Origin of the sequence: Zeaxanthinibacter enoshimensis (assembly GCF_004362865.1) — a bacterium.
Classification (GTDB): Bacteria; Bacteroidota; Bacteroidia; order Flavobacteriales; family Flavobacteriaceae; genus Zeaxanthinibacter; species Zeaxanthinibacter enoshimensis.
Genome location: NZ_SNYI01000001.1, coordinates 1,266,569 through 1,324,239, shown reverse-complemented (window position 1 = coordinate 1,324,239; position 57,671 = coordinate 1,266,569). Strand labels below are relative to the sequence as shown.

The window sequence follows — 57,671 nt, the reverse complement described above, 5'->3', positions numbered from 1 at the left end:
TACGAAGATCTACGGTTGTAATGGAGAAAGAAATTAACGAATCGCTGCAGGGCAGCACATTAGTTCTGGACAAAAAGGATGGCAACTCCCGTAAACTTTATATAGAAAGTTATGGCTGCCAGATGAATTTCTCGGACAGTGAGATTGTCGCATCCATCCTGTCCAAGGAAGGATTTGACACTACCACTAACCTGGAAGATGCAGACCTTGTCCTTGTCAACACCTGTTCTATCCGCGAGAAGGCAGAAACCACGGTGAGAAAACGCCTGGAGAAATTCAATGCAGTTAAGAAAGGTCGGCCCCATATGAAGGTCGGGGTTCTCGGCTGTATGGCAGAGCGCCTTAAAAGCAAGTTCCTGGAAGAAGAGAAGATCGTTGATATGGTGGTAGGCCCGGATGCCTATAAAGACCTGCCTAACCTTATCGCAGAGATAGACGAAGGCCGGAACGCCGTAAACGTTATCCTTTCCAAAGAGGAGACCTACGGGGACGTTGCGCCGGTACGCCTGAACACCAATGGAGTTACTGCTTTTGTATCCATCACCAGGGGTTGTGATAATATGTGTACTTTCTGTGTTGTCCCATTCACCAGGGGCCGCGAGAGGAGCAGGGATCCCCAGTCTATACTGAAAGAAGTGAATGAATTATGGGATCAGGGCTTTAAAGAGATCACCCTGTTGGGCCAGAATGTTGACAGCTACCTCTGGTACGGCGGTGGGCTGAAAAAGGATTTTGACCGGGCTACCGAAATGCAAAAGGCGACTGCGGTCAACTTTGCCAGGCTATTACAACTCGTAGCCGAGGCCCAGCCGCGCATGCGTATCCGATTCTCGACCTCCAATCCCCAGGACATGACCATGGATGTGATAGAGACCATGGCGAATTATAAGAATATCTGTAACTATATACACCTGCCGGTTCAGAGTGGCAGTAACCGTATCCTGAAAGCCATGAACAGGCAGCACACCAGGGAAGAATATTTCACAATGATCGATAATATCCGGGAACTGATCCCTGACTGTGCCATCAGTATGGATATGATCACCGGCTTCCCTACCGAAACCGAAGAAGACCACCAGGACACCCTGAGCCTGATGGAGTATGTGAAGTACGATTTTGGTTTTATGTTCGCTTATTCGGAAAGACCGGGTACCATGGCCGCGCGGAAACTTGAGGATGATATCCCGGAGGCTGTGAAAAAGAGAAGGCTGCAGGAAGTTATTGAACTGCAGCAAAAGCACAGTCACTACAGGACACGGCAGCACCTGGGTAAAACCGAAGAGGTGCTGATAGAAGGTGATTCCAGGAAGTCCTCGGAACACTGGATGGGACGTAATTCACAGAATACGGTTGTCGTCTTTCCAAAGGAGTCTTATAAAGTAGGTGATTTCGTAAATGTGAAGATCGAAGATTGTACTTCGGCTACCCTCCTGGGTACTGCTGTAGGATATGCTTCATGAGACTAAATTTTTCAGATCCGTTTACCCCCGGGGGGTAAACAGGGATCATTTTTATATAAGTATTTGATATATGGAATCCATACAGGCCATTAAACAACGATTTGAGATCATCGGGAACGATGTCAAACTGAATCGTGCCCTGGAAAAAGCGATGCAGGTGGCCCCTACAGACATATCAGTGCTGGTGACCGGGGAAAGCGGGGTCGGAAAAGAGTCGATTCCAAAGATCATTCACTCCCTCTCCCATCGCAAACACGCTAAATATATCGCGGTCAACTGCGGGGCTATTCCTGAAGGTACCATAGACAGTGAACTTTTCGGACACGAGAAAGGAGCATTCACCGGGGCAACCCAGACCAGGAGTGGTTATTTCGAGGTAGCCGACGGGGGAACCATTTTCCTGGACGAGGTAGGAGAACTGCCGCTCACCACCCAGGTAAGATTGCTGCGTGTACTGGAGAACGGGGAATTCTTAAAAGTTGGTTCTTCCCAGGTGCAGAAGACCAACGTTCGCATTGTTGCTGCCACGAATATAAACATGGCAGAAGCCATCAGTAAAGGCAAATTCAGGGAGGATCTCTATTACAGGTTAAGTACGGTAGAGATCAATATTCCACCCCTGAGGCAAAGACAGGGTGATATCCACCTGCTGTTCCGGAAATTCGCTTCCGATTTTGCCCAGAAATACAAGATGCCGACGATACGGCTGGAAGATGATGCGGTACAATTACTCCTGAAATATCGCTGGCCCGGGAACATCCGGCAGCTGAGGAACGTGGCAGAACAGATATCCGTGCTGGAGGAGAGCAGGGAGATCAGTTTATCCTGCCTGAACAGTTACCTGCCCAATGCAGGGGATTCTCACCTGCCGGCAGTAATAGGCACCAAATCCAAGGAAAGTGATTTCAGCAACGAAAGGGAGATCCTTTACAAGGTGCTGTTTGACATGAAGGGTGACCTTAACGATCTAAAGAAACTGACCCTGGAATTGCTGAAGGAAAACGATACTGATAAGGTACAGGAAGAGAACCGCAACCTTATCCGCAAGATCTACGGGGATACCGAGGAAGCCATTGAAGAAGAGAGCACTGCCCTCGAAGTACTTCCGTCTGCCCCGTTGAGAAGGGAACGCCCGGCAGAACCCGGCCCGGAGGACAAGTATCATTTTGCGGAAGAAATCGAAGAAGAAGAAACCCTATCTTTACAGGAAAAAGAGATAGAGCTGATCAAAAAATCCCTGGAACGGAACCGTGGAAAACGAAAAGCGGCTGCCTCAGAACTGGGAATTTCAGAACGCACCCTGTACAGGAAGATCAAACAGTACGATCTCTGATCAGCCAGAGGGAAAAAGAATAACAGCATAACAGCGGCCAATGCCATCACTTTTGAAGAACAGATCTATAAGAATATTACTGCTTAGCTGCCTATTAAGTCTTTTTAGTTGCGGGGCTTATAATTTCACGGGGGGCGATGTAGGAACTGCAGAAACCTTCCAGGTGAATTATTTCCAGAATTACGCCTCTCAATCCCCGGGGTCTACTTTTGATCCTGGACTGGACCGGGAATTTACCCTGGCCCTGCAGGACCTTATCCTGAACCAGACCAGCCTGGACCTGGTGAGTGCCGAAGGCGATCTGCTTTTTGAAGGAGAGATCGTGGAATACCGGGTAACACCCATGAGTGCAACGGCAGAGCAAAGAGCAGCCCAGAACCGTTTGTCGATCAGTGTAAATGTCCGTTTCTTTAACCGGACCAAGGAAGATGCTGATTTTGAAAGAAGATTTTCACATTTTTATGACTACGATGCGGCTTCCCAGTTATCAACCGTAAGGGATGAAGCCCACCAGGTGATCTTTGAACGAATTAACCAGGACATTTTCCAGGCTGCCCTGGCCGATTGGTAAATAACAATATGAACGTATCCGACTTTACATACCTGCTACAGAACCCGGAAAGCCTGGTCTCCCCGGTACAGACCAAGCAGCTGGAAGATGTATTGGAAGAATACCCCTATTTCCAGGCTGCCAGGGCCGTACACCTGAAAGGGCTCCGGAACCTGAACAGTTTTAAGTACAATAATGCCCTGAAGATCACGGCTGCCTATACCGCAGACAGGGATGTGTTGTTTGATCTTATCACCTCCAAGGATTTCCTGCAGAACACTATAGCCGATACCATTTCAGGCAAGAAGCTGCCCCTGGTCGAAAAAGAGGTAGAAGCCGAAGAAGTCACAGCAGAGCCCGGCAGTACCCAGGAAATGATCGAAGCTTCTACCGATGAGCCGCTACCCAGGTCTATCAAGGATGCGGATAACATCCTGGATCCCGCCTTGTTCAAGTCCCTGGATCCCGAAGTGGACAAGTCGCTCGATGAAGCTAAAAAGAAAGCAGCCGAGGAACTGCAGCTGGGTCAACCCCTGCCTTTCACCAGGAAAGAGAAATACTCCTTTGCAGAATGGCTGCAGCTCACCTCCTTAAAGAAGGATCCTGCGGCAAAACTACAGGAAGAGAAAGAGGAAGAGACGCCCCCGGAAAACACAGCCGGCGAGAGCACCGAACAGGATGAATCGCTTTCCAGGGAAGAAAAATTTGAATTGATAGACAAGTTCATCAAGAACAATCCCAAGATAGACCGGCAACCGGAATCACTCCCTAAAGTGGACATCAAAGCATCGACGAAGCTCGATAAAGCCGAGCTTATGACCGAGACGCTGGCCAAGGTTTACCTGGAGCAGGGCAAGTATAAAAACGCCATCCAGGCCTACAAGATTTTAAGTTTGAAATATCCGGAAAAAAGTAGTTTCTTTGCGGACCGCATAAAAGCGGTGAAGAAATTACAAAAAGACAATTAAGAAATGAGTACATTTTCTATTTTCCTGGTGCTGATCATCGTAGTATGCTTTTTGCTTGTTCTCGTGGTCATGGTACAGAACCCGAAAGGCGGCGGATTATCATCTTCCTTTGGAGGAGGAGGCAGCCAGGTAGTTGGTGGTGTTAAGAAAACGGGCGACTTTTTAGATAAGAGCACCTGGACACTGGCCACTTTACTGATCGTCCTGATCCTGTTATCTAACGTCGCGCTGAAAGAAAATTTTAGCGAATCGGATTCAAGGTTACTGCAAGGGGACGACATTGAAACCACTATTCCAGAAGAGGTTCCGGAAACACTTCCTGAAACCCAGCAAACTCCTGCCGAACCGGATCAGCAGTAAGCTCTGAAATTGATAAAACACTAAAAAATGCCAGCACAATGACAAGCTGGCATTTTTTGTTTCACATATTGTCAGTTTTTAAGCAGTGGCACAATTTCTGCCTATTGAAAACGGAATTTTAAACTAAATATTAAAAACTAAAATAAGATGGCTAAAGTAAACATCAAACCATTGGCTGATAGGGTTCTTATTGAACCTATGGCAGCAGAGACAAAAACTGCTTCGGGTCTTTACATTCCCGACACCGCTAAGGAAAAACCACAACAAGGGAAAGTAGTGGCCGTTGGCCCAGGTACAAAGGATGAACAAGTCACTGTAAAAGTCGGAGACAAAGTCCTGTACGGTAAATATTCCGGTACCGAGTTAAAACTTGATGGTACTGATTACCTGATGATGCGTGAAAGTGACATTTTAGCAATTATATAAACTTAAAATCAACTATATACAAATGGCAAAAGATATAACATTTGACATCGAAGCACGCGATGGCCTCAGACGAGGAGTTGACGCCCTGGCAAATGCAGTAAAAGTTACTTTAGGACCAAAGGGTCGTAACGTGATTATCAGCAAATCCTTCGGCTCTCCTTCCGTAACTAAAGACGGGGTTACCGTAGCAAAAGAAATAGAATTAAAGGACGCCCTTGAAAATATGGGTGCCCAGATGGTGAAGGAAGTTGCTTCCAAAACCAACGATCTTGCGGGTGACGGAACAACTACCGCCACCGTTTTAGCGCAGGCTATCGTAAAAGAAGGTCTTAAGAACGTAGCCGCCGGAGCAAATCCTATGGATCTGAAACGCGGTATCGACAAAGCTGTGGAGGCCATCGTTGCCGACCTGGCTAAGCAGACCAAGAAAGTGGGTGATTCTTCAGAGAAAATCAAGCAGGTAGCTGCTATTTCTTCTAACAACGACGAAACAATCGGGGAACTGATCGCCGAAGCTTTCGGAAAAGTTGGGAAAGAAGGAGTGATCACTGTTGAGGAAGCCAAAGGAACAGATACTTACGTGGATGTAGTAGAAGGTATGCAGTTTGACCGCGGTTACCTTTCTCCCTATTTCGTTACCGATTCTGAAAAGATGGTAGCTGAACTGGACAACCCTTACATCCTTCTTTTTGACAAGAAGATCTCTACCATGAAAGACCTGCTTCCTGTTCTGGAGCCGGTTGCCCAATCAGGAAAACCTCTGCTGATCATCGCAGAGGATGTTGATGGTGAAGCTTTAGCTACACTGGTAGTAAACAAACTGCGCGGATCGCTTAAGATCGCAGCAGTTAAGGCACCAGGATTCGGGGACCGAAGGAAGGCTATGCTGGAAGATATCGCTATCCTCACCGGGGGTACCGTGATCGCCGAAGAGCGTGGCTTCTCCCTGGAGAACGCTACTATCGATATGCTGGGTACCTGTGAGAAGGTGACCATCGATAAAGACAACACTACTATCGTAAATGGTTCTGGTAACGCGAAGGACATCAAGACACGTGTTAACCAGATCAAAGCCCAGATAGAAACCACTACCTCGGATTACGATAAGGAAAAACTTCAGGAACGCCTGGCAAAGCTGGCCGGTGGTGTGGCTGTACTATATGTAGGTGCCGCTTCTGAGGTAGAAATGAAGGAAAAGAAAGACAGGGTAGATGATGCATTACACGCTACCAGGGCTGCAGTAGAAGAAGGAATCGTTTCCGGTGGAGGAGTTGCCCTGATCAGGGCCAAAGCTTCCCTTTCTAAAGTGAAGCCTGAGAACGCCGATGAAGAGACCGGTATCCAGATCGTTGCACGCGCTATTGAAGCTCCCCTGAGGACCATAGTTGAGAACGCAGGTGGAGAAGGATCTGTAGTGGTTGCCAAGGTTTACGAAGGTAAGAATGATTACGGCTACGACGCCAAGTCTGAGAAATATGTAGACATGATGAAAGCCGGTATCATCGATCCTAAAAAAGTGACTCGTATCGCGCTGGAGAATGCCGCTTCTGTTTCAGGAATGATCCTTACTACAGAATGTGCCCTTACAGACATCAAGGAAGACAACCCACCTGCCCCACAAATGGGCGGAGGGATGCCTGGAATGATGTAATAAGCACAGCCCATACGGCAATTATAACAAACCGTCCTTGGGAATCCCCGGGGACGGTTTTTGTTTTTCAAAAGCTGCTGGCGAAAGCCGCATAATTACTTAATTTTACAAAAAAAATAAGCTATGTTCGACGCATTGCGCCCCGCCATCAAAGGCATAATATCCCAGGAAGAAAAATCAGCTGAAGAACGGATGCAGGCCATCTGTGACCTGCTCAAGGAGACCGTACCTCATTACGACTGGGTAGGCTTTTACTTCAGGGACGGAGAAAAGGAACAATTAAAACTGGGAGCTTATGCAGGAGCCCCTACAGACCATACGATCATCCCTTTCGGGAAAGGTATCTGCGGGCAGGTAGCCGTGAGCAACCAGAATTTCGTAGTACCTGATGTGAGTGCCCAGGATAATTATATCGCCTGCAGCCTTACCGTAAAATCGGAAATCGTGGTACCTCTGTTTGTAGACGGGAAGAATATCGGGCAGATCGACATCGACTCCAATGTTCCGGATCCGTTTACCAAGGAAGATGAGCGGTTCCTGGAATTCATCAACCAGGAAGTGGCCAATATTCTTTAAAACTTTCTCTTTTTGTTGATAAAGGAAGTGCCCCTTTTTATTTAAATAAAGTACTTTTGTCTGCCTGAACATCTAACGCTAAGCAGATAAAAATGAGCACTCTAAAAAAGGTCGGATCCGCACTGATTTCCGTTTTCCACAAAGACGGGCTAGAACCTATTGTCAAAAAACTTAACGCCCTGGGCGTACAACTTTACTCCACCGGGGGAACAGAGAAATTCATCAGGGATCTCGGGATCCCGGTTACTGCGGTTGAGGATGTGACGAGTTACCCTTCTATCCTGGGTGGTCGTGTCAAAACGCTTCACCCAAAGGTATTCGGGGGAATCCTGAACCGCCAGGATCACGAAGGGGATGTAGCACAGTTACAGGAATTCGAAATTCCACAGCTCGATATTGTGATCGTGGACCTGTACCCGTTCGAGAAGACCGTGGCAAGCGGGGCTTCAGAACAAGACATCATTGAAAAGATAGATATCGGCGGAATATCCCTGATCCGTGCTGCTGCAAAGAACTTTAAGGATGTGGTTTGCATCTCATCCATGGAGGATTACCAGGACTTCCTTGACCTCCTTAATGAAAAGAACGGGGAAACCTCCGTGGAGGACCGCCAGAAATTTGCCACCCGGGCTTTTAAAGTATCCTCGCACTACGATACTGCCATCTTTAATTACTTCAACCGGGAAGGAGCAGAAACTGCCCTGAAGATCAGTGAAGACAAAGGACAGGTACTGCGCTACGGGGAAAACCCTCATCAGAAGGGGTATTTCTACGGCGATTTTGACGCCATGTTCACCAAACTTCACGGCAAAGAATTATCTTATAATAACTTACTGGATGTTGATGCCGCCGTTCAGTTAATGAACGAATTCCAGGGGGATGATCCTACCTTTGCCATCCTGAAACACAATAATGCCTGTGGAGTTGCCACGCGACCCACCCTGGCTGAGGCTTACAAGGACGCCCTGGCAGGAGATCCTGTATCTGCTTTCGGAGGTATCCTGATCGCCAACACCGAACTGGATGAACATACCGCAGAACTCATACATTCTTTATTCTGCGAGGTGGTGATCGCACCTTCCTTTTCTGAAAAAGCAATTGAGATCCTCAAAGGAAAGAAGAACCGGATCCTGTTGGTGCAAAAGCAGGTAGAGATGCCGGAGCGTATTGTAAGGAGTTGTCTCAACGGGATCCTGGTACAGGACAAGGACTCCAAGACTGATCAGCTGTCAGACCTTACTTACGCAACCGATAAGAAACCCACGGAGCAGGAACTGGAAGACCTGCTGTTTGCGTCACGTATCTGCAAGCATACAAAGTCTAACACCATCGTACTGGCAAAGAACAAACAACTCTGTGCCAGCGGTACCGGGCAGACCTCCAGGGTAGATGCCCTGAACCAGGCAATTCACAAGGCCGGGTCCTTTAAATTTGACCTCGAGGGTGCTGTTATGGCCAGTGACGCATTTTTCCCATTCCCTGATTGCGTGGAGATTGCGCATAAAAGTGGCATTAGCAGCGTTATACAACCGGGAGGCTCGATCAAAGATCAGCTGAGCATCGATTATTGTAATGAAAACGGGATGTCTATGGTAATGACTGGCACTCGTCATTTTAAACATTAATTTCATTACATTTGACGATATTGCACCCCGTGAACTGAAACCAAACTTAATTTATAATGGGATTTTTCGATTTCTTAACTGAGGAAATAGCCATAGACCTCGGAACGGCTAACACCCTGATCATACATGCCGACAAGGTTGTTGTAGATAGCCCTTCTATTGTTGCCCGCGATCGCATCAGTGGGAAGATTATTGCCGTTGGTAAAGAAGCCAACATGATGCAGGGTAAAACCCATGAGAACATCAAGACCATCAGGCCATTGAAGGATGGTGTAATTGCTGATTTTGATGCCTCGGAAAAGATGATCAATATGTTCATCAAGAATATCCCGGCATTAAAGAAGAAATGGTTCCCACCCGCATTAAGGATGGTTATTTGTATCCCTTCAGGGATTACGGAAGTTGAGATGCGCGCGGTAAAGGAATCGGCAGAACGCGTGAACGGGAAAGAAGTCTACCTGATCCACGAACCTATGGCTGCGGCTATCGGGATAGGGCTGGACATTATGCAGCCTAAAGGGAATATGATCGTAGATATTGGTGGGGGAACCACGGAGATCGCAGTCATCGCCCTGGGAGGAATCGTTTGTGATAAATCGGTCAAGATCGCGGGTGATGTCTTCACGAATGATATCATCTATTACATGCGTACCCAGCACAACCTGTATGTAGGGGAAAGTACCGCAGAAAATATTAAGATACAGATCGGTTCTGCCACGGAAGACCTGCAGTCCCCGCCGGACGATATGTCTGTACAGGGACGAGACCTGCTGACGGGTAAACCGAAACAGGTATCTATTTCATTCCGTGAGATAGCCAAGGCACTGGATAAATCCATACTGAGAGTTGAAGATGCCGTGATGGAGACCTTATCCCAGACACCGCCGGAACTGGCAGCTGACATTTACAATACAGGGATTTATCTTGCAGGTGGAGGTTCTATGTTAAGAGGGCTGGACAGGCGTCTGTCCCAGAAGACAGACCTCCCGGTCTATATTGCTGAAGACCCGTTACGAGCGGTAGTACGCGGTACAGGGATCGCCTTGAAGAACCTGGAGCGCTACAAGAGTATCCTTATCAAGTAATCTGAAGAAATACATAGACCGAAGCAGGGTTACAAGTTAAATCCGGGCTGACGGTCACCTCAACAGGACCAGTACATGCAGCAGATCATTAATTTTATTGTACGCTACAAGACTACCTTGTTGTATTTATTCTTCATGATCCTGGCCATATCGTTCACCGTGCAGTCGCGTTCCTACCACAGGTCCATGGTATTCAATTCTGCAAATTACATCACGGGATCAATCTATGAGAAGTCGAGCAACATCTCTAACTATTTTAACCTGAGCTCGGAAAACCAGAAACTGCTGGAGGAAAATAAAAGGCTGAGAAAAGCATTGGCGAACCATCCGGGAATCGATACTATACTGCAGGATACTTCGCAGCTTAAATACACCATTACCACGGCACAGATCATCAAGAACAGTTATGCCTACCCCAATAACTATATCACGCTGAACAAAGGTTCCAAACAGGGCCTTAAGCAGGATATGGGAGTGATCTCCCCGGAAGGAGTACTGGGAATCGTGGAACACACTACCGCTAATTTCGCTTCCGTACAGAGCATCCTCAACTCTAAATCGACCATCAACGCCAAGATAAAGAACACCTCCTATTTTGGTTCCCTGACCTGGGATGGTAAGAATTACAACGTGGTGCAGCTCGAGGATATCCCGAGGCTGGTGAACCTGAATATCGGGGATACTATCGTTACCGGGGCTATGTCCAGTATTTTCCCCGAGGATATTCCTATCGGCACCATTCAGAAATTCGATTTGAACGAATCCAAGAGTTTCTACAGCATAGATGTGGCCCTCTTTAATGATATGACCAACCTGAGGAATGTTTACGTGATCCTGAATACAGATGGTCCGGAGATACGTGAACTTGAATCCAAGATCAAAAATGAGCAGTAATTCCTATTTCATGAATGCCGTGCGTTTTTTGCTGCTGATCGCGGTACAGGTACTGGTGTTCAACAAGCTTAATTTCTTTGGTTTTATCAATCCAATGGTCTACATCCTGTTCCTGTACTGGTATCCCATTAAAGAGAATCGCACAGCCTTTATCAGTATAAGTTTCCTTTTGGGTTTCATCATTGATATTTTTTCGGATACCATGGCGCTTCACGCAGCTTCTTCCGTGACCATTGCTTACCTCAGGCCAGCGATCATGCGCTTTGTCTTCGGCGTAAACTTTGAATTCCAATCATTTAAATTAAGTAACACCACCCTCGTACAACAAATCACATTTTTGGCGTTATTGATAATAACCCACCACTTGTTATTCTTTACATTGGAAATTTTTAGTTTCTCCAATTTGCTTATAATTTTGAAAAAAGTGGTATTTACCGGGGCGGCTACACTGGTCGTCTGCCTGTTATTAAGAACTTTGTTCAGTGTAAAAAAGGAATAGCATTAAATTCCCGGAAGTTTAAAACGAGTGATGAAAAAAATCCTGTTATCCTCCATAATCATTATTGTAGGCATTGTCTTTATAGGGCGTTTGTCTTACTTGCAGATCTTCAGTTTCTCACCTAACCAGGTGCTCGAAGATCCTGCGATCAAGGCGATCTATGACTACCCGGAAAGAGGTTATATCTACGACAGGAACGGGGATCTCTTAGTAGCCAACCAGCCTGCCTACGATGTGATGGTCATCCCAAGGGAAGTTAAACCGTTGGATACCCTGGAATTCTGTGGGTTACTGGGAATAGAAAAAGAAGATTTTAAAAAGAAATTAAAAAAAGCCAGGGTGTACTCCCCCAGGCTTCCTTCCGTATTGGTGCACCAACTCTCCAAGGAGGATTACGCAAGGCTGCAGGAGAAAATGCGGAAATACCAGGGTTTCTATATACAGAAACGTTCCCTGCGATACTATACCACCAACAGTGGGGCCAATGTTCTGGGCTATATCAGCGAAGTAAATGAGAGAGACCTCGCAAGAAACCCCTATTACGTTCAGGGGGAACTGACCGGGCGCACAGGTATTGAAAAGCAATACGAGGAAGTGCTGCGAGGCAGGAAAGGTGTAAAGTATATACAGAAAGACAGGTTTAACAGGGATATCGGTCCTTACAAGGACGGGGCGCTCGATACCCTCCCCCAGCAGGGTCAGGAGATCAGGGTTACCCTGGATAAGGACTTGCAGGAATACGGCGAACTGCTAATGCGCGGGAAACGCGGCGGGATAGTTGCCATTGAACCTAAAAGCGGCGAGATACTGACAATGATCTCCGGCCCTACTTATGACCCATCCTTGCTGGTGGGCAGGCAGCGTTCCAGGAATTACAGCAGGCTTCATTACGATTCTATCTCCAAGCCCACCTGGGACCGTTCCATTCTTGCAGAACCTTCTCCAGGCTCGCCTTTTAAGATTCTTAACGCGCTGGTCGCCCTTGAAGAAGGAGTGATAAACCCCTCTACCACGATCCGTTGTTACAATGGGTTCTATGTAGGGAGAACGCTGAGAGGCTGCCATTGCGGTGGCGGGTTGCGCACCATGAACAGCGGGATCTATAAGTCCTGCAACGCCTATTTTGCAGGAACTTTCCGCAAGATCTATGATAAGTTCGAGACCACGGACCAGGGGATGGACGTCTGGGAAAAGCACATGAAGAGTTTTGGGCTCGGGGACTACCTGGGCTACGACCTGCCCACCGGGAGAAAAGGAAGGATTCCCGGGAAAGAATATTATGATCGGGTGTATGGGGATAACCGCTGGTCATCCAGCTATATCATCTCTAACGCGATCGGGCAGGGTGAGGTAGCCGCAACACCTATCCAGCTGGCAAACATGACCGCGGCAATTGCCAACAGGGGCTATTACTACACCCCGCACATCATCAAACAGATCGGCGGGAAGGATATCAGCATCCCGGAATTCACCAAGAAAAAGTTTACCACCATTTCCCCGGAACATTTTGAACCCGTGATCCAGGGAATGGCCGAGGTATATACCAAAGGCACCGCGAAATGGCTGCAGATCCCCGGTATAGACATAGCAGGGAAAACAGGGACCGTTGAAAATTTCACCAAGATAGACGGGGTGCGCACCCAGCTTACAGACCACTCCGTATTCGTAGCCTTCGCTCCAGTGAATGACCCGAAGATCGCTATTGCCGTATATATAGAAAACGGGTATTACGGGTCGCGTTATGCCGGGCACATAGCCTCCCTTTTGATCGAAAAATATACCAAAGGAGAGATAAGCAGGAAAGACCTGGAAAAGCGAATGCTCGAAAAGACCCTCGAACACGAATATGCCAAACCTTACAGCGGGGAGGAATTCAAGATCAATGAATATGTCTGGTAATAGCATTGTAAAAAGGATCGACTGGCTTACTGTTCTTTTCTTTGTGCTGCTGGTAGGCATCGGGTGGCTGAACATATATTCCAGTACCTTTACCGAAGACAATCCCAATATCTTTGACCTCAGCCAGTTGTATGGAAAGCAAATGCTGTACATCGGGGTGTCATTCATTGCCATCATTGTTATACTCGCCCTGGAGGCCAACAGTTACGAACGCTTCGCAAGCATTTTCTACATTATCTCCATGGTTCTGTTACTTGGGCTTTTCATATTTGGAAAGACCATTGCAGGGGCTACCTCCTGGTATGACCTGGGAGTCTTTAACCTGCAACCCTCAGAGTTTGCGAAGATGGCCACAGCCCTGGCTCTGGCTAAATACCTCAGTGATATACAGACGGATATTAAGCGATGGAAAGACCAGCTGTATGCATTCCTCATTATCCTGATCCCTGTTGTCCTGGTGATCCCCCAGCCCGACCCCGGCAGTGCACTGGTTTTCTTTTCCCTGGTATTCGTGATGTTTCGCGAGGGCCTCCCCCTCTACCACCTGGGAATTGCCCTGCTTGCAGTCCTGCTTTTTATCTTCACCCTGATGTTCGGCACTATTTGGGTGGCAATCGGGATATCTCTTCTGATCGGGATTGTCTTCCTGTTTAAACGCAAGACCCTGAAGATCCCCTTAATACCGCTGATCGTATTTTTCATCATCGCCATAGGATTCTCCCTTTCTGTAGACCTGGTCTTCAACAAGGTCTTTGAACAAAGGCACAGGGACCGGTTCAGCCTATGGCTCCGCCTGGAAAAAGACCCTGTTAAGCTCGCGGAGATCAAAAAGACCATTGGTTATAACACCTACCAGTCAGAGAAGGCCATTGAATCCGGCGGGTTCTTTGGGAAAGGATTCCTGGAAGGCACCAGGACCAAAGGGGACTTTGTTCCCGAACAGCACACGGACTATATCTTCAGCACGGTCGGTGAAGAATGGGGATTTTTAGGGACGGCAACCGTGGTGATCCTGTTTACCCTGATGCTGCTGCGACTGGTCTACCTTTCCGAACGGCAAAAGAACCAGTTCAGCCGGATGTACGGCTACGGGGTGATCTCCATACTGCTGATCCACTATTTTATCAATATCGGGATGGTCATCGGGATCCTGCCTACCATTGGTATCCCCCTGCCATTTTTCAGTTACGGGGGCTCAGGACTCCTGGGTTTCACCGTACTCCTGTTCATTTTCCTGCGACTGGATGCCAACCGGCTTAACGAGTGGTCCTAGATCAGTTACTGAATTTCCAACCAGAGCTATTTACCCCGGCTTCCAGTTTATCCTGCAGCGACAAGGGTAGCCCGGCTAAGAAATCTATCCCGGTGAGTGCTTCTATACTGTCCAGGGGAACCAGGAATTGACGCAGGGGCTGATCACTGTCCCGGTTAGGTAATAAGAATGCCAGTAGTTTCGGCTTAGCCGGCTGACCTGCGATCACCACCTTGTAAAAATATCCCGGTACCGACACATCTTCATCCCCAATAGACGGCAATCCTTCCTGCAGCACGCCACCTGTTATAATATGCAGGCTTCCCTTTTCCTTGGACCATCGACGCACCTGTTTCTCCAGTTCGTTCCAGATCCCGGCATTGAATTCCCGGTCCTGTGGACTTATATTACTGGTGTAAAACGTCTCGTTATACGCTTGTTCCGAGAATCGCCGATCCCCGGCCGGACAGAGATGACCCCGATCATAACCAGAGCCCTTGTAATTTCGCCAATCAGCAGATTTTGACCTTACAAACGGGTCTTCTACAAAATAAGGTCGCTCCCTGTCCTGGTAGGTCAGCTGCCCTTTGTCCAGGCGGTATGCCACCCATTCGGCCTGTTCATGGGCTTCATTATATGAGAGCATATAATAGGAATGAACAACCCGCTCGCCCCCGGTTGGCGCGGGCAGATAGGACTGCGAGAATACCTCCCCTGTATCTGTCGTTTCACCTGCAGAATAGACCGGAGGAGTGTAGAAGTTATCAAAAAGCCAGAACCCTGTGATACACAGGATCAACAGCACACTATAAATAAGTCGGTCTCGCTTCAATACTCGAATATTATTACCCGTAAATTTAAGGGAATTTCAACAGTTTATGACCGAGTTTATTTGTAAGTTACTATTGACAGAATCGACAAAAACCGGGTGTTGTCCCCTGTTTAGGGAAGATACCCGGATAAATTTAAATACTATACTATGATAACCTGGGAAGATGTTATTCATTATTCAATGAAGGGTAATCCCGAGCCTGACAGCCGTGTTGAAAAAACGGAAGAAGAATGGAAGGCAAAGCTTAGTCCTTCGCAGTACCGGATCATGCGACAGAAAGGTACGGAGGTTCCGCATAGCGGTGCGTATTGCGCCAGTCATGAAGCAGGCAAATATGCTTGTGCCGGTTGCCATACTCCTCTCTTTGATTCCACCATTAAATTTGAATCCAGCAGTGGCTGGCCGAGTTTCACCCAGCCGATCAGCAAGAATGCCATTAAATACCTCAGGGATACTTCTTACGGGATGGTAAGGGTAGAAGTACAGTGCAATACCTGCGATGCCCACCTAGGCCATGTGTTCCCGGATGGTCCGGAACCCAGTGGCTTGCGTTACTGTATCAAATCTGAATCCCTGGAACTCTTTAAAGAAAGTAAAGCCCATGAATCATAAACTTGCCACCCTCGGAGCAGGATGCTTCTGGTGTACCGAAGCCGTATTCCAGGAGGTGGATGGAATTATCGATGTGGTATCGGGTTACTCCGGCGGTAACGTACCGGGCTACCCAACATACCGGGAGATCTGTTCAGGAAGAACCGGTCATGCAGAAGTAGTTCAACTCACCTATGACCCGGACATCATTTCTTTCCGGGATATTGTCCTGATCTTTATGACCACCCACGATCCCACCACCCTGAACCGACAAGGAGCCGATGTAGGTACACAATACCGTTCGGTGATCTTCTACCACGATGAAGAACAGAAGGAGGTTGCAGAAGCTGTTATAGAAGAATTAGGAGATGCGTACAATGACCCTATTGTTACGGAAATATCTCCTTTGGACAAATTCTTTAAGGCAGAAGCGGAACACCAGAATTTCTACAGGTCGCACCCGAGGCAACCCTACTGCACCTATGTGATCAACCCCAAGTTAAGCAAGCTCAGGAGCCAGCATTCACATCTCTTGAAGAACAAGGTGAGTTGAGTAAACAGCAATAAAAAACCCCGGTAAATGAAAATTACCGGGGTCTTTTGATTATCACTGAGGGCAGATCAGTCTTTACTGGCCAGTTTACCGTGCTTGATGTTGTTGATCTGCAGGTCACGCAGTACGTTAACCGCTTCTTCTACATAGACATCCTTCGCCAGGTTATGGTGCCAGCGGTCTCTTTTTTCCCTGAGAACAGGATCTTTAGTGAACAGTTCCTGTTCGTACTGGAGTGAACTAAAGGTCAACTTAGAGTCGTAATCACTGATCGTCTTGAAATATTTGGAACGTTGTTTATCAGCCTCCATCTCTTTCTTATAAGCATCATAATTAAGAGCCACAACGGTCTGGTCCTGTTGTTCTTTTAACCATTTCGCATTTTCTTCAATAAGCTTTATCTGCGGGTTCTGTGCCATCCGCCTGGTGCTGTTCTCAATAGTGGCTTCGTAATCGATATAACCATCCCAAGGCTTATAATTAGCCGGGGATATCTTATCCCAGGCAAGGGGATTGTTCTGATCGCGTTCACCCAGGTCTATATAGCTGTACCTGTCCGGAACCACTACATCACTCTCTACTCCTTTAAGCTGGGTTGAACCGCCGTTGATACGGTAGAATTTCTGCGTGGTAAGCTTAATTGCTCCAAGGTCACCGTGCTCGTTAGACCTTACAATATTCTCAAGAGGAATAACATTCTGTACGGTTCCCTTACCAAAGGTCTGTTTGCTACCGATCACCACGGCACGTTTGTAATCCTGCATGGCTGCAGCGAGGATCTCTGATGCAGAAGCCGACAGCTCGTTCACCAGGATCACCAGGGGACCGTCCCACTGGATCCGCTCATCCTTATCTTCGTAGATATCCTTGTCTTTTCCTGAAGAACGCACCTGTACGATCGGCCCGTCTTTTATAAAGAGTCCGGCCATATCCACTACGGTTTTCAATGAACCTCCTCCGTTGTCCCGTAGGTCAAGGATCAATCCTTCTACCCCGGCAGCTTTCAGTCTTTCCACTTCCTTAGCCACATCCGTAGCCGCGTTCCGCTCTGCATAATCCTCGAAATCCACGTAGAATTTTGGCAGGTTTATCAGTCCGAACTTCTGGTCGTCCTTGATTACGGTAGCTGATTTAGCGTACGATTCTTCCAGTTCAACAACATCACGGGTGATCGACACCTCTTCTATAGAGCCATCCACTTTCCTGACGGTAAGGTCTACTACGGTCCCTTTGGGTCCTTTGATAAGTTTAATGGCATCATCCAGCCTCATCCCTACGATGTTTACTGGCGGCTCCCCGTTCTGACCTACCTTAAGGATCTCATCTCCAACTTCTAACTGCTGGTTTCTCCAAACGGGACCACCGGAGATGATCTCCACTATCCTGGCGCCTTCAGCTTTTTTCTGAAGCCTGGCTCCAATCCCTTCAAATTTACCCGACATACTGATATCGAATTTATCTTTATCTTCAGGGGCGAAGTAATAAGTGTGGGGGTCAAATTCATCAACTATGGTGTTGATATATTGAACGAACCAATCCTTACGTTCCAGGTCGTCTACAAAATCAAAGAATTCGTCCAGGGTGGTAAGCGTGGCTTCCCTTGCTTCTTTCTCAATTTGTTCTTTTGAGGGCTTCTCAGTGTCGTCCTCTTCCGTACTGCTGTTCAGTTTGGAATCGTAAGTCCCGATGGTATTCAGTTTCAGCTGCTTCCTCCATCGTTCTCTCAGTTCTGCCTTAGATGCGGCAAAATCCTGCTTTTCGTAATCGATGTCAATAGATTCGTTGGCGGAATAGTCAAATGGCTCCGCAAGTACTTCCTTGTAGATGGTTTTTGCTTCATCCATTCTCTTCATCAGGCGGTCATAGACCACTTCAAAGAAGGTAATATCGGTATTCTTGATCTGGTCATCGATCTGGAATTTGTATTGTTCAAATTCTGCGATGTCTTCTTTCAGGAAATATCTCTTGGTAGGATCGATAACATTGATAAAATCTTCAAAGACGTTGACTGAGAAATCATCATTGATATTCTTAGGCTCATAGTGACCGCGCTCCAATACGTAGGTTATCAGGTCTAAAAGGAGTTTATCCTTATCATTGGTCTCAAAAGATTTGTTGGTAAAACTACAGGAAGCTACGGCAATCAATATTACCAGAAATCCAAGCGTCAAATTCCTTCTCATCGAATATTCTTTTTTTTATCGGTGAAACCCCTTCAGGCTCTTCTTAAAATCACCGGGGAAACATAAACCTATGAAATAAATTTCAATTCCCTAAGATACTGAAAATTCCATGCCAGTTTAGGGAGTTTAAGAATTAATTATATGTTAAACGCCGTATTTTGGTGCGTTACGACGATTTTACACATTTAATCATATCATAATTACTGGCAGAACAGGCAAATTATTAACTGACATTTATTCAGCGGTTGGGAAGACTGTAATTGCCATCCGGAACTGTTCGGCATTTCCCACTTTAAAACGTATTTTTACCCCATAAAGTATGCCAAATGCAAAAACCTCTTATCCTTGTCACTAACGATGACGGGATTACAGCCCCGGGCCTGCGCGCCCTGATCTCTTATATGAAAGAAATAGGAGTAGTAGTAGTAGTAGCCCCGGACAGCCCGCAATCAGGCATGGGCCATGCCATAACCCTGGACAGCACACTTTACTCCAAGAAAGTAAGCGTAGACCTGGAGGACGATGCTCCCCTGGAATACAGTTGCAGTGGCACCCCGGCAGACTGTGTGAAACTGGCCTTGCAGGAACTGTTGGGCAGAAAGCCAGATATCTGTGTGAGTGGGATCAACCACGGTTCCAATTCCAGTATCAACGTGATCTACTCGGGCACTATGAGCGCGGCTATAGAAGCAGGAATAGAAGGTATACCCGCCATTGGTTTTTCTCTGTGCGACTATTCGTGGGAAGCAGATTTTAAACCTGCCCGGGATTATATTATCCGTATCGTCAAAGAAGCCATTGAGAACGGCATACCTAAAGGAGTAGTCCTCAACGTGAACATCCCCCCATTGAATAAGGAGGAATTGAAAGGCATAAAAATATGCAGGCAGGCCCGTGCCAACTGGAAAGAAAAATTTGATAAGCGTACCAACCCGAATGGTAAGGATTACTATTGGCTGACCGGCGAATTCGAATTGCTGGATAAAGGAGAAGACACAGACGAATGGGCACTTGCCCAGGGATACATTTCCGTAGTACCTACCCAATTTGACCTAACCGCGCACCACGCCATACAGGATATAAACAACTGGAATTTATAATGAACAGCAAACGAGACATTTTAACCGGCTTCCTGGTAGGCCTGATCGCCAACACCATTGGAACCTTACTGTATATCTTACTTTTTTCCGATCTCAGCATCGCCGATACCTGGAACGCTGCGGTAGAACAGGAACACGTAGGCAGCCTCCTGGCTCTTGGTGCCATCCTGAACCTCCTGGCATTTTTCGGGTTTTTACGGATCAGGCGGGATAACCGGGCCAAAGGGGTACTGATGGCTACGGTATTAACTGCTTTGGTCATCCTGTATTACAAGCTCAACTGAAATGAAATATTACATTATAGCCGGGGAAGCCTCCGGTGATCTTCATGGTTCTAACCTTATCCGGGAACTCCGGGTACAGGATCCAGATGCCCACATCAGGTGCTGGGGAGGTGATCTAATGCAGGAAGCAGGCGGCACGCTTGCCAGGCATTATAAATCCATGGCCTTTATGGGTTTCTTTGAAGTGATCGCAAACCTGGGAAGTATTTTCCGGAACATTTCCTACTGCAAGGAGGATATTGAAGAATTTAACCCGGACGTGGTCATTTTCATAGATTTCTCCGGTTTCAACCTTCGCATTGCCAAATGGGCCAAGGCCAAAGGGTACAGGACCAACTACTATATTTCTCCGCAGATCTGGGCTTCACGGGAAAACAGGATAAAAAAGATCAAGAGGGATATAGACGCCATGTACGTGATCCTGCCTTTTGAAAAGGATTTTTACGAGAAGAAACACGATTTCCCCGTCCATTTTGTAGGGCATCCCCTTATTGATGCCATTGCCAATACAAAGGCAGAAGTACCTGAGGTGACCAGGAAACAATTAGGCCTGGCCCCGGACAAAAAGGTAATAGCCCTGTTGCCCGGTAGCAGGGTGCAGGAGGTGCAGAAAACCCTGGACGTCATGCTTTCAGTTGCCAGGGGGATGGATGAATACCAGTTCGTGATAGCGGGAGCCCCCAGTCTTGAAGATTCTTTTTATGAACCTTTCACGAGGAAAGGCAATGTCAGTTTTGTTAAGAACAGGACCTACGAGCTTCTGGGAGTAGCTCACGCTGCCTTGGTGACCAGTGGCACTGCCACCCTGGAAACTGCACTTTTCAATGTACCGCAGGTGGTCTGTTATAATGGCAACTGGATCTCTTACCAGATCGCCAAAAGAATTATTACGCTGGATTATATCTCCCTTGTTAACCTTGTTATGGGAAAGGAAGTGGTTAAGGAGTTGATACAGGGAGACCTGACCACGGCCAATTTACGGGAAGAACTTAACAAGATCCTGGAAGGTCCTGTACGTCAGGAACAACTTAAGGCCTACGAGGAATTAAGGAAAAAGCTGGGAGGACGAGGCGCAAGTAAGGAAGCTGCCAGCCTTATTATTGCCGGGTTGAAAGACCATCAGCAATAGGCCTGCTCTGACCTTTTCTGAAGAACACTTTCGTTAAATCAGGAGTAGGAAAGTACCGACATAGAAATTTTTCCTTAATTTTGAGAACCAAGAGCAAACAAGTTTCCTTGGATGAACCTCAGATTCACTTCTCTTATCCTGTTGCTATTACTCGCCAGCTGTGGTGCAGTAAAGAAAAAAACTACCTATTCTGAAGAGCGTAAAGTTAGCGTGAGTGGCACGCCGAAAACCGGAGAACGGATAAATTCCACCAACCCTGATCATCCCACTTTCGAGGAACCAAAATCTACCCTGCCAAAAGCCACAGAAAAGGCGGAAAGGATCATCAACACCGCGTTGACTTTTTCAGGGGTTCGTTACAAGTACGGGGGGACCACTGAAAAAGGGATGGATTGCTCCGGGCTACTCTACGTGGCCTTCGGGGAGCACGATGTGCCGCTTCCCAGGGTATCTCACCAGATGGCCGAGGAAGGAAAACGGATCAGGGTAGAACAGGTTGATAAAGGAGACCTGCTATTTTTTACCACCGGCCGACGGAACCATAAGATCAACCACGTAGGACTGGTGGTTGAAGTAGATGGGGATGATATCAAGTTCATCCATTCGACCACCTCCAGGGGGGTCATAGTTTCCTCTCTCAAAGAAGGATATTGGAACTACGCCTTTGTCAAGGCGGCCCGTATCCTCTGATGACCGCGCTCCGGTTCATACCGATCCAACTCACGTTTTGCCTTGCACTCGGCATTTGTCTGGCCCGGCACCTGGAGCTCGATGCCTTTACCTGCCTTTTCTTACTGCTGTGTTCTTTCAGCTGGCTTGCCATTAGGTTCCATAAAAGAGATCGCCGTTGGTATTCTTATGAACTTATGGTGGGGCTGACCGTTGTTCTCCTGGGTATTTTCAGTACTGAACTAACCCGGGAGAAAACTGCAGTTCTGCCAGGAGGCTACCAGCAATGGCATTTGCGGATCACTAAGGTGATGAAATCAAGATCATATGCGGATCAGTACCAGGCCGAGATCCTCCATATGAATACACACAGGAGCCGGGGAAAATTACTCCTGAACCTGCCTCCTGCTCCTCCCGGGAAATCCCTGAAGATCGACCAGGAAATCCTGGCCATGGGAAGAATCCAGCCCATCGCCCCTCCCTTAAATCCCCACCAGTTCAACTACCAAAAGTATATGCAGGGTTTGGGGATCAGTTACAGTTTAAGACCAGGCCGGGAAAGTTTCAAATTACTGCCGGGATCCGGGACCTCGCTGGCGGGGGTTGCAGCGCAATTCAGAAATACGCTGATTGACTCGCTCAGGGCCTCGGGAATCAAAGGACAGGAACTGGCAATAATACAGGCACTCCTCCTCGGGGACCGGAATGCTATTGATGAAGATGTATACGAAGCCTACAAGGATGCCGGGGCCATCCATATCCTGGCCGTTTCCGGTCTCCATATCGGGATCATTCTCTGGATATTTAATTACTTGCTGGGATTCCTGGATCGATCTTCCGGGGGAGCGACGCTCAAATTGGTATTGCTGGTCTTCATTCTCTGGAGCTACGCAATTATCGCCGGACTTAGTCCATCAGTGACCAGGGCTGTAAGCATGTTCTCCTTTGTCGCTTATGCACTGTATCTGAACAGGCCCAGCAACAGCTTTAATATCATGGCCCTGTCCATGTTCTTTATCCTGTTGCTCTTTGATCCGAACCTGCTGTTCCAGGTCGGGTTCCAGTTAAGTTATGCTGCCGTACTGGCTATACTGTGGGGGTATCCGAAAATCGCCAGGATCTGGCAGCCAAAGAATTTATTCCTAAGAAGGGCCTGGCAGCTGACGGTGGTTAGTTTCACCGCACAGCTGGGCGTGTTCCCGCTGAGCCTGTACTACTTTCACCAGTTTCCGGGGCTTTTCTTCCTGAGTAACCTGGTGATTATTCCATTCCTGGGGATCATCCTGGGCTCCGGGCTGGTCATCACAGGGTGGGCAGCCGCCGGCGAGCTCCCCCAGTTCCTGTCCGAGTTCTATGAGCTGATGATCCGGACGCAGAACCAGGTGGTTCAGTGGATATCCTCCCGGGAGCAATTTGTATTCCGGGAGATCAGTTTTGACCTGCCTATGCTCTTATTCAGCGCTGTCCTGGTTATCCTCTTATTTAGTTACCTTGAAAGACCTGCCTTGAAAAAGGCGGTAGTTTTCTGCACAGTTTTCCTGTTTCTACAGGCCTATACTGCCGTCGACGTATACAGGACCAGGAAGAGCGAAGCCCTATGGGTCATGCACCGTCCGGGCCAGACACAAGTACTTCACCGGGTCGGGCAACAGTTGACTTCCTACTCTTCAGGAAATATAAAAGTGCGCACAACGGAAGCTTTCCGGACAGGGGAAAAGATCCGGCAATGGCGCAATGATTCCCTCGGGAATTTCTACCGGTATGGAGATGCCGATCTCGTTATCCTGGAGCAAAACTCACCGGTTTACGATCTCCCCGTTTTTCCTAAATGGGTGTTACTTACCAATTCTCCCGGTTTTCACATGGACCGATGGCTGGAGCAAATCTGCCCGCAACAGGTCATCGCCGATGGCAGTAATTACTACAGTTCCGTGGAACGTTGGCGTATAAGCTGCATGCAGCGCGGCATTCCTTTCCATTATACCGGAAAAGACGGAGCATTTTTACTGGAACCGGAACCCTGATTACCTTATCCCGTGCATCATACGTTTCAGCGGCTTGTTCAGCACTATGGAAATTAAACCGATCCCGATACACAGTACAGTAAAGATCAGGAAGAAACTACTGAGGGAATATTCGGCCGTGATCTGGTCTATCATTCCCCCAAGGGTACCCGCCATTTTCTGGCCGATGGCGATAGCCAGGTACCAGATCCCGAACATAAACCCTATCATTCGCGGGGGGACTAATTTACTCAGGTAGGACAAGCCTACAGGGGAGACACACAGCTCACCCGAAGTTATCAGCAGGTAAGAAAGAATAAGGTAGATCATGCTCACTGATGCCGTAGCCGCCCCCTGTGGAATACTGAGCGTTCCAAAGACCAGCACCCCAAAGCCCAGGCCTTGTAATATCAGGCCTATTCCGTACTTATGGGCTGCACTGGGGTTGTATTTACTTTCCCACCACCTGGAGAACAAGGGCGCCAGGGTGATGATAAAGAAGGAGTTAAGAATAGCAAACCAACTAGCCTCCACTTCGTTCCCCTCCTGGGCAAACTTGTCGTACAAACGGAAAATAAGTAACCCCCAGATCCCGGCAAAAGCAAGTCCGAGCGCCCAGTTAGACCAGGGTATCCTGGAATAGGTTTTCTTGAACAACAGGTATAATACCCAGGTGATGATCATCATGGGCACAGTGGTAAGCAGGGCATCCACTATTTTAAAGACCAGGGAGGCGGAACCGGTAAGGGTGCGGTTGGTATAATCACGCGCAAAGATGGTCATGGTACCGAGGTTCTGTTCAAAGGTGGCAAAGAATATGACCGTGAACAGTCCAAAGATGGCAACGGCAAAAATCCGGTTCCGGATCACCGGGGTATAGCGCAGCGTTCGGCTCACGATAAGTACCAGGAATAGGATCAGCGATATAAGTACGGTTGCATTGGAACCTTCCATTCCCATCAATTGAAAGTCCAGGAAATTGATCCCCTCTATTTTAGAGATCGGGTCGTTAAAAAGGTATAACAGGCCACCGAGGGAAGAAAGGAATATCAGGATATAATCTACTGTTGTAAAAGGATTCAGCTTCTCTTCATCCGGATCTGTTTGGTCTACCTCACCTTCTCCAAAAACTTCGGAGGATTTCATGGGCTTATCCCCTATCCTGCCAAACAAAGGGCTGGCCAGCCAGAACTGCAGCATACCGAGGAACATGAAGATCCCGGCAAGACCGAAACCCCAGGACCACCCGTAATTCTCTGCCAGGTATCCGCAGAGCATCATCCCGAAGAAAGCGCCTGCATTGACCCCCATATAAAATATGGTATAGGCACCATCCTTTTTAGACTCTTTTCCCCTGTACATCTCAGAGATCACAGAGGTAATATTAGGTTTAAAAAAGCCGGTACCGATGATCAGGAAGGCAAGCCCGAGATAAAGTGCCCAGACAGTTTCGATCGCCATACAGGCATGGCCCAGGGTCATGATAAAACAGCCGATGATGATCGCTTTCTTATAACCTATGAACTTATCGGCAATGTAACCTCCCAGGATCGGGGTCAGGTATAAAAGGGAAGCATATGTGCCGATGAGGGCCAGGGCGTGCTCCCTTGGCCATTCCCAGCCCGGGTTATCGCCAAGGATCGGGGCGGTCAGGAAAAGCACTAACAGGACGCGCATCCCGTAAAAGGAAAATCGCTCCCACATTTCTGTAAAGAACAATACAAAAAGCCCGGCCGGGTGGCCGAGCACTTTATCCTTAAATAGATTCTCGATATCTGTGTTCATAAGGCAGTTTGGTTTTGGCTGTTAATGGTGACCACCAAAATAATAAAGTTCCGATGATATCGGTACAATACTGCCTTAAAATTAGCCCTGTATCGAATGATCAGTGAACATTCCCCATCAGTCTTTTCATCAAGGGAGCCGTTACGAGAACGATTACAGCAGCCCCCAGGGCATACTGGGCAATAAGCTCAAAACCATTGATATAGATATCCAGGGATTCAAAGCCCCCTACATTGGCATCGTCACTTTCAACGGCCAGTTGTTTCCCTATGAATCCTACTACCTGGAAAGCAAAGGCAGAGGAAAGGAACCAAACTCCCATCATAAATGCCACGATCCGTTTTGGGGATAGATCCGTGATCTTGGACAAACCTACAGGGGACATGAACAGTTCCCCGACCGAGATCAGGAAATACATGATCAGCAGGTAGCTGAAGGGTACCATCCCATTCTCATCCGCACTTCCGCCACTCAGGGCCAGGATATAGAAACTGATACCTGCAAAGGCCAGTCCCATACCGAACTTATAGGGTGTTCGGGGGTTCAGGTTCTTCTTAGAGAGGTAGGTGAATAAGAGGGAGATCGGAATAGAAAGAATGATAATATACATGGAATTCAGCGCATTGGTCTGGGCCGCATCCACTATACTCAGGTTTACGTTTCGTTCTGCAAAGAGGGTGATCACACTTCCTGAAAGTTCGTGGAAGCCCCAGAAAATGGTCATAAAAAAGGTGATCAGGACAGCCATGAAAAGCTTCTTACGCTCATCAAGGGTAGCCTTGTACATAATGTACCCCAGGTAAACCAGTATAGTTACCCCCACCAGCTTAAAGATCACGTTCACGATATTCTGGTCTTCAAAGAACGTCCCTTCTGCACCCAGGGGACGGTATGATGAAAGCAGGAGCGCGATCACCGGTGCCGCAGCAAAGGCCAGAACAGGCACGAGAACTCTCTGTTTTATCCCGACAACTTTCTTTTCCAGGACCTCCTCGCTGGGCGGCATCCCTTTATCCCCGAAAACATTTTTCCTGATCCCGTTCCAGAAGAAAATAAGTCCCGTTAACATCCCGATCCCGGCCAGACCAAAACCATAATGCCAACCGTATTCACTTCCGAGCCATCCACATAGAAGCGGAGCAGCGAAACCACCAATATTGATCCCCATGTAGAAGATCACGAAGCCGGAATCTTTCCGGGGATCACCATCCCTGTACAATGATCCCACAAAGGTTGAGATATTTGGCTTAAAGAAGCCATTCCCAACGACGATCAGGGCCAGGGCCAGGTAGAATGCCATGTTGTTCTCAATAGCCAGCACAAAGTGTCCCAGGGCCATTAGCACCCCTCCTAAGAAGATCGATTTCCGCATTCCGAGGATGGTGTCAGAGATCCTTCCCCCGACCACCGTAGAAGCATAGACCAGTGATCCGTAAGAGGAATAAACTGCAGCGGCTGCATAATCCCGTGCCGCCAGGGCCTCAAAGATCACGTTCACCATATAGAGCGTTAGGAGGGCTCGCATCCCGTAAAAACTGAATCGCTCCCAGAGCTCAGCAAAGAAAAGGTAAAAGAGTCCTTTTGGATGGCCGAACATCTGCTGTTCTTCCATGAATTCGGTTTTAGTATCCATGATCAGTTAACTATTTATTGGTTATCAGTTTTCAGTAAATTTTCAATCATAAAATCGGTCATCTTGGTGTACAGGTGCAACCTGGTGTTACCCCCGTGAATACCGTGATTACGGTCCGGGTAAATAGCCCAGTCAAACTGTTTGTTGGCCTGAACAAGGGCTTCGATCATCCTCATGGTATTCTGGACATGAACGTTATCATCACCCGATCCATGTACCAGCAGGTAATCCCCTTCTAACAGCTCCGGGTAATTCAGCGGAGAATTTTCATCATATCCGGAGGCATTCTCCTGCGGAGTACGCATATATCGTTCCGTATAGATGGTGTCATAAAAACGCCAGCTGGTAACCGGGGCTACAGCAACAGCCATTTCAAAGGTGTCATTCCCTTTAAGAAGGCAATTGGTAGACATGAAACCACCGTAACTCCATCCCCATATCCCGGTGCGGGCCGGATCTATATAAGGGAGTTCACTTAATTCCTTGGCCGCTGCGATCTGGTCTTCCACTTCGTACTTGCCCAGCTCCTGGTATGTCACTTTCTTAAAATCGCGTCCTTTTAAGCCGGTACCACGTCCGTCCACGCAGGCTACGATAATACCCTTAGCTGCCAGTATTTGGTGCCAGTAGTCATTGGTTCCCATCCACCGGTTGGCTACTTGTTGTGACCCCGGGCCACTGTACTGGAAGAGTAAAAGCGGGTATTCTTTAGATGGGTCAAAGTCCGCTGGTTTAACCATCCACATATTTAGGTCATTCCCGTTAATACTGAGGGTGGAGAAATCTTTTGGACTAAATTCGTAGTCCTTCAACATATCTTTCAGCTCACTGTTATCCTCCAACTCCTTGACCAGTTCTCCATCTTCAGCCAGGTGAAGGGTATAGACCGGGGGAGTTACCGCGTTAGAAAAGGTATTGATGAAATAGGTGAAATCCGCACTGAAATCGGCAAGGTTAGTACCGTCCTGTTTCGTCAACCGCAGTTTATCCCCGCCTCCACTGCTGATGGCGTAAACATCACGGTTAATAGAACCGTTCTCGGTAGACTGGTAATACACCCTGTCTTCTTCCTGGTCATACCCGTAATATGCAGTAACCTCCCAGGGGCCTTTTGTGATCTGGTTCATAAGTTCTCCATCTTCGTTATAGAGGTAAAGATGGTTATAACCGTCGCGCTCACTTGTCCAGATAAAGCTGTCATCGGCAAGGAAAGTCAGGTTATCATGGATGTCCACGTAAGCATCATCCTTTTCGGTGAGCAGGACAGACACTTTCATATTCTTGGCGTTCACGTCATACAGTACCAGCTTGTTCTGGTGACGGTTCAGGGTCTGTACACTAAGATGTTGCGGATGGTTCCTCCATTTTATTCTGGGGATATAATAGGGATCTCCCAGGTCTACCTTTGTAGTTTCTCCTTTTTTCAGTTGATAAATATTAAGGGATACCCCGGCATTTTCTTCCCCTGCTTTAGGATATTTGAATCGGTACTGGTATGGGTACAACTCCTGCCCGAACACGTCCATGGAAAATTCAGGTACCCGGGATTCATCAAAACGGAGGAAAGCGATCCTGCTGCCATCAGAATTCCATTCAAAGGCTTTTACAAAAGCAAATTCCTCTTCGTACACCCAGTCGGTTACCCCGTTGATAATACTGTTGATCTTACCATCATTGGTAACCTGGGTCGTTTCTGAGGCCTGGAGATCCAGGACGTACAGGTTGTTTTCGAAGACGTAGGCGACCTTAGATCCGTCTGGGGAAAGAGAAGGTTCCTGGATCTTTTGCTCGGAGATCCGGGTCAGTTCTTTGCTTTCCACATCATATACATAGTAAATCCCAAGCCTGGAATGACGGAAAATAGGCTCCACTTCGGTTGCGAGGATAACCTTGGATTCATCATCACTGAATTCGTAAGAGGTAAAATAAGGGATCTCGTCAAAATCAGCAGAGGTGACCAGGGTTTCTACCTTTTCCTGGGTTTCGTAATTATAAAGGTCCACCGTACTTACGCGGCTGGAACGGTTAAAATTGAGGACGCTGTATTGCTTTCCATTATCCATGGAATTGAGAACTTCAAGACCCTCTGTACCGAAGGTGCCATCGTAGATCTCTTCGAGGCTTATCTGCTTTTGCTGGCCTATAGCCAGTTGCATAACACTAAGACATAAAAAAGATAAAAGGGGAACTATTTTCATGAATTGACAAAAATTGATTAAAAACCTCCAAGTTTACTAATATTTTCACGAATAAAATAACTTTAAACTCTAAATATGATAAGGAATTCACCTGATCACGGCAGGTGATCCCCGGCTGCAGATTTTACACTTTATCCTTATCTTTGAATGCATTAAAGAAAAAGGCATGACCCCCCCTATTGAAGGATTCTCCAAGTTATCCAAGGAAGAAAAGATCGACTGGATAGCGGCCCGGTTCACAGACAATTCGGAAGAGACCAAGAAGACCCTGAAACGATACTGGAACCAGGATAAACAGCTGCAACAGCTGCATGATGAATTCATTGAGAACACCATCAGCAATTACTATCTACCATTGGGTATCGCCCCTAATTTCCTGATCAACGGGAAGGTCTACGCCATACCTATGGCCATTGAAGAGAGTTCCGTAGTTGCCGCAGCGAGCAAAGCAGCAAAATTCTGGTTAGAACGTGGCGGATTTAAGGCTGAAGTCCTGGGGACAGAAAAAATTGGGCAGGTTCATTTTACGTACGCCGGTGAAGCCGATCAACTGGAAGCATTTGCCGGGAGAGTCATTCCGATCATGAAGAAAGACGTGGCTGATCTTACTGCCAAAATGGAAAAGAGAGGCGGGGGTGTGCGCTCGATAGAACTCAGGGACAAGCGCATGGAACTGGAAGATTATTTTCAATTGCACTGCACTTTTGAAACAGCTGATGCAATGGGAGCTAATTTTATCAACTCCTGCCTTGAACAATTTGCTCAGACCCTGGAACGAGAGGCCAAGAACGACCCGCAGATCGAGGAGGATAAACTGGAGGTGATCATGAGCATCCTCTCCAATTATGTTCCCAATTGCCGTGTCAGGGCAGAGGTAAGCTGCAAAATCGAGGAACTGGACGAGCACGATAATATCTCCCCTGAACAGTTCGCGGAAAAAATGGTGCAGGCGGTGGCCATTGCGAAAGCAGAGCCTTACCGGGCGGTGACCCATAACAAGGGTATCATGAATGGGATCGACAGCGTAGTCCTGGCCACAGGTAATGATTTCCGCGCTGTGGAGGCCGGGATACATGCTTATGCTTCAAAGGATGGCAGCTATACCAGCCTTACCCATGCCAGCATTGAGAACGGGATATTCAGGTTCTGGATAGAAATACCCCTGGCCCTTGGAACCGTAGGCGGACTCACCGGGTTGCACCCCATGGTTCGCTTATCACTCGATATACTTCAGAAACCCTCAGCAAAAGAATTAATGCAGATTGCGGCAGTTGCCGGGCTCGCCCAGAATTTCGCCGCCCTGCGTTCCCTGGTTACCACAGGCATACAACAGGGGCACATGAAAATGCACCTGCTTAATATTCTGAACCAGTTAAAAGCAAGTACCCCGGAGAAAACTGCCATTGTACAGTTGTTCCGCGATCGGCAGGTGACCCACCGGGCTGTAGCGGAAGCCCTGGAGAAACTACGTTCGGCTTCATGAAAAATAAATTCTACAGCCATGGAAAATTACTGGTCACCGGTGAATACGCAGTTCTCGATGGCGCATTAAGCCTCGCCCTGCCCACCCGCTACGGCCAGGTCATGGAAGTGGAAGAAACCGAAAACCCTGTTCTTCTCTGGGAAAGCCGGGACGAACTGGACCAGGTATGGTTTAAGACAGAAATTCCCCTGCCACTTCAGGACCCGGAGACACCAGGTAAGGGAGCGACCACGGAGACCGAGTTAACCCTGAGAAAACTGTTACAAGCTGTGGAACATCAACGCCCTGGTTTTTTCTCAGCCGCTAAAGGCTATCGGGTGGTTTGCCAGCTGGGATTTCCACGGGACTGGGGGCTGGGCTCTTCTTCTACCCTGGTTAATAACATAGCACAATGGACAGGTACGGACCCCTACAAATTACTAAGCATGAGTTTTGGCGGGAGTGGGTATGATATAGCCTGCGCGAAACATGCTTCACCCATTCTCTATCACCGTGCCGGGACTGATCCAACTGTGAAGACAGTAGATTTTAATCCGCCTTTCCGGGATTCACTCTATTTTGTACACCTCAATAAGAAACAAAACAGCCGCGAAGGGATAAGGAGGTACAGGGAAAGCCAGGCCGATAAATCAGGTCTGGTACGCGAACTGAGCGAGCTTACCCACCGGGTAGTGGAGGCGAAAACCCTGCAGGAGTTCTCGGCATATATGGTAAAGCACGAGGAGCTGATCTCCAATACTATTGGCTTACCAACGGTAAAGGAAAGCCTGTTCCCGGATTACAGCGGGAGTATAAAAAGCCTCGGGGCCTGGGGTGGTGATTTCGTGTTGGCCGCAGGCGGACCGGAAACACCCGCATACTTTTCAAATAAGGGTTATAAAACCATAGTCCCTTTCCGGGAAATGATCCTATAAAAAAAGCCCCGTTAAACGGGGCTTTATCATTCCTTAGAATTACTTATATCATTAATAGAAAGAAGCGCGGTTATCTTCGATCTCCGCTTTTTCCTTTAACGCGTTGTACACGTCTACGTTAATACGGTTTGCATTATTAGCCTGTAAACTCCTGGCGTATGTGATATAATTGTCCAGCTTAGGAGCTTCTGTCCTATTGGTCACCTCTATCATAAATACCCCGGTCTCCCCAGCAATCAGTCCGGAAGTTTCACCTTGCTTCATAGAGAACGCAGTTCCCACAACCATCGGCTCGCGTCCCGCACCCGGGATGGTAGGAGATTTAACCGTCAGGGCAGATGCAGTAGAGATCGTACTGTTATTAGCAGAGGCAATGGCTTCCATGGTTTTACCCTGGTTGGCATTTTTGATCATCTCTGCTTTTTTCTTTTTCCTGAGTATAGGCAGAACGGTTGCAGAAGCATCTTCCACACTCATGGTCCCTTCCTTGTACTTTTCAGTCAACTGAACAACAGCATAACCATTGTTAATATTAAAACGCTTGATATCTCCAACTTCGGTATCAGGGTTAAATGCCCATTGCACGATAGTTCTCTGAGCCCCGAGTCCGGGTAGATTCTCATCCATGGCCTTGATCTTATTCACAGGGCGGAGTAAATATCCATTTTCATTACTAAGCTCAGTCAATGGTTTGTCACCCGAGGTAGCTGCCATCTCAAATTTGGTAGCATCAGTGAACAGGGAATTAATTGTTTCTTCAGAAGGCTCGATAGCCCTTGACAGGGTAGCCAGCTGAACAACATCTTGCTTATCATCAACCTTGACGATGTGGTAACCAAACTCGGTTTCCACCAATCCGATGGTACCCACGGCATTGTCAAAAGCAAAATCATTGAACTTTGGTGTCATAACCCCTTCCTGGAAATACCCGAGGTCTCCACCCTGGGGGGCAGAAGGTCCGTCCGAATTGTCTCGTGCCAATTCTGCGAATACAGTTCCTTGTTTCTTGGCTTCAGCTAAAAGCTCCTGGGCTTTGGCCTCTGCCTCTTCTTTTGTTCTTTTTACATTTGGATTCGCTCTCCTGGCTCCTTCGTAAGCGATCAGGATATGACTGGCCTTTACACTTCCGTTAGCCTTCTTATCGACCATCTTAGTCACCTTAAGCGCGCCATTGTCTTTATATGGTCCGAAGATCTCACCTACAGAAAGATTAAAGATACTATCGGCAAACTGGGTAGGAAGTTCTTTCTTCGACTTATAAATGGTATCAAATTTAGTATCTGAATTCCTGTCAAGGAATGCGTCGTAATCAGAAGTATTCACAAACCCTGCGATAGTATCGGTGGTATCTTCGCTTTCTATATACTCTACACGGTCTTTCAATAAAGCGGTGATATCATCCTCGATGGCTTTTTCGTCAGCAGCGGATGGCATCTCCTGGAAGTACACGAACTGGATATCCCTTGCCTTCTCTTGTTTAAAAGTCTCTTTGTTCTCTTTAATATAAGTCTGGATCTCCTTTTTGGATACAGTTACACTGCTATCCGGTATAGAAGAATAAGGTACCCTTACATATTTGATGTCTACCTTGTTGTTAGAAAGCTGGTAATCCAGCTCTCCTTCTTTCAGGGTTGCACCTACCCCGGCCCTTACCAGGTTCAGGTACATTTGTTCCTTGGCTGCCTGCACTATAGCATCCTCATCTTGTAACCACTGCTCGTACTGAGCAGGGGCAGTAGCTTTCAGCTCCGCGATGAACTCCCGGAACCTGCGCTCGTCAAAGTTCCCGTTTTCGTCCTGGAACTGTGGATTTTGTACAAAGGCAGGGTTACTCCTGATAAGATTGATGATCTGGTCTTTTTCAATGGCAATACCCAGGTCGTCAATCTGCTGGTCAAGGATAGTAGTCCGCAGCATTTGGTTCCATACACTGTTAACAAGCTGCATACTTGTTGTATTAGGCCCCACCCTTCTGGAAAGACGTTCTACCTGGTTACGGAAATCTTCGATCGGGATCTCTTCTCCGTTGACCTCTGCTACGGTCGAACCAACTTTACCATCCGAAAATCCGTTACTGGTAAAAATTCCTGAGATCACGAATGCAAATAGCGCAAGCCCGATGATCAGGATCAGGACAGTAGTCCGTTTTCTAATGTTTTCTAATATTGCCATTTTTTTGGTGGGTTTAAAATCAGTTGGCGAAAATACCACTTTCCATCAAATAATAAAAGCACTAAAACAGTGGATTCTACAGATATCGGCCTTAATCCTTATCCAGTACTTCTACGGAGACCAGGTCTATTTTGTGGTTAGAGGATTCGAGAACGGTAAACAGGAAATTTGACACTTTGATCTGGCTGTCCTGCTCCGGTATTTCCCCGGTTTCGTTTACGATCAGACCGCCCAGGGTTTCGTATTCTTCACTTTCCGGAAGTTCCAGTTTATAGTTCTCATTGATATAATCTACTTCCAGACGTGCGGAGAATTTGTAAGTGGTAGTTGTTAATTGTTCTTCATGGAGATCGGTGGAATCGTGCTCATCTTCAATTTCACCGAACAGTTCCTCCACGATATCTTCTACCGTCATTACCCCGGAGGTCCCACCGTACTCATCCAGAACCACGGCCATACTCTTGCGCTTTTTAGTCAGCACATTGAGGATATCCTGGATTAACATGGTCTCCGGAACGTATTCCACGGGCAGTAATATGGTTTTTATGGTCTTGGGTTTTTTGAACAACTCGTACGAGTGAACATAGCCAATGATATTATCAATGGTATCTTTAAAGACCAGGATTTTAGAGTAACCGGTTTCGCTGAATAGCTTTGCCAGGTTTTTAGGCGTTTCATGCAGCTCTACGGCCGTGATCTCTGTCCGCGGAACCATCACCTCCCGTGCTTTCACAGCTGAGAATTCAAGTGCATTCTGAAAGATCTGTATTTCGGAATCTACTTCATCTGCCGCTTCCACGGTTTCCATCTGTTCTGTAATATAATCCCCCAATTCTATCTTACTGAATGCCAGCTGCACCTCATCGCCATCGGTTTTAAAGATCGCTTTAAGAATGAAATCGGACACCCGAATTACAAAATCGGAGATCAGCGAAAAGAAGAAATAGAAGACATAAGCGGGTGCTGCCAGGGCTTTTAAAAGTGAATTCGCATAGATCTGGAACAAAACTTTCGGTAAGAACTCGGCCGTTACCAGTATGATCACGGTAGAGATGACAGTCTGGGTTAGCAGGCTGAAATCTGTCAGCATCAACCGAAGGAATCCCCCGGCATGGGGTAAGATACTGCTGAACCAGGCCATCAGTAGTTCGCCCATGTATAACCCGTAGATCACCAGCGCGATATTATTACCTATAAGCATGGTCGCAATAAACTTGGAAGGCTTATTAGTGAGGCGTGCGAGAACCTTGGCCAGGAAGCCTTCCTGCTTTTTCTCTATCTCTATATGGATCTTGTTAGAGGAGATAAAAGCGATCTCCATCCCCGAAAAAAAAGCGGAGAGGAGTAAAGAAATGAGGATTACAATAATTTGTGTTTCCAATGTGATCAGGGCTTATCCTGCTGTCTGTTTTCAAACTTCTTGCGGTAATTGCGGCGGAAAAGAAACATGGCCACGGATACCACCGCAAAGAAAATGAAAATATACGTACCGTCCCGGTCCACATTCCAGAGGCTGAAGATTTTGTATATCGATACAACGGCCACAGCCAGGTAGAGATACTCTGTATACCTAAGAATCTTTATCATGATTGGTTTTCTTTTATGGTCATAAGACCATAGGTTTTATGTGCATTAAAATATTGGAAATCCCTGTCAAAGTCCATCCCTTCCCCGTCCATCACGGTTCCATCTTCAGGATTGGTATAACGGAATTTTCGCTGAGTGAATATCCACTCGTTCTCGCGGTCCCAGAACAATTGGGGAGCTTCCAGTTTTTTCCCGTCATGGGTTTCAATGACCACGTTTCCCCGGAGATCGATCAGATCCGTGGCGGAATAAATGATGGCATAATCCGCATTGATCACGCTTTTATTATTATCCTCATCAAAGAACTCGACCTGCAACCCTTCAGGAAATGTTCGGTACGGAAATGCCAGGTTATCAAAATCCTTGCTCACCGGGCTTTCCAGTATCGCTATCACCCTTGAGCTGCCAATATCTTCACCTTCCAAAGGTTTGGGAGTTTCGGTATATGTTAAAGTAAAATTCCGGGCGACCCCCTGGGGATAAACTTCCTCCCCGGCTTCCTCACCCACTCTCCTGTAAGTGTCCTGACAGGATATAAAAAGTATTGCCACAGTAAAAACTGTGGCAATGAACTTAAGTTTATTTGGAAGCGTCAACCGCATTCTTACAGGTTAGGCACTTTTACGCTACCTCCGACCCAACAGCTAAAGCTAACGGTCTTACCGGCCATCCCGGAATTAAAGATATCCGTTTTAGATGGTGCTTTCGCGTTGTAGCTGGCGGCAGACTGGTTTGCAGTGCTGCTTAAAGCAGGGTCAACCCTTGCGGCACGGTTAGCCATATCAGCAGCTTTCCAGTAGATCGCACGCTTTTCAAATGGAGTGCTTCCACAATCGTTAGCACTGCTAGCATATAAATTAGCGATCAGCAAATATGCCCTTCCGTTAGACGGGTTGGCATCGATAGCCTGTTGTGCGAAGTTACGGGCTTCAGACTTGCTCGTCCTTCTTACGATGGTAGCAATCTTGTAAAGGATGTTTGATTTCTTGTTCGGGTTTGTTTCCAGTTCAACCGCCTTACGAAAATCAGCCAAGGCACCTTTGTTATCGCCTGCTTTCTGCTTCAGTGTACCACCATAAAGGTAAGCACTTGCTGAGGGCTCGAGTGCAAGCTGGGCTTCGAATAATTTACGGAACAGAGGATCGTCAGTACATTCTTTGCTGAACATTCTTCCTACTGCACGCTTAACCCAATTGACATCGCCTTTCTTATTTTCAAAGTTCTTCTCGTATAAAGGGATCAGGTTATCACAATCGGCCAGTCCTCCCAGTTTAGAATCGATACTGCTAGCGATCTTACCGTAGGTTTCCGAGTTGTTGGTGGCCACCCTTAGTTGAGACTTCTCGCGTCTTGTCAGTGTTCCGGCATCTTCTTTAGGAAGGAGCTTAGTGATCTGATCAGTCAGTTTTTGGTTCTCCTCTTCTAATTTTTCGGTCACATCATCATAGGCGTCAAAAACGTCCTGAAGGTCTTTTTTACCTGCAGCGTGAAGATCTACCAGGCTGGAAAAGTAGAGGTAAAGAGCTTTAGGGTTTTTAAAATTCTCCCTGTCCTCTTTAAAGGCCTTGTCAAGCATAGAGTGCAGCTCCTCGTCAGAGGCCATCTTATTATCATACTTTAGGATCGCCTTATCTATAGCAACTCCTGCTTTGCTGTACTTGGCAGGGAAGTGCTCAAGGCTGGCGTCATACAGGGCCATCAGGTCATTGATATACCCATCTTTCTCGGCGCCACTGCTGTTATCAATCTTGTGCATTAATATTTTCTCCCCCAGGGAAAAGTTAGCCTTATTAATGGCAGGACAGTTATCGTAAACCATTTTCCAAGGAGTGTAAGCAGCATCGTAATTCTTCACTTTTGCATGCTCAGCATAAATGGAGAGATTTGTCATACACTCCGGGTTTTGCGCCTGCGAAAAACCAAAGGTAACAAGCCCAAAAACCGCAATCATCATTGCGTAAAAATCCTTTTTCATCTTAGTCTTCATTTAATGTGGTTAAAATAGTAAATTTTTGTCAATCTATTTGCCTTTTTCGGAACCATCTGTCGCTGAGAGACAATCCTACATTGACTTTAAAATATGTTTCTTCTATCAGGTCAGCTACCGTTGTTCCTCTCCTCCCCACTTCAAAGCCGAGGTTAAGATTAGAAAACTGGAAGCCCAGCGGTATACCAAGACCAAAAGTTATGCCAAAGTCTTTGATCTCCTTATCACGTATCACCAGGCCGCTGTTATTCATCCTGAGTCCTGCGCGGTAGGTGATCCGGTTCAGCACATTGTTAAAAGACGTGTAATCAGGGATATAGAATCCCCCCAGAGAGAAACTCGTGGCATCCTGGTAGACAGCTTCTTCGAGTTGCACGAATTCGTTCCTGAAATCACTCATGGGTTGCAGGGTGTATTCGGCACCGACAAACCAGTGCAGGTCTTCCCCGACACCAAGTCCTAAGGTTGTGGCCGTGGGAACTTTTATCTCGGTCCTGTCCAGCCCCCTTGCGGCAAGATCTATATCAAAAATCTCTATCTCTCTCCCGGTAGTGGAAGAAAATGACCCGATTCGCTGGTCATTATCAGATACCAAGTTAGCCTGGGTGTTGACCCGAAGGGAGGTATACAGGGTTAGCTTATCCGTGATCTTTGGACTATAGGTTGCCCCGTAATTAAAGTCATATCCGTTCACTCTGGATTCGCGGACGTCCAGGGTTCCGTACTGTACATCTTCCACCGTCTGTTCGCGGCGATTTTCCAGTTTCCCGAAATTAAAATTAACCGTAGCCCCCAGGTGGAGATCCTTAAGTAATTCGTAGCCCAGTGATAAGTAAACTTTATTAAGTCCACCTTCACCGGAAAAACGGTTGGTAACCTCGGCCCCGTTGCCATTCACGCTGCTGCCGATCAGGTTATACCCTACTGAAGAATAAGGCTGCAATCCAAATCCAGCACCCCATTTCGGAGCAAGGGGAATTCCGATGGCAATGTAATCGAGATTGGTTACGGAAGTACTTTCCTGATCTGTAAAACTTTCAATGCGCATCTCTGAATGCGACAGACCCGCGGTATAGGTAGTCCGCCTTAGTTTTCCATAGGCTGCGGGATTTTGGAAGTTGACGTGTATACTATCTGTATACATTCCAAGCCTTCCCATCATCTGATTATCTACTGTAGCAGGAGACCTGAGATCTCCAATTCCGAAGTAAGAGTAAGGTGATACTGTACCGTCCTGAGCACATACGCCGTACAATGCAAAGCACAGTATTGCAGTTACTATTTTTTTTACCATTTAACGTTTGTTGTATTCCAGTAGATAATTCAAGCCCTCGAGCAGGAATTTAGAATGCGCAAATATGGTATTTTTTAATCGTTTAGACAAAAATTGCCCATCACCCCCTGTTAAAATAACTGTTAAATATGAAAATCTCTCCCGGTATTGAGTGATGATCCCATCCATCTCCTGGCACATCCCGTTGATCACTCCACTATGAATACAACTATCCGTGGTATTCCCGATAAAGCCGATCATATCTACGGGTTCCAGGAGGGGGAGATTGGCGGTCTGCTGGTTCAGGGCTTTGTACCGCATCCGCAATCCAGGTGAGATTGCGCCCCCGAGGTATTCGCCATAATCATTAACCATATCATAAGTCACACAGGTGCCGGCATCAATGACCAGTGTATTCCCGTTCGGGTTATGGTAGAATGCCGCCGTTGCCAGTGCCATCCTGTCTACACCCAGGGTTGCAGGGGAAGCATAGGAGTTCTTGAAGGGCATTTTAAAGGAATGGTCCAGTACAAATACTTTGCAAAAAATAGAAAGCACATTCATCGCCGTTTTATCCAGGCAGGTCACGGAAGAGACCATGGCATACCGAATATTCGGGAATTGTTTAAATACAGATTTCACCTCTGAAGCAAAATTTCCCATGGCCGCAGTACGGTAGTCTGCGATCGCATTCCGGTTAAAGACAGCAAGTTTCACCTGGGTGTTCCCGGCATCGATGATCAGATTCATATTACAAAGATTGTAAAATGATAAAAACGAATTCCATTTTTTTCTTTTTTTGTTTGTAGTTCCTAAATTTGAAAGTATATTTGCCCCCTCTTAAAGCGATATACTTTTAGTTTCGCTGGCAGAAAATGACGTAATGGTACCTTAGCTCAGTTGGTAGAGCAACGGACTGAAAATCCGTGTGTCCCTGGTTCGATTCCTGGAGGTACCACATTACTCACAAAACCCACTCCACCGGAGTGGGTTTTTTCGTTCAAGGGCGCGTGGAAAGCGTGCTTTTCTAAGCGTCCGAAGAACGAAAAAACTACTGCCGCAGGCAGTAGGGTTTTGTATTTACAGCAGGGGTTCCAAAGGAACACCGAGCAAAGCGAAGGTAGCTCCCGGAACGCACTCCTGTAAAAATGAGCTTATTGACTGCTTGTTTCCTGCAGTAGAGACCGTTATCTTTTGTCACGGGGAGGGGGCTTTCCCCAATAGGTTAATTCCATTGGTTAAGTCCACAGACGTCAGCACCATCTTACCTGTTTAACACCCCTTGGTCTGTGCGAAACAAGGAAGCCCTTTACACCGGTATATCAACGTAATCGTTTATACCCTCCTCGGAAACTCAAATTCGATAACCTCATTTCTTATCCCAGGGTGATCAGCAAACACATGCCAGAAAGTTAACTCACCAAACCCGCTGCACCGGGTTCAGGCTGAACTGCTCCAGCTTAAGAGGCCCCGAGGCGTTGTTATTTACGTACAACAGGTTGTAATCCTCGTTGGGAAACAACTGGGCTGTCATTACGTACTGCCCTTTGTTGATGAACACTTCTACAGAGGAACGATCTACCAGCACCCTGACTTCTACTTCTCCTTCGGGCAGTCCGTGCACCGGCATCTGCTGAACAGCCCCGAACCCTTCTTTAAAATCAGTCTGCCCTGATGCAGAACGGTCCAGGCTGAACATTCCGGACTCCCCGTCCATCACAAGTTCTACCTTCTCACCCTCACCATTCTCAAGGACCATTGAAAAATTGCGCCCCGCGGTATTGAAGATCACTTCAGCCTGGCTTAAAAAAGTGGATTCCCTCACGATCTTATCCCCGGCTGGAATTTCAATGCTTTCTGCCTCTCTCTTCCCGATAATCTTATCCAACTCCTCTATGGGATAATTCAGTAAGCGCACGGTATCTTTTATCTTTTCAAGACTTAGTTTCCGGGGCAAGGTCATCGCACTTCTCCAGACCTCCGTAGGGGTATCGCGTGCGTAATCCCAGTTGCTCATCCAACCGATAAAGATCCGCTCTCCACCGGGGGCATGGTTATACGTTACCCCGGCGTAATTATCAGTTCCCCAGTCCAGCCAGCGGATGTCCTCGTGGTCTGCGGTAAATGTGGTCCCGTCAAAATCTCCGATAAAATACTGGGTACCACTACCCTTGTTGGGTGCTCCCGGATTTATACTGATGATCAGGACCCATCGCTCTTCCCCATCCACTTCTAAAGAGAACAGGTCCGGGCATTCCCACACCCCACCATGGGCACCACTCTCCTTCCCGAATTCGCTCATAAACTCCCACTGGGTCAGGTTCTCCGATCTGTAGAACTGGGCATGGTCCCCGGCAACAAGGGCCATAATCCAGTACTCTCCTTCCTCGTACCAGAAAACTTTAGGATCACGGAAATCCCGGATGCCCTCTTCATTATCTAAAACCGGGTTCCCCTCGTATTTGGACCAGTTCTCTCCCCCATCCATACTGTAGGCGATCCCCTGGGTCTGAAAGTCCGATGCTCCGGATTTTTCTCCTTCCGGGTCGTGGTAGGTATAGAATGCCACCAGGGGAGACTCTCCGGGAGGTGCTAAGCCAGAAGTGTTTTTTTCATCATATACCGCACTACCGGAAAATATATATCCAAGAGTATCGGGATATAATGCAATAGCCTTGTGTTCCCAATGCAGAAGATCATTACTGACGGCATGCCCCCAGTGCATGGGCCCCCATACTATGTCTTCCGGGTAATACTGGTAGAAAAGGTGGTAGGTCCCGTTTGCATAGACCAGGCCATTGGGATCATTCATCCATTTTGCAGGGGGTGTATAGTGATACTGAGGTCTGTACTGCTCCTGGTACACAAGGGTATCCACAATAATAGCATCCTCCCCCAGGCCCGATTTTGTTTTATCCTTACACGACAATACTGCAATTGCCATTACAACTAGCGCCAGAACGGTCACTGAAACTGTTTTCCTCATATCTTTCCCGCTTTAATTTTTAAAATTACTCAATTATTTTATCATATTCTTAAGGGAGACTCTATCCTGCAAAAGTCTTCAAAACACTATCTTTGTTATTAGAATCTTACTACGCACCGAATGCTTTTTACCAGGTTTATTTTTCTTTTTATCCTGATGGCTTCCTGCCAGGGACAGAAGACTATTGAAAAAACCCTGGAGCGCTATAATTCCGGAAGTATTCCCTACATCCAGGTCGATGAATTAGCCCGGGATGATAAGACCCTGCGGCTGGATGCCCGCGAAAAGGAAGAATTTTTGGTGAGCCACCTCCCCGGCGCCACCTGGGTTGGGTATAAAGACTTTGATATAGAAACGGTGCTGGACTACGTTCCTGACAAAGACACTGAAATCGTAGTTTACTGCTCGGTTGGGGTACGATCTGAAAGGATAGGGGAAGACCTTAAAGAAGCAGGGTTTACTAATGTCAAAAACCTGTACGGAGGAATTTTCGGCTGGAAGAATGCCGGGTACCCTGTGATGGATCCCGAAGGCAACCCTACACAAAAAGTGCATGCTTTCAGTAAATCCTGGGATCACCTGCTTAAAGCGGGAGAAAAAGTGTACAAGCGATAAAAATTATACTGTTTGATAAAAGATAAGAGATTACTACTAATTTTTACCCGGAATCCCGAATTGGGTAAATGCAAGACCCGTCTTGCATCAACAGTTGGTGACCAGGCCGCCCTGGACATTTATAAGTTCCTGTTAGAACATACAGCAGATGTTACTAAGCAGCTCCCTTTCACAAAGTGGGTTTGTTATTCGGAATCGATTAAACCGAACGATCACTGGGAGGCTGCAGCCTATGAAAAAAAACTGCAGGAGGGAGAAGATCTCGGGGAGCGTATGGAAAATGCCTTCAAAGCCGGTTTCGCGGCGGGTTTCGAACAGATTATAATTATTGGGAGTGATCTCTATGATCTGAACAGCAGGGATATACTACAGGCGTTTGAAGCATTAGACAGCTCCGAAGTTGTAATTGGTCCGGCCCAGGATGGGGGATATTACCTGCTGGGTATGAAGAAACTCCATCCCCCCGTTTTCCGGGACAAGAACTGGGGAATAAATTCCGTACTGCAAGACACTTACAGGGATCTCGATGAAGTAAATGTTACTAAATTGCAACTGAGAAATGATGTGGATGTTTACGAAGACATAGTCGATATTCCCGCATTTCAACCATTTTTAAAACATATAAAAAGATGACGCGTAAACAATTGGAAGAATCAGCTGCCTACCTGAGAGACAGGGGCTTTGAGGAACCCGAGATCGGTATAGTCCTGGGCACCGGCCTGGGGAAAATAGTAGAGGACATCCAGGACCAGGTGGTGGCTCACTATAACCATATTCCATTTTTCCCGCTGGCGACCGTTGAATTTCACAGCGGTAAACTTATATACGGCACCCTCCAGGACAAGAAGGTGGTAGTTATGCAGGGACGGTTTCATATGTATGAAGGTTATGATGTGCTCGATGTCACTTACCCGATCCGGGTTATGCATTTGCTGGGTATTAAAAAACTCTTCATATCCAATGCAGCAGGAGCCGTGAACCTGGATTTCAGGAAAGGTGACATCATGCTGATCGAGGACCACATCAACCTGCAGGGAGGGTCCCCCCTCGCTTTCAAAAACGTGGCCGAGTTCGGGGATCGTTTCGTGGATATGAGTGAACCTTATGATCCCGAAATGCGTAAACGTATTGAGGAGATTGCCGGGAAGGAAGGGATCAGCCTGAAGAAAGGAGTATACGCTTCTGTAATGGGGCCGCAGCTTGAAACCCGGGCAGAATACAGGATGCTTAAGATCCTGGGAGCGGACGCTGTGGGAATGAGTACAGTGCCGGAAGTAATTGTAGCGAATCATTTACGACTACCTGTAGTAGCGGTGTCTGTTTTGACTGACGAATGTGACCCTGATAACCTTGAGCCTGTTGATATCGAAGAGATCCTGGCCATTGCAGGCAAGACCGAGCCTAAAATGATAAAACTATTTAAAGAATTAATAAAGACATTATGAGCTACCTGAACGCCACCAACGAACTATACAAGGCTGCAGCTGAAACCCCGGACGTTGGTCTGTGCTGCACGACAAACCCGGTATGGCAGTTTCCCGGGCTTTCAATCCCGAAGATCATGCAGGAAATGAATTATGGCTGTGGAAGTACCGTCTCTGCCCAGGACCTGGTGAACAACCCCAAAGTATTGTATGTCGGTGTTGGAGGTGGAATGGAACTGCTGCAATTCGCTTATTTCTCACGTCAGCCTGGCGGGGTAACCGGGGTAGATGTCGTGGATGAAATGCTGGAAGCATCAAGGAAGAACTTTAAAATTGCCGAAGAAGAAAATGAATGGTTCAGCAGTGATTTTGTCAAGCTCGTAAAGGGAGATGCCCTGAATTTACCCGTTGAGGATGAGAGCATAGATGTAGCTGCACAAAATTGCCTGTTCAATATATTTAAGATAGATGACCTAAAGAAGGCGGTCTCCGAGATGTACCGTGTCCTTAAACCACATGGCCGACTTGTAATGAGCGATCCCACCTGTGAACAGGAGATGTCTGATGAATTGCGCAATGACGACAGGCTCCGGGCACTTTGCCTGAGCGGTAGCATTCCCATTGCAGATTACGTAAAAGTACTCACCGATGCAGGGTTCGGCACTATAGAGATCCGGGCAAGGAAATCGTACCGGGTTCTTGCACCCAATCACTACCCTACAGATGAATTGATCCATATAGAATCTATCGAGATCGCAGCGATAAAAGACCCTATGCCTGCAGACGGGCCCTGTGTCTTCACTGGAAAAACAGCTATCTATTACGGAGATGAAGAGTATTTTGACGACGGGAATGGCCATGTCCTGGTTCAGAACCAACCGATAGCAGTATGTGATAAAACAGCAGCTGCACTTGCAATGGCTGATCCCCGGATACATGTAAGCGAAAGTACCTGGCATTACGATGGGGGAGGTTGCTGCTAGCCTGAAGTGAATATCCTATGAACTATCTGACACCCATTTTTTTACTACTCTCCCTGGGAACAGCACTGCTGACCGGGCACTATGCCGGGTCAGCACCCGTTAAAATTGAGCAAAAGGATGACCTGCACATGTCTTGGCAATACCTGCTCAATAATTACGTGTCCAGGGAGGGAAATGTAAATTATTCAGGGATGAAAAAGGAAGTATCTGTACTGGATACCTACCTGGATGTACTTGCTGGTAACGTCCCTGCAACTGAATCCTCACGCGAAGAGAAAATGGCGTATTATATAAACCTGTATAATGCCGCAACAGTAAGACTGGTGCTGGAGCACTATCCTGTAAAAAGCATTAAAGACCTGGAAGATCCCTGGGACACGGAATGGATACGGCTTGGCGATCAGAAAGTATCCCTGGGATATATCGAAAACCAGGTTCTCCGTAAAATGGATGATCCGCGGATCCATTTTGCTATTAACTGTGCCTCCTACTCCTGCCCCGCCCTGTCTGCCGATGCTTATCGCGCGGATACATTGGAAGAACAGCTCCGGGATGCAACCCTTACCTTTATCAGGGATCCCAGGAAAAATACGATAGAGGCAGACCAGCTGTATATCTCCGCTATATTTGACTGGTACCGGGAGGATTTTACGGGAACCGGAACGCTCATCGATTACCTCAACCGTTATGCCCGGGTTCCTGTAAGCAAAAATGCCACGGTTAAATTCAAATCCTACGATTGGAAACTCAATGACTCCAACTAATCCGGATCTCAGCATTATTATCCCTGTCCTGGACGAAAGTGATGTTCTGCCCGGCCTTCTTGCACATCTGGAGCAGGTTAAAAGTGGGGAATTCCATTTGGAAACCATTGTTGTTGATGGGGGAAGCAGAGACGGTTCGGCGGAAATTGCCGCACAGCTGGGCGCCAGGGTAATTGACGCCCCAAGGGGGCGGGCCCGGCAAATGAATGCTGGTGCGATGGCAGCTTTTGGAAAGACCTTGTATTTCCTTCATGCAGATACTTTGCCGCCAAAAAATTTTGATCAGAAAATAAGAGACTCAATTAGTCCGGGAAGGCTTGCGGGCTGTTTCCGGATGCGATTTGATGACGGCCATCCTGTACTGCGATTCTTCGCCTGGTGCAGCCGTATCAACCTCCGGATTTGCCGTGGCGGAGATCAATCCCTATTTATTGATAAGGAATTCTTTAAATCCACAGGTGGCTTTAATACCAGCTATAACATCTATGAGGACAGTGAATTCATCGGCCGATTGTATGATCTGACACGATTTACTATCGTTGCTGATCACGTAGTGACTTCAGCCAGGAAATACCGGGTTGTCGGGGTATGGCGACTACAGTTCCATTTTGGAATGATCCACCTGAAAAAATTCCTGGGAGCAAGCCCTGAACAGCTTTTTTCCTATTATTCCAGGAATATCGTTTCCTGAATAACCACTATCTTTTACTGTAGTCCAGGATCGCCCCTTCGGAGATCCATTTAGCAAGGGCCTGCCTGTTATCCGGGTCAAGGATCCGCTGTTGATCCCGTTTGTTACGGAGGTTCCCGATCTCTATATAAGCCATTGCAGGCAAGGTGTTCTTTATAAGGTATAGACCACTGCGGTCCGTAAAGGTGCCTTCATACTGCCTGTTGGGTTGGTATTGGCGGTATTTGTGGTAGAAGGTGTCATGGATACTTTCTGCCAGGCGCTTCCCGTTCTTACTGTTTTCATGGTGGTAAAAGAAAACATCGATATTCTGGCCACGGCTGCGACTATCCACATGGGTCACAATTAACCTCTGGTATCTACCCATATTCTCGTAGTATAATTTATTCACCGCGTCCACGCGCTGGCGAAGCCTTTCCAACTGGTTCAACGGGATCTGCTGGTTGGGATACACCACTTCGTCATTATCTATTTCCAGGATACGTTCATCCCTTATCCCATCATTTTCATCACGGACGATGATATAAACCTTTGCTCCATGAGAAAGTAATTCCCTCGCCAATCGCAAAGTGACATCATAGGCATATTCATCTTCAGCAATGGTTTTACCCTGGTGTTCCTCTATGGCGCCGGGATCCGGTCCGCCATGTCCGGAAATAAGGTAATACACCGCTCCCTTGAGTTTTTCACTGACCGGGCTTACAAAAGCATATTTATTACCAAATAAGGGGTATTCCGTTCCCTTCGCCAGTGTTGCCACTGCCCCGTTGGTTTCAGGAGTTTCCGGGATATAGGGGATGCGGTATTTTCGCCCGGCGTAGAGCTCTTTGCCATCCCTCAGATTTACCTGGTTCATTTCCAGGAATGTGTCGTAGTATTTAAATGGGTCTACTCCTTGCTTCCTCAACAGGGAATATACCCCATCTCCCCGCTCTGCGGTAACTACAAGCAGACTGTCCTGCCCCATGGCATTAATAGCGAGAAGCAGGAATAATAAAGAAAGAAGAGGGTTGATTTTCACTTGTGGTGATTTTACTACAAAGATTATCAAATTTGAAATTCAAATCCAAGCAAGGACCGCTTTATATAATCAATCCTAAAATGCTTTGTAATAAGAGCGTATCACTTCTTCTGCAGGTTTATTCTGGGGTGTAAACCGGTTGTCATTACTTCCTCCTGCTTTTTCATGGTATGGAAACCACTTCCAGATAAACCCGCCGGCGAACCAGTCTTCTCTCCAGAACTCTTCAAAGATGGCTGTCTTCGCATTTACCTGCGCCTGCAAGTTGACCCCCTCTTCCGTCCGGTCAACCAACCATGGCTTATGGGCGGTATAATCCATACTTCTGTAACCGAATTCTGTGAAGATAACCTGTTTTTTGTGCAGGTTCGATTGCTCTTGCAAGGCTTTTTTCCAGGGCTGCCATCCCTCTCGCAATTCATCCGTACCGGGGGTTTTTTTGTCCGATAAAGGGAAATAAGCATCCACGCCTATATAGTCCAGGGAAGACCAGAAAGGGACCCTGCTGTATTCATCCCAGTTTGCTGCGTAGGTCAGTTTACCTTTATATACATTCCTTATTTTACCTATAAGCTGTTTCCAGTATCCCGGCCTGTGTTGTACAAACTGTTCCAGTTCTGTGCCTATGCAAAATATTTCTGCCTTGCTTTCTTCCGCTACCGAAGCGTAGGTTAGGATAAACTTTTCGTAAGAATCTTCCAGAACACTCCAATCCTCTTCGTTGGCCATCTTCATATTCCCGGTAAACTCACCTTTCCAGATCCAGATCTGTGGTTTAACCATAACCTTGATCCGGTTTTCATGCAGCAGTTCTATATACTGCATGACCCCCTGCCGCGTTTCACCGAACCACTGCCGATCTGTATTGAAAATGATCTCTGGAGAATCCAATTGCCGTATAAAACCGAAGGGCATGACCGCTGCATGTGAAACGTGCAGGTCTTTCAGCAGATCCACATTCTCCTGGACTGCCTTATCTCGGGTAGCCACAAAACTGACGCCGTTCATTTTCCGCACTACTTTGCTCCCGCATTGTAACTGCAGCAGACAGATAAATACAACCGCTAATTTTTTCATACGCCGGGTAATTACAATTAAAAATAAAGTATAATTCCACATCAGCTCCCTATTGATTGTTAAGTTTTATCTTTAAAGTCGACTTAACCCCTGTAAGCAAACCCATCCAATGGAGCACATCGTAATTATCGGGAATGGAATTTCAGGTATCACCGCAGCCAGGCATATCCGGAAACTTTCCGACAAAAGGATCACTATCATTTCTGATGAGACAGATTACTTCTTTTCGCGTACCGCCCTGATGTATGTCTACATGGGCCATATGCGATGGAAGGATATCGAGCCCTATGAGCCACATTTCTGGCAACAGAACAACATCGATCTACTCCGTGCAAGGGTCACCGATGTGCATCCCGATTCTAAAAAACTTACGTTATCTGATGGCAGTAGCTTTTCCTATGACACTCTTATCCTCGCCACAGGATCTGTAACCAACACCTTCGGATGGCCGGGATTGGACCTGGAAGGAGTACAGGGACTGGTCACTAAACAAGACCTGGAGGAGTTGGAAAAACACGCCCCTGATGCCGAGGCTTGCCCCAGGGCGGTAATCGTAGGGGGCGGACTGATCGGGGTGGAGCTGGCCGAGATGCTCAGAACCAGGGAAATTGAAGTAACCTTCCTGGTACGGGAAGGTGCCTTCTGGAATAATGTTCTCCCCGACAGGGAGGCCGGTATGATCAGTAGGCATATCCAATCTCATCATGTAGATTTAAGATTAAATACCAACCTGAAAGAGATTCTAGGAGATGAGAAGGGCAGGGTCTGTGGAGTTCTCACCGAAGATGGGGAAGAGATCAGCTGTAAGCTGGTTGGTATTACCACAGGGGTCAGACCTAACATCCAATTCTTACAGAACAGTCCGGTTCATACGGATAAGGGCATACTCGTAAACCGGTTTCTTGAAACAGGCATTCCCGGTATTTATGCAATTGGAGATTGTGCCCAGCAACGGGAACCTATAGGAGACAGGCCCGCGGTTGAAGCGGTATGGTATACGGGCCGGATCATGGGTGAGACCGTCGCCCGGACCATTTGCGGGCAAAGAACTCCTTATTCTCCGGGTAACTGGTTCAACAGTGCTAAATTCTTTGATATTGAATACCAGACTTATGGTTGGGTATCCTCCAAGAGAAAACGCCGGGAGCACGAAGCACATTTTCACTGGATTCACCCTGATGATGACAAATGTATCACCATAGCCTACCACGTTGACACCAAATTATTCCTGGGAATAAATACTTTTGGCATACGCATGAGGCACCAGGTGATAGACCGTTGGCTTACCGAGGGAAAAGACCTGCCTTACGTTGTGACCCATCTTAAGGATGCGAACTTTGATCCGGAGTTTTACGATCAGTACGAAAATGAGATCCTTTCAGCATATAACGCTGAATTTAAAACACAACTTAAACCTGCCAAAAAGAACTGGCACCGGATATTCTTTAATACGAAATAACTTATGGATACCAAGGATCAAAGTATGTCGCTGGCCGGGCAGCCACCCAAAGCCCTGGGTACTGGTCAGAAATTTGCCACAACCCTGGGACTCTCGGGTCTTCTTATTCTGTTGCTCGCGGTATTTAATGTCGATTTCCCCAATAAGGTACTCTGGCTTTCTGTATCCTTGGCAGCCATAAGTGCGGGTATAATCTGGTTTTCGGTACAGGCCTATACCGGGAAACATCCCGGCATTAAAAACGACGGAGTTTGGTTTAAATCGATCTCGGGAAGAGGTCTCTGGGCCTGGATGCTTGGGATCGTCCTTACCGGCTTCTATGTGATCCTCTATTTTTACCCCCAGTTCCTCGGGTTACGCCAGGGAGAAGATAACACCGGCATCATAGCCCTCTTTGACCCTCTTAGCCGGTTGTTAAGCGGTAACCCAGCCAGCCAGTGGTTTGTGTACGGCACCCTGTATACTATAGCTATCCTGGCGTTCGGCGTAAAGTTCATTCTGAAATACAGGCATAATCGTTACGAGAAATTACGCACCTACAGCGTTATGTTTTTCCAGACGGGTTTTGCCTTCCTAATCCCGGAATTCATGGCCAGGTTAAATGGGGACCTTCCGTATTACGACCTGAAAAATATCTGGCCTCTTAATTATTATATGTTCGAACAATACCGGGTGAACGCATTTATCGATGCCGGGAATATTGGGCTGGCCATGCTGATCTTCGGGGTACTTTCCATATTCGTTATCACCCCTGTCCTCACTTACAAATATGGGAAACGTTGGTACTGTTCCTGGGTATGTGGGTGTGGCGGCCTGGCAGAAACGGCCGGAGACCCTTTCAGACATCTCAGCGATAAACGGATGGTTGCCTGGAAGATCGAGCGATGGGTGGTTCACAGCGTGGTGGTCTTTGTAACCCTTATGACCACTGCTGTAATCTACTCTTACCTGGGAAATGACAGCAGTAAATACTGGCTCACCCGGGATGTCTTCCTCATCGGGGTTGGAGTATTACTGACCCTTGTCTTTGGCTGGGCCATGATCTTCCGGAGAAACCAGTTAAAGAAGGACGCCCAGTATGGTGCCATCGGTTATTTTATTATCATTATTGCGCTTATAGGCTTTCATTACCTCAGCGGGAACGGGCAGGTCTTTTTGTTTTCTTCAGGAACATTAAGGAAGACCTATGCCTTTCTGATAGGGAGTATATTTTCCGGCGTTATCGGCACAGGATTCTACCCCATTTTCGGAAACAGGGTATGGTGCAGGTTTGGTTGCCCTATGGCAGCTATCCTTGGATTCCAGCAGCGCCTGTTCTCCCGGTTCAGGATCACTACCAACGGAGGGCAGTGTATTTCCTGCGGGAACTGTTCCACCTATTGTGAGATGGGAATTGATGTACGCGCATATGCCCAGAAAGGCGAGAATATCGTTCGCTCCAGCTGTGTAGGTTGTGGTATCTGTTCTGCCGTCTGTCCAAGGGGAGTGCTTAAATTAGAGAATGGCCCATTGGAGGGCCGGATCAACAGCAGGGAAGTACTCCTTGGAAATGATGTTGATCTCATGGACCTGGTAAACAAGCAATAATGATTTCTTATCCAGCCCATTGCGTAATAGAAATTATTTTTAACCGGAAGCCTTAAGTTCAGGAGATAATACTACTTTTGACACGCCAATCAAAAATGAAAAACCAAGTTCTCTGAATTCACTGTACTACCGTTTCTCTACAGAATCAGCAATATCAACAATCCCTCTGAAAACGGGATATAAGTTGCTCAGATCTCCCCACCATGACAGATATTAAGGTCGTAATTCCAGCTTTTAACGAAGAAGATTCAATTGCAAAAGTCCTGGCTGAAATTCCCTCGAGAGTTTCCGAGGTGATCGTGGTGAGCAATGCTTCTACCGATGATACGATGGCCAGGGCCAGGGAAGCAGGCGCAACCGTATTGTCGGAAAACAGGCAGGGCTACGGGTATGCATGCCTGAAAGGATTAAATTACATCAGCAGCCAATCCAAAACACCCGATATTATCGTATTTATGGATGCCGATTATTCTGACTATCCCGAAGAGTTGCACCAGCTGGTGGAGCCTATTGAAAAAGGAGATTATGATATGGTGATCGGTGCACGTGTAAAAGATAAACGTGAAACCCGGTCCATGACACCTCAACAGGTGTTTGGAAACTGGTTAGCAACGTTCCTGATGAAATTGTTTTTTGGAGCAAATTATACAGACCTGGGTCCGTTCAGAGCCATTCGATATGACAAATTGGTGTTGTTAGGAATGGAAGACAAGACCTACGGTTGGACAGTGGAAATGCAACTGAAAGCACTAAAACACAAGCTGGCATATACCGAAGTACCAGTGGGTTACAGGAAAAGAATTGGCATATCCAAGGTGTCCGGTACCGTAAAAGGTACTATATTTGCAGGCGTTAAAATCCTTGGTTGGATATTTAAATACAGTTTTAAATAAATAAATGGGACTAACAATCACTTACATCATTATTGCAATCTACAGTATTGCATTGTTGCTAATTTTCTTCTACAGCCTGGCACAACTGAACCTATTGGTCAATTACCTGGGCCACAAAAAAGTCAATGCCTACGCTCCAAAATTCAATCTTTTGGATCCCAAGGAAATTCCTTTTGTTACCATCCAGCTTCCCATTTATAACGAAGAGTACGTAGTTGAACGTTTGTTAGAGAACATATCGAAGATCGAATACCCAACAAACAAACTGGAGATCCAGGTGCTGGACGACTCTACGGACGACTCTGTTCATGATACAGCAGAAAGAATTAAAGCATTACAAGAAACCGGGCTGGACATCCAGCATATCCGCAGGGAGAACAGGTCCGGGTTCAAGGCAGGAGCCCTGAAAGAAGGCCTGAAGATCGCGAAAGGTGACTTCATTGCCATTTTCGACGCAGATTTCCTTCCTTCTGCCGACTGGCTTAAGAAAACAGTGATCTACTTCAAAGATGAAGAGATCGGGGTGGTACAAACCCGTTGGGGACACATCAACAGGGACTATTCTACACTGACCAGGATACAGGCATTTGCCTTAGATGCTCACTTTACCCTGGAACAGGTTGGAAGGAATGCCAAAGGTCACTTTATCAATTTTAACGGTACAGCAGGAATCTGGAGAAAAGAATGTATTCTTGATGCGGGTAACTGGGAAGGAGATACCCTGACAGAAGACCTGGATCTCAGCTACCGCGCCCAATTAAAGAACTGGAAATTTAAATACCTGGAAGATGTAGAGACTCCGGCTGAACTTCCCGTGGTCATCAGTGCTGCCCGCTCCCAGCAATTCCGTTGGAACAAAGGAGGTGCAGAGAACTTTAAGAAAACCGTCTGGAGTGTTATCAAAGCCAAAAACATACCATTCAAAACTAAGTTTCACGGGGTGATGCACCTGCTGAACAGTTCCATGTTCCTTTGTGTTTTCCTCGTGGCGTTATTGAGTATACCCATGCTCTATATCAAGAACATGTACGGTCACCTGGGATGGGTCTTTGAAGTAACGAGCTTCTTTATAGTGAGTACCATTATCCTGTTTGTTTGTTACTGGTTTACTTACAAGAGTATACAGGGAAGCAGTTTTGATAATTTCGTGGACTATATCAAACTCTTTTTCACCTTCTTTTCGGTAGCTCTTGGCTTTTCCCTTCACAATACCGTTGCGGTACTGGAGGGCCATATGGGCAAAAGAAGTGAATTTGTAAGAACACCAAAGTTCAACATTAACAATTTAACCGATAGCTGGAAAGGGAATAAATACCTTACCACGAAGCTCTCCCCGAATATGATCCTGGAGTTTGGTTTAATGCTGTACTTCCTGTTTGGGATGTATAGTGCTATTCCACTGAATGATTTCGGTCTTTTCCCGTTCCACTTTATGTTGTTCCTGGGATTTGGCTTTGTATTCTTCAAGTCACTCACTTCTAAAGCATAATTTACAGGCCCCATCAAGGGGCCTTTTTTTTCTTCCCCCTTTCCGCTTCAGAAAATAATTATATTTTTAATATTTTCGGTGCCTACTAATCCAACTAACCGTTTCATTATGCTTGGCAGGGCTGTCTCTTACTGGAATCTCCACAGGTTCCCCCTGCTTATGGTTTTGTTCACGTTGCTGTTTTACTGGGTGACAGGATACGCGCTGGCACGGGAAGATACCATCCGCTTTTTCTGTCTTTACGGGGCACTCTTCTTCTTTTGTTTTAAACTCATACAGTTCGAAAAATGGAACTACAGGTTCTTACTGGTAAGTGGTATCCTGTTCCGACTTGTGCTGCTTTTCGCAATGCCTAACCTGTCACAGGATTTCTATAGGTTCCTGTGGGATGGGCACCTCGTCCTGGATGGGATCAACCCCTACCTGAGCAAACCGAACGATCTTATCTCCGAACTTGGAACTGATCCGTACTTCGCTGCACTACATACCGGTATGGGAGACCTCAGTGCCGGGAACTTCAGTAATTACCCGCCGCTGAACCAGTTCTTCTTTACCCTGGCAGCACTGCTAGGTGGCAAAAGTATATTAGGGGGTATACTGACCTTAAGATTCATTATTATCACTGCAGACCTGGGGATCATCTACGTAGGACGATTGTTACTCAAAAAAATGAACAGGTCAGCACACCTGATATTCTGGTATTTCCTGAACCCCTTGGTGATCCTGGAGTTAACTGGGAACCTGCATTTTGAGGGAGTAATGCTCTTTTTCATGGTAGCAGCCCTCTACCTGCTGATCAGTAAAAGAACCCTGCTTGCCTCTTTGGCATACGGCGCCTCTGTTGTAGTCAAGCTGATTCCTTTGATGCTCTTACCGCTTCTTTTCACAGCCCTGGGATTACGGAAAAGCCTCTTGTTCTATGTGGGCACCGGCCTGGCTGTGATCCTGAGTTTCCTGTATTTCTACACCCCCGAATTTTTGCACAACTTCCTGGCCACCCTTCACCTCTGGTTTTCAAATTTTGAATTCAATGCCGGGATTTACAATGGCATCAAACAGATCGCGATTCAGTTTGATGCAAAGCCCTGGGAACTTATACGGTGGTACGGAAACCTTATTCCCTACACAACTGTGGCCCTGGTATTGTTCTACACTTTTTATAAAAGAGATTCTTCATTACCCCATCTCATCAATTCCATGATGTGGGTCATGGTCATCTATTACCTGCTGGCACCCGTAGTACATCCCTGGTACCTGATCGTACCCCTTTTGCTGAGTCTTTTCACGCCTTACCGGTTTCCTATCGTGTGGTCCGTGGTTGCCATTCTCAGTTATACTGCTTATGCCAACCCAGGCTACAAGGAAAGTATGCTTGCAATCTCTATTGAGTATTTAGCAGTTTTAGGAATGATGGGCTATGAATTATTCAGAAAGAGGCGGGGATAAATCTTAATCTCCAAAAATTGAACACTTTACGAGGTCAATTCAATTTAATTTGTACTTTTGATTACAATGAATACTAAAGCACATAACTTTTTGATTACCCGGAGCTCTTTCCCGGTCACTCGTTTTGTGCCCACACGTCGCCGCCCGTAAGGGTGCGTTTCTTCTTTGGAAATAGGTGAGTCCATTTCCGCAAAATCAACAAAATTCTTTCTTTTAATTTATCAACCCTATTCGGCAATGAAAATTGTTATTGCTAACGAATCACATATTAAGTATGCCCAGGTCATAGCGGATACTATCTCCGAGTCAGCTAAGGTCCGGGGTACAGGGATTGCAAAACGCAGTCCGGAATATATCGTAAAAAGACTGGTCAATGGTAATGCCATTATCGCCCTTGATGGGGATACCTTCGCGGGGTTCTGCTATATCGAGGTCTGGGGGCACCAGAAATTCGTCGCCAACTCGGGCTTAATCGTGCATCCCGATTTCAGGAACCAGGGGCTAGCCAAAAAGATAAAGAAGGCCATTTTTGAACTTTCAAGGGAAAAATTCCCCGATGCCAAAATTTTTGGGATCACCACAGGCCTTGCCGTAATGAAGATGAATTACGAGCTGGGATATAAACCCGTCACATTTTCCGAACTTACAGATGACCCTGAATTCTGGAAAGGATGCCAGACCTGTAAGAATTTTGATATCCTGACGAGGACAGAACAGAAGATGTGTCTCTGCACAGGGATGTTATATGATCCGGCACAGGAAAAATCTGCTCTCCAGAAGAAAGAAGTGAATAGTAAAGCATTTAAAAGATTAAAAAGTATCAAGGAGCAATTGTTCCTTAAAAAGAAAGACTCATGAAAAAATTAGTACTGGCATACAGCGGAGGACTGGATACTTCCTACTGCGCTAAATATTTATCAGAAGACCAGGGATACGAGGTACATGCCGTGACCGTAAATACCGGTGGATTTGAAAAGGAAGAGATCGAAGAAATCAGGAACAAAGCCCTGGAGCTTGGAGCGACCAATTATAAATGCATAGATGCCCTGGAGTCCTTCTATGAGAAGGTGGTAAAATACCTGGTATTCGGGAATGTTCTCAGGAACAACACCTATCCCTTATCTGTTAGTGCAGAGCGAATTGTACAAGCGGTAGAAATAGCCAATTATGCAAAATCTGTAGGGGCAGACGCTATTGCCCATGGCAGCACCGGCGCAGGGAATGACCAGGTCAGATTTGATATGATCTTCCAGATCATGGCACCTGACATCCGGATCATTACTCCCATCCGCGATATGAGATTATCCAGGGAGGAAGAGATCAGCTATCTTAAAGCTCATGGGGTGGATGCCTCCTGGGAAAAATCCAAGTACTCTGTCAACAAAGGACTCTGGGGTACTTCTGTAGGAGGAGCAGAAACCCTTACTTCAGAGAAACCCCTCCCGCCGGAAGCCTATCCCAGCCAGCTTACAGCATCGGGTACCCGGGAAGTAAACCTAACTTTTACCAAAGGAGAACTGGCTGCGATAGACGGTAAGGAAGACAGTCCCGTTAACAATATCATTCAGCTGGAAAAAATTGCTTCCGCATTTGCAATTGGCAGGGACATCCATGTGGGAGATACCATTATAGGTATCAAAGGCCGGGTCGGGTTCGAGGCTGCTGCTTCCCTGATCATTATCAAAGCACATCACTTGTTAGAGAAACACACCCTGAGTAAATGGCAGCAATTCCAGAAAGAACAACTGGCTAATTTCTATGGCATGCTGCTCCACGAAGGGAACTACCTGGACGAGGTAATGCGAAATATTGAGGCCTTCCTGCAGGATACTCAAAGGAATGTATCGGGAACCGTATCCGTCAGCCTGCATCCCTATCGTTTTGAACTCAACGGGATTAATTCAAAACACGACCTGATGAATGCCTCATTTGGCCAGTATGGCGAAATGAACAAAGCATGGACCGCTGAAGATGCCAAAGGCTTTATCAAGATATTATCTAACCAGGGTAAGATCGCGACCCACGTAAACCAGAACTCATGATCAGAGCAGGAATAATCGGAGGGTCGGGCTATACCGGCGGGGAACTTATCAGGATCCTTTTAATGCATCCGGACGCAGAGATCTCTTTCGTTTACAGTACCACCCGGGCCGGAACTAAAATTTCAGATACCCACCCGGACCTTCTCGGGGTTACGGATATGCGATTCACTGGTACAGTGGATTCCGGTGTGGATGTGGTTTTCCTGTGCCTTGGACACGGCAACTCCACCGCTTTTCTCA

General features: G+C 46.9%; 52 protein-coding genes and 1 tRNA gene (1 of these 53 cut by a window edge). 38 read left to right on the top strand and 15 right to left on the bottom strand.

What is annotated here, in order from left to right:
* Window positions 1-20: 20 nt before the first annotated feature.
* From miaB to rodA, 14 genes are all read left to right on the top strand, one after another.
* Window positions 21-1,460 (top strand): tRNA (N6-isopentenyl adenosine(37)-C2)-methylthiotransferase MiaB, encoded by a 1,440-nt coding sequence (miaB, locus tag CLV82_RS05820; RefSeq protein ID WP_133643336.1) that lies wholly within the window; start codon window positions 21-23, stop codon window positions 1,458-1,460.
* Window positions 1,461-1,530: 70 nt separating this feature from the next.
* The gene (locus tag CLV82_RS05815; protein WP_133643335.1) at window positions 1,531-2,793 is read left to right on the top strand and encodes a sigma-54 interaction domain-containing protein; all 1,263 of its coding nucleotides are present in this window, start codon (window positions 1,531-1,533) and stop codon (window positions 2,791-2,793) included.
* 40 nt (window positions 2,794-2,833) lie between these two features.
* The gene (locus tag CLV82_RS05810; protein WP_133643334.1) at window positions 2,834-3,364 is read left to right on the top strand and encodes an LptE family protein; all 531 of its coding nucleotides are present in this window, start codon (window positions 2,834-2,836) and stop codon (window positions 3,362-3,364) included.
* Between the two features lie 8 nt (window positions 3,365-3,372).
* A complete protein-coding gene (locus CLV82_RS05805) occupies window positions 3,373-4,311 on the top strand; it encodes a hypothetical protein (RefSeq protein WP_133643333.1) in 939 nt (312 codons plus the stop codon).
* A gap of 3 nt (window positions 4,312-4,314) precedes the next feature.
* On the top strand, window positions 4,315-4,671 hold the full coding sequence (gene secG, locus CLV82_RS05800; protein ID WP_133643332.1) for a preprotein translocase subunit SecG: 357 nt from the start codon (window positions 4,315-4,317) through the stop codon (window positions 4,669-4,671).
* Between the two features lie 147 nt (window positions 4,672-4,818).
* Complete coding sequence (locus CLV82_RS05795; protein ID WP_133643331.1) at window positions 4,819-5,097, top strand: co-chaperone GroES; 279 nt, start codon at window positions 4,819-4,821, stop codon at window positions 5,095-5,097.
* Between the two features lie 22 nt (window positions 5,098-5,119).
* Window positions 5,120-6,748, top strand: a complete 1,629-nt coding sequence (gene groL, locus CLV82_RS05790; RefSeq protein WP_133643330.1) for a chaperonin GroEL — start codon at window positions 5,120-5,122, stop codon at window positions 6,746-6,748.
* Between the two features lie 123 nt (window positions 6,749-6,871).
* On the top strand, window positions 6,872-7,324 hold the full coding sequence (locus tag CLV82_RS05785) for a GAF domain-containing protein (protein ID WP_133643329.1): 453 nt from the start codon (window positions 6,872-6,874) through the stop codon (window positions 7,322-7,324).
* A 92-nt stretch (window positions 7,325-7,416) separates the two neighbouring features.
* Window positions 7,417-8,949, top strand: coding sequence for a bifunctional phosphoribosylaminoimidazolecarboxamide formyltransferase/IMP cyclohydrolase (gene purH, locus CLV82_RS05780; protein WP_133643328.1), 1,533 nt, complete (start codon window positions 7,417-7,419; stop codon window positions 8,947-8,949).
* A 56-nt stretch (window positions 8,950-9,005) separates the two neighbouring features.
* Window positions 9,006-10,034, top strand: coding sequence for a rod shape-determining protein (locus CLV82_RS05775; protein ID WP_133643327.1), 1,029 nt, complete (start codon window positions 9,006-9,008; stop codon window positions 10,032-10,034).
* A 75-nt stretch (window positions 10,035-10,109) separates the two neighbouring features.
* Window positions 10,110-10,928: a rod shape-determining protein MreC gene (gene mreC / locus CLV82_RS05770; RefSeq protein WP_133643326.1), complete on the top strand. Its 819-nt coding sequence runs from the start codon at window positions 10,110-10,112 to the stop codon at window positions 10,926-10,928.
* The gene (locus CLV82_RS05765; protein WP_133643325.1) at window positions 10,918-11,427 is read left to right on the top strand and encodes a rod shape-determining protein MreD; all 510 of its coding nucleotides are present in this window, start codon (window positions 10,918-10,920) and stop codon (window positions 11,425-11,427) included. The genes mreC and CLV82_RS05765 overlap by 11 nt, the downstream gene beginning before the upstream one ends.
* 30 nt (window positions 11,428-11,457) lie before the next feature.
* A complete protein-coding gene (locus CLV82_RS05760) occupies window positions 11,458-13,326 on the top strand; it encodes a peptidoglycan D,D-transpeptidase FtsI family protein (protein ID WP_133643324.1) in 1,869 nt (622 codons plus the stop codon).
* Window positions 13,316-14,599, top strand: a complete 1,284-nt coding sequence (gene rodA, locus CLV82_RS05755) for a rod shape-determining protein RodA (RefSeq protein ID WP_133643323.1) — start codon at window positions 13,316-13,318, stop codon at window positions 14,597-14,599. The genes CLV82_RS05760 and rodA overlap by 11 nt, the downstream gene beginning before the upstream one ends.
* A 1-nt stretch (window position 14,600) precedes the next feature.
* On the opposite strand, the gene CLV82_RS05750 is transcribed toward rodA, so the two are convergent.
* Window positions 14,601-15,410: a DNA/RNA non-specific endonuclease gene (locus tag CLV82_RS05750; protein ID WP_243744149.1), complete on the bottom strand. Its 810-nt coding sequence runs from the start codon at window positions 15,408-15,410 to the stop codon at window positions 14,601-14,603.
* A 147-nt stretch (window positions 15,411-15,557) separates the two neighbouring features.
* Between CLV82_RS05750 and msrB the strand changes: the two genes are divergently transcribed.
* Window positions 15,558-16,022: a peptide-methionine (R)-S-oxide reductase MsrB gene (msrB, locus tag CLV82_RS05745; protein ID WP_133643322.1), complete on the top strand. Its 465-nt coding sequence runs from the start codon at window positions 15,558-15,560 to the stop codon at window positions 16,020-16,022.
* Window positions 16,012-16,554: a peptide-methionine (S)-S-oxide reductase MsrA gene (gene msrA, locus CLV82_RS05740; RefSeq protein WP_133643321.1), complete on the top strand. Its 543-nt coding sequence runs from the start codon at window positions 16,012-16,014 to the stop codon at window positions 16,552-16,554. The genes msrB and msrA overlap by 11 nt, the downstream gene beginning before the upstream one ends.
* Window positions 16,555-16,622: 68 nt before the next feature.
* On the opposite strand, the gene CLV82_RS05735 is transcribed toward msrA, so the two are convergent.
* Complete coding sequence (locus CLV82_RS05735; RefSeq protein WP_133643320.1) at window positions 16,623-18,737, bottom strand: carboxy terminal-processing peptidase; 2,115 nt, start codon at window positions 18,735-18,737, stop codon at window positions 16,623-16,625.
* Between the two features lie 326 nt (window positions 18,738-19,063).
* Here CLV82_RS05735 and surE point away from each other — a divergent pair, with 326 nt between their 5' ends.
* From surE to CLV82_RS05710, 5 genes are all read left to right on the top strand, one after another.
* Complete coding sequence (gene surE / locus CLV82_RS05730) at window positions 19,064-19,837, top strand: 5'/3'-nucleotidase SurE (protein WP_133643319.1); 774 nt, start codon at window positions 19,064-19,066, stop codon at window positions 19,835-19,837.
* Window positions 19,837-20,121, top strand: coding sequence for a hypothetical protein (locus CLV82_RS05725; RefSeq protein WP_133643318.1), 285 nt, complete (start codon window positions 19,837-19,839; stop codon window positions 20,119-20,121). The genes surE and CLV82_RS05725 overlap by 1 nt, the downstream gene beginning before the upstream one ends.
* Window position 20,122: 1 nt before the next feature.
* A complete protein-coding gene (gene lpxB, locus CLV82_RS05720; protein ID WP_133643317.1) occupies window positions 20,123-21,250 on the top strand; it encodes a lipid-A-disaccharide synthase in 1,128 nt (375 codons plus the stop codon).
* 111 nt (window positions 21,251-21,361) lie between these two features.
* Window positions 21,362-21,940 (top strand): C40 family peptidase, encoded by a 579-nt coding sequence (locus CLV82_RS05715; protein WP_133643316.1) that lies wholly within the window; start codon window positions 21,362-21,364, stop codon window positions 21,938-21,940.
* Entirely contained in the window at window positions 21,940-23,943 is a 2,004-nt protein-coding gene (locus CLV82_RS05710) for a ComEC/Rec2 family competence protein (protein ID WP_133643315.1), read from the top strand. The genes CLV82_RS05715 and CLV82_RS05710 overlap by 1 nt, the downstream gene beginning before the upstream one ends.
* Here CLV82_RS05710 and CLV82_RS05705 read toward each other — a convergent pair whose 3' ends face one another.
* From CLV82_RS05705 to CLV82_RS05695, 3 genes are all read right to left on the bottom strand, one after another.
* Window positions 23,944-25,707 carry a peptide MFS transporter gene (locus CLV82_RS05705; RefSeq protein WP_133643314.1) on the bottom strand — a complete coding sequence of 588 codons (1,764 nt, stop codon included), beginning with the start codon at window positions 25,705-25,707 and terminating at the stop codon, window positions 23,944-23,946.
* A 100-nt stretch (window positions 25,708-25,807) separates the two neighbouring features.
* Window positions 25,808-27,340: a peptide MFS transporter gene (locus CLV82_RS05700; RefSeq protein ID WP_133643313.1), complete on the bottom strand. Its 1,533-nt coding sequence runs from the start codon at window positions 27,338-27,340 to the stop codon at window positions 25,808-25,810.
* A 14-nt stretch (window positions 27,341-27,354) separates the two neighbouring features.
* Window positions 27,355-29,538 (bottom strand): S9 family peptidase, encoded by a 2,184-nt coding sequence (locus CLV82_RS05695; RefSeq protein ID WP_133643312.1) that lies wholly within the window; start codon window positions 29,536-29,538, stop codon window positions 27,355-27,357.
* Between the two features lie 166 nt (window positions 29,539-29,704).
* On the opposite strand from CLV82_RS05695, the gene CLV82_RS05690 reads away from it, so the two are divergent.
* Complete coding sequence (locus CLV82_RS05690; RefSeq protein WP_133643311.1) at window positions 29,705-31,021, top strand: hydroxymethylglutaryl-CoA reductase, degradative; 1,317 nt, start codon at window positions 29,705-29,707, stop codon at window positions 31,019-31,021.
* Window positions 31,018-31,935 (top strand): GYDIA family GHMP kinase, encoded by a 918-nt coding sequence (locus CLV82_RS05685; RefSeq protein WP_133643310.1) that lies wholly within the window; start codon window positions 31,018-31,020, stop codon window positions 31,933-31,935. Before CLV82_RS05690 ends, CLV82_RS05685 begins: the two co-directional genes overlap by 4 nt.
* Before the next feature lie 51 nt (window positions 31,936-31,986).
* On the opposite strand, the gene CLV82_RS05680 is transcribed toward CLV82_RS05685, so the two are convergent.
* The 7 genes from CLV82_RS05680 to CLV82_RS05650 all read right to left on the bottom strand — a co-directional run bounded on the left by CLV82_RS05680 (window position 31,987) and on the right by CLV82_RS05650 (window position 39,704).
* Complete coding sequence (locus CLV82_RS05680; protein ID WP_133643309.1) at window positions 31,987-34,107, bottom strand: peptidylprolyl isomerase; 2,121 nt, start codon at window positions 34,105-34,107, stop codon at window positions 31,987-31,989.
* Between the two features lie 91 nt (window positions 34,108-34,198).
* Window positions 34,199-35,488 (bottom strand): hemolysin family protein, encoded by a 1,290-nt coding sequence (locus CLV82_RS05675; RefSeq protein WP_133643308.1) that lies wholly within the window; start codon window positions 35,486-35,488, stop codon window positions 34,199-34,201.
* Window positions 35,489-35,493: 5 nt separating this feature from the next.
* Window positions 35,494-35,694: a hypothetical protein gene (locus CLV82_RS05670; RefSeq protein ID WP_133643307.1), complete on the bottom strand. Its 201-nt coding sequence runs from the start codon at window positions 35,692-35,694 to the stop codon at window positions 35,494-35,496.
* Window positions 35,691-36,296 (bottom strand): LPS export ABC transporter periplasmic protein LptC, encoded by a 606-nt coding sequence (lptC, locus tag CLV82_RS05665; RefSeq protein ID WP_133643306.1) that lies wholly within the window; start codon window positions 36,294-36,296, stop codon window positions 35,691-35,693. The genes CLV82_RS05670 and lptC overlap by 4 nt, the downstream gene beginning before the upstream one ends.
* Window positions 36,297-36,298: 2 nt before the next feature.
* Window positions 36,299-37,669, bottom strand: coding sequence for a tetratricopeptide repeat protein (locus tag CLV82_RS05660; RefSeq protein WP_133643475.1), 1,371 nt, complete (start codon window positions 37,667-37,669; stop codon window positions 36,299-36,301).
* A gap of 40 nt (window positions 37,670-37,709) precedes the next feature.
* Window positions 37,710-38,975 carry a hypothetical protein gene (locus CLV82_RS05655; RefSeq protein ID WP_133643305.1) on the bottom strand — a complete coding sequence of 422 codons (1,266 nt, stop codon included), beginning with the start codon at window positions 38,973-38,975 and terminating at the stop codon, window positions 37,710-37,712.
* Window positions 38,976-39,704 (bottom strand): type III pantothenate kinase, encoded by a 729-nt coding sequence (locus tag CLV82_RS05650; RefSeq protein ID WP_133643304.1) that lies wholly within the window; start codon window positions 39,702-39,704, stop codon window positions 38,976-38,978. It abuts the gene before it with no gap.
* 135 nt (window positions 39,705-39,839) lie between these two features.
* Between CLV82_RS05650 and CLV82_RS05645 the strand changes: the two genes are divergently transcribed.
* Window positions 39,840-39,912, top strand: a tRNA-Phe gene (locus CLV82_RS05645).
* Between the two features lie 459 nt (window positions 39,913-40,371).
* Here the strand turns inward: CLV82_RS05645 and CLV82_RS05640 are convergent.
* Complete coding sequence (locus CLV82_RS05640) at window positions 40,372-41,940, bottom strand: glycoside hydrolase family 32 protein (protein ID WP_208107968.1); 1,569 nt, start codon at window positions 41,938-41,940, stop codon at window positions 40,372-40,374.
* A 120-nt stretch (window positions 41,941-42,060) separates the two neighbouring features.
* On the opposite strand from CLV82_RS05640, the gene CLV82_RS05635 reads away from it, so the two are divergent.
* From CLV82_RS05635 to CLV82_RS05610, 6 genes are read left to right on the top strand one after another with little or no spacing between them, the layout of a single operon-like run.
* Entirely contained in the window at window positions 42,061-42,555 is a 495-nt protein-coding gene (locus CLV82_RS05635; protein ID WP_133643303.1) for a rhodanese-like domain-containing protein, read from the top strand.
* Window positions 42,556-42,567: 12 nt separating this feature from the next.
* On the top strand, window positions 42,568-43,188 hold the full coding sequence (locus tag CLV82_RS05630) for a TIGR04282 family arsenosugar biosynthesis glycosyltransferase (RefSeq protein ID WP_133643302.1): 621 nt from the start codon (window positions 42,568-42,570) through the stop codon (window positions 43,186-43,188).
* Window positions 43,185-44,000, top strand: coding sequence for a purine-nucleoside phosphorylase (locus tag CLV82_RS05625; RefSeq protein ID WP_133643301.1), 816 nt, complete (start codon window positions 43,185-43,187; stop codon window positions 43,998-44,000). Before CLV82_RS05630 ends, CLV82_RS05625 begins: the two co-directional genes overlap by 4 nt.
* Window positions 43,997-44,962 (top strand): arsenosugar biosynthesis arsenite methyltransferase ArsM, encoded by a 966-nt coding sequence (gene arsM / locus CLV82_RS05620; RefSeq protein ID WP_133643300.1) that lies wholly within the window; start codon window positions 43,997-43,999, stop codon window positions 44,960-44,962. Before CLV82_RS05625 ends, arsM begins: the two co-directional genes overlap by 4 nt.
* A gap of 17 nt (window positions 44,963-44,979) precedes the next feature.
* On the top strand, window positions 44,980-45,726 hold the full coding sequence (locus tag CLV82_RS05615) for a DUF547 domain-containing protein (RefSeq protein WP_133643299.1): 747 nt from the start codon (window positions 44,980-44,982) through the stop codon (window positions 45,724-45,726).
* Window positions 45,713-46,417 carry a TIGR04283 family arsenosugar biosynthesis glycosyltransferase gene (locus tag CLV82_RS05610; RefSeq protein WP_133643298.1) on the top strand — a complete coding sequence of 235 codons (705 nt, stop codon included), beginning with the start codon at window positions 45,713-45,715 and terminating at the stop codon, window positions 46,415-46,417. Before CLV82_RS05615 ends, CLV82_RS05610 begins: the two co-directional genes overlap by 14 nt.
* Before the next feature lie 7 nt (window positions 46,418-46,424).
* On the opposite strand, the gene CLV82_RS05605 is transcribed toward CLV82_RS05610, so the two are convergent.
* Both CLV82_RS05605 and CLV82_RS05600 read right to left on the bottom strand, forming a co-directional pair.
* Window positions 46,425-47,438, bottom strand: a complete 1,014-nt coding sequence (locus CLV82_RS05605) for an N-acetylmuramoyl-L-alanine amidase family protein (RefSeq protein WP_317128271.1) — start codon at window positions 47,436-47,438, stop codon at window positions 46,425-46,427.
* A gap of 75 nt (window positions 47,439-47,513) precedes the next feature.
* Window positions 47,514-48,515, bottom strand: coding sequence for a glycoside hydrolase family 113 (locus CLV82_RS05600; RefSeq protein WP_133643297.1), 1,002 nt, complete (start codon window positions 48,513-48,515; stop codon window positions 47,514-47,516).
* A gap of 109 nt (window positions 48,516-48,624) precedes the next feature.
* Between CLV82_RS05600 and CLV82_RS05595 the strand changes: the two genes are divergently transcribed.
* The 8 genes from CLV82_RS05595 to argC form a co-directional block, all read left to right on the top strand.
* The gene (locus CLV82_RS05595; RefSeq protein WP_133643296.1) at window positions 48,625-49,974 is read left to right on the top strand and encodes an NAD(P)/FAD-dependent oxidoreductase; all 1,350 of its coding nucleotides are present in this window, start codon (window positions 48,625-48,627) and stop codon (window positions 49,972-49,974) included.
* 3 nt (window positions 49,975-49,977) lie between these two features.
* The gene (locus CLV82_RS05590) at window positions 49,978-51,561 is read left to right on the top strand and encodes a 4Fe-4S binding protein (RefSeq protein ID WP_133643295.1); all 1,584 of its coding nucleotides are present in this window, start codon (window positions 49,978-49,980) and stop codon (window positions 51,559-51,561) included.
* Window positions 51,562-51,764: 203 nt separating this feature from the next.
* Window positions 51,765-52,454 carry a glycosyltransferase family 2 protein gene (locus tag CLV82_RS05585; protein WP_133643294.1) on the top strand — a complete coding sequence of 230 codons (690 nt, stop codon included), beginning with the start codon at window positions 51,765-51,767 and terminating at the stop codon, window positions 52,452-52,454.
* 4 nt (window positions 52,455-52,458) lie between these two features.
* Window positions 52,459-53,943 (top strand): cellulose synthase family protein, encoded by a 1,485-nt coding sequence (locus CLV82_RS05580; protein ID WP_133643293.1) that lies wholly within the window; start codon window positions 52,459-52,461, stop codon window positions 53,941-53,943.
* Window positions 53,944-54,051: 108 nt separating this feature from the next.
* Window positions 54,052-55,389 (top strand): polyprenol phosphomannose-dependent alpha 1,6 mannosyltransferase MptB, encoded by a 1,338-nt coding sequence (mptB, locus tag CLV82_RS05575; protein ID WP_133643292.1) that lies wholly within the window; start codon window positions 54,052-54,054, stop codon window positions 55,387-55,389.
* Window positions 55,390-55,626: 237 nt separating this feature from the next.
* Complete coding sequence (locus tag CLV82_RS05570) at window positions 55,627-56,247, top strand: GNAT family N-acetyltransferase (protein ID WP_133643291.1); 621 nt, start codon at window positions 55,627-55,629, stop codon at window positions 56,245-56,247.
* Window positions 56,244-57,431, top strand: coding sequence for an argininosuccinate synthase (locus CLV82_RS05565; RefSeq protein WP_133643290.1), 1,188 nt, complete (start codon window positions 56,244-56,246; stop codon window positions 57,429-57,431). The genes CLV82_RS05570 and CLV82_RS05565 overlap by 4 nt, the downstream gene beginning before the upstream one ends.
* On the top strand, window positions 57,428-57,671 hold the start of the coding sequence (gene argC, locus CLV82_RS05560; protein ID WP_133643289.1) for an N-acetyl-gamma-glutamyl-phosphate reductase. 731 nt of this gene lie beyond the right edge of the window; the window shows 244 of its 975 coding nt (coding positions 1-244); it begins with the start codon at window positions 57,428-57,430; the stop codon falls past the right edge of the window. The genes CLV82_RS05565 and argC overlap by 4 nt, the downstream gene beginning before the upstream one ends.

Excerpts from the sequence above, each read along its gene's own strand:
- CLV82_RS05655 (WP_133643305.1), bottom strand. The coding sequence starts at position 38,975 with ATGGTAAAAAAAATAGTAACTGCAATACTGTGCTTTGCATTGTACGGC.
- CLV82_RS05700 (WP_133643313.1), bottom strand. The coding sequence starts at position 27,340 with ATGGATACTAAAACCGAATTCATGGAAGAACAGCAGATGTTCGGCCAT.
- CLV82_RS05815 (WP_133643335.1), top strand. The coding sequence starts at position 1,531 with ATGGAATCCATACAGGCCATTAAACAACGATTTGAGATCATCGGGAAC.
- CLV82_RS05765 (WP_133643325.1), top strand. The coding sequence starts at position 10,918 with ATGAGCAGTAATTCCTATTTCATGAATGCCGTGCGTTTTTTGCTGCTG.
- miaB (WP_133643336.1), top strand. The coding sequence starts at position 21 with ATGGAGAAAGAAATTAACGAATCGCTGCAGGGCAGCACATTAGTTCTG.
- CLV82_RS05710 (WP_133643315.1), top strand. The coding sequence starts at position 21,940 with ATGACCGCGCTCCGGTTCATACCGATCCAACTCACGTTTTGCCTTGCA.
- purH (WP_133643328.1), top strand. The coding sequence starts at position 7,417 with ATGAGCACTCTAAAAAAGGTCGGATCCGCACTGATTTCCGTTTTCCAC.
- CLV82_RS05615 (WP_133643299.1), top strand. The coding sequence starts at position 44,980 with ATGAACTATCTGACACCCATTTTTTTACTACTCTCCCTGGGAACAGCA.
- CLV82_RS05570 (WP_133643291.1), top strand. The coding sequence starts at position 55,627 with ATGAAAATTGTTATTGCTAACGAATCACATATTAAGTATGCCCAGGTC.
- CLV82_RS05760 (WP_133643324.1), top strand. The coding sequence starts at position 11,458 with ATGAAAAAAATCCTGTTATCCTCCATAATCATTATTGTAGGCATTGTC.
- CLV82_RS05775 (WP_133643327.1), top strand. The coding sequence starts at position 9,006 with ATGGGATTTTTCGATTTCTTAACTGAGGAAATAGCCATAGACCTCGGA.
- mreC (WP_133643326.1), top strand. The coding sequence starts at position 10,110 with ATGCAGCAGATCATTAATTTTATTGTACGCTACAAGACTACCTTGTTG.
- CLV82_RS05590 (WP_133643295.1), top strand. The coding sequence starts at position 49,978 with ATGGATACCAAGGATCAAAGTATGTCGCTGGCCGGGCAGCCACCCAAA.
- arsM (WP_133643300.1), top strand. The coding sequence starts at position 43,997 with ATGAGCTACCTGAACGCCACCAACGAACTATACAAGGCTGCAGCTGAA.
- CLV82_RS05795 (WP_133643331.1), top strand. The coding sequence starts at position 4,819 with ATGGCTAAAGTAAACATCAAACCATTGGCTGATAGGGTTCTTATTGAA.
- CLV82_RS05725 (WP_133643318.1), top strand. The coding sequence starts at position 19,837 with ATGAACAGCAAACGAGACATTTTAACCGGCTTCCTGGTAGGCCTGATC.
- CLV82_RS05805 (WP_133643333.1), top strand. The coding sequence starts at position 3,373 with ATGAACGTATCCGACTTTACATACCTGCTACAGAACCCGGAAAGCCTG.
- CLV82_RS05680 (WP_133643309.1), bottom strand. The coding sequence starts at position 34,107 with ATGGCAATATTAGAAAACATTAGAAAACGGACTACTGTCCTGATCCTG.
- CLV82_RS05715 (WP_133643316.1), top strand. The coding sequence starts at position 21,362 with ATGAACCTCAGATTCACTTCTCTTATCCTGTTGCTATTACTCGCCAGC.
- CLV82_RS05600 (WP_133643297.1), bottom strand. The coding sequence starts at position 48,515 with ATGAAAAAATTAGCGGTTGTATTTATCTGTCTGCTGCAGTTACAATGC.
- CLV82_RS05810 (WP_133643334.1), top strand. The coding sequence starts at position 2,834 with ATGCCATCACTTTTGAAGAACAGATCTATAAGAATATTACTGCTTAGC.
- CLV82_RS05735 (WP_133643320.1), bottom strand. The coding sequence starts at position 18,737 with ATGAGAAGGAATTTGACGCTTGGATTTCTGGTAATATTGATTGCCGTA.
- CLV82_RS05610 (WP_133643298.1), top strand. The coding sequence starts at position 45,713 with ATGACTCCAACTAATCCGGATCTCAGCATTATTATCCCTGTCCTGGAC.
- CLV82_RS05685 (WP_133643310.1), top strand. The coding sequence starts at position 31,018 with ATGAAAAATAAATTCTACAGCCATGGAAAATTACTGGTCACCGGTGAA.
- CLV82_RS05660 (WP_133643475.1), bottom strand. The coding sequence starts at position 37,669 with ATGAAAAAGGATTTTTACGCAATGATGATTGCGGTTTTTGGGCTTGTT.
- CLV82_RS05785 (WP_133643329.1), top strand. The coding sequence starts at position 6,872 with ATGTTCGACGCATTGCGCCCCGCCATCAAAGGCATAATATCCCAGGAA.
- groL (WP_133643330.1), top strand. The coding sequence starts at position 5,120 with ATGGCAAAAGATATAACATTTGACATCGAAGCACGCGATGGCCTCAGA.
- CLV82_RS05705 (WP_133643314.1), bottom strand. The coding sequence starts at position 25,707 with ATGAACACAGATATCGAGAATCTATTTAAGGATAAAGTGCTCGGCCAC.
- CLV82_RS05565 (WP_133643290.1), top strand. The coding sequence starts at position 56,244 with ATGAAAAAATTAGTACTGGCATACAGCGGAGGACTGGATACTTCCTAC.
- msrB (WP_133643322.1), top strand. The coding sequence starts at position 15,558 with ATGATAACCTGGGAAGATGTTATTCATTATTCAATGAAGGGTAATCCC.
- CLV82_RS05625 (WP_133643301.1), top strand. The coding sequence starts at position 43,185 with ATGACGCGTAAACAATTGGAAGAATCAGCTGCCTACCTGAGAGACAGG.
- CLV82_RS05650 (WP_133643304.1), bottom strand. The coding sequence starts at position 39,704 with ATGAATCTGATCATCGATGCCGGGAACACCCAGGTGAAACTTGCTGTC.
- rodA (WP_133643323.1), top strand. The coding sequence starts at position 13,316 with ATGTCTGGTAATAGCATTGTAAAAAGGATCGACTGGCTTACTGTTCTT.
- CLV82_RS05640 (WP_208107968.1), bottom strand. The coding sequence starts at position 41,940 with ATGAGGAAAACAGTTTCAGTGACCGTTCTGGCGCTAGTTGTAATGGCA.
- lpxB (WP_133643317.1), top strand. The coding sequence starts at position 20,123 with ATGAAATATTACATTATAGCCGGGGAAGCCTCCGGTGATCTTCATGGT.
- CLV82_RS05580 (WP_133643293.1), top strand. The coding sequence starts at position 52,459 with ATGGGACTAACAATCACTTACATCATTATTGCAATCTACAGTATTGCA.
- CLV82_RS05585 (WP_133643294.1), top strand. The coding sequence starts at position 51,765 with ATGACAGATATTAAGGTCGTAATTCCAGCTTTTAACGAAGAAGATTCA.
- mptB (WP_133643292.1), top strand. The coding sequence starts at position 54,052 with ATGCTTGGCAGGGCTGTCTCTTACTGGAATCTCCACAGGTTCCCCCTG.
- secG (WP_133643332.1), top strand. The coding sequence starts at position 4,315 with ATGAGTACATTTTCTATTTTCCTGGTGCTGATCATCGTAGTATGCTTT.
- CLV82_RS05635 (WP_133643303.1), top strand. The coding sequence starts at position 42,061 with ATGCTTTTTACCAGGTTTATTTTTCTTTTTATCCTGATGGCTTCCTGC.
- surE (WP_133643319.1), top strand. The coding sequence starts at position 19,064 with ATGCAAAAACCTCTTATCCTTGTCACTAACGATGACGGGATTACAGCC.
- CLV82_RS05695 (WP_133643312.1), bottom strand. The coding sequence starts at position 29,538 with ATGAAAATAGTTCCCCTTTTATCTTTTTTATGTCTTAGTGTTATGCAA.
- msrA (WP_133643321.1), top strand. The coding sequence starts at position 16,012 with ATGAATCATAAACTTGCCACCCTCGGAGCAGGATGCTTCTGGTGTACC.
- CLV82_RS05690 (WP_133643311.1), top strand. The coding sequence starts at position 29,705 with ATGACCCCCCCTATTGAAGGATTCTCCAAGTTATCCAAGGAAGAAAAG.
- lptC (WP_133643306.1), bottom strand. The coding sequence starts at position 36,296 with ATGCGGTTGACGCTTCCAAATAAACTTAAGTTCATTGCCACAGTTTTT.
- CLV82_RS05595 (WP_133643296.1), top strand. The coding sequence starts at position 48,625 with ATGGAGCACATCGTAATTATCGGGAATGGAATTTCAGGTATCACCGCA.
- CLV82_RS05670 (WP_133643307.1), bottom strand. The coding sequence starts at position 35,694 with ATGATAAAGATTCTTAGGTATACAGAGTATCTCTACCTGGCTGTGGCC.